Source organism: Bacillus cereus group sp. MYBKT14-1 (assembly GCF_051915185.1).
GTDB classification, from domain to species: Bacteria; Bacillota; Bacilli; order Bacillales; family Bacillaceae_G; genus Bacillus_A; species Bacillus_A cereus.
This window is the reverse complement of the sequence record NZ_JBQAEF010000004.1, coordinates 230686-288356: the sequence shown is the minus strand read 5'-3', so window position 1 is coordinate 288356 and position 57671 is coordinate 230686. Positions and strand designations below refer to the sequence as shown.

The window sequence follows — 57671 nt, the reverse complement described above, 5'->3', positions numbered from 1 at the left end:
AAGTGAAATTGTTTGGAATGTGAATAAACAAAAAGTTTAGAAGTGATACAGACTGGGTAGAGTCTTGTATTAAATAAACAGACAAGGGGTATGGGCTTCGGGGGTTAGAAAGCATTTTTTAGTGAATAGCTTTAAATTATATTTTAAAGGGGAATGGGTATATGAAGTTTCGAAATACAAAGATTGCTATGGTTACACTATCTTCATTTTTTATTTTAGGTTCTGCATCTCTATCATTCACAGATACTATACACGGTGAAGTAGCTCCTGCATCAGCACAAGAGATTATTGTAAAAAGTTATGACGATACATATTATAATAACGCAATAGGAAAAACGGGGTTAGAATTAAAGAAGGAACTGCATAATATTATTGATAATCATACAAAGTTATCATACAGTGCGGTTTGGGAAGCGTTAAGAGATACTGATGAAGATCCAAATAATAAAAATAATGTGATACTCTTATATACTGGTCGTTCGCAAGGGAAACTTACGAATGGATCAGGAGTAAATAACTGGAACCGAGAGCATGTTTGGGCAAAATCTCACGGTGACTTTGGAACGACTGCAGGACCTGGAACAGATCTACATCATTTAAGAGCGACGGATGTATCTGTAAATAGTTCACGTGGAAATCTAGATTTTGATAATGGTGGTGTGAATCATTCTGAAGCGACAGAATGTAAATATGATAGTGATTCTTGGGAACCTCGTGATAGTGTAAAGGGAGATATTGCTAGAATGCTGTTTTATATGGCTGTTCGTTACGAGGGAGACAACGGCGAAATAGATTTAGAACTAAATGAAAAAGTGAATAACAATAAAGATCCATACATGGGGAAACTATCTGTCTTATTAAAATGGAATGAACAAGACCCGGTCGATGATTTAGAGCGAAAGCGTAATGAAGTGATTTTTACAAAATATCAACATAACCGCAATCCTTTTATTGATCATCCAGAATGGGTAAATAAAATCTGGAACTAAGATTTTTAAAGGTATTATATTTTGATAAAAGGGATTGATCATTATGATCAATCCCTTCTTATATTTTTACTAGAATAAATGATTTTTATAGGACTAGTGAGGGAAATAGAATAGATATTTATATGGAACGATAGTACTTATTTATCTAGTTAAGTATTTAGTAAGGTCCCCACTCAATATTCACCCCAACAATAAGAAAAACAAGTCCAATGATAAACCAAATGAGTGCAAGTGGAGCCATGAAACGAATCCATTTTCCATAAGAAATCCCGCTTGCTGCGAGAACGCCCATTAAAACACCGGAAGTTGGATTTAAGCAGTTTACTACACCTTCTCCGAGCATAACAGCCTGTACTGTAACTTGGCGTGTAATGTGCATGAAATCAGCTAATGGAGCTAATATCGGAATAAAAATAACCGATTCTCCTGTCCCGGATGAAATAAGGAAATGTAATGCAGCACTACTTACGTACATACCGATAACGCCAAATACAGGGCTTTGTCCTTCAAGAGACTGTGCGAGCTGGTTAACGATAGTATCAAGTAATTTGCCTTGTTCTAAAATGACTGAAATACAGCGAGCCATTCCGACAATTAAAGCACCATAGATAAGGTTTTGGCAGCCAGTTAGAAAAGTAGAAGCGATATCGTTTACTTTCATGCCACCTATTATTCCGGCTGTAATTGCTATGAAAATAAAAGTAGCGGTCATTTCTGCGTCCGTCCAATGTAGACGAAAAGCGCCTATTAAAAATGCAATTAATGATAAAGCTGAAACGAGTAAAATTAATTTATGACGTATCGTCCAAGGAACTTCCTTTTTCTCTGCTTCTTTTTCGTTTGAAAGAGCGTTACTTGGAAACCAGTTGTCGCCAAGGATGCTTCCTTTATTCGGTTTTTTCAAGCGCTTTACATACCAATTTATATATAGAATGGTAGCAAGTAAAAAAGATATATAAATTGCTGTGCGTAAACCAATTCCCGAAAACATCGGAAGTTCTGCGATCTTTTGTGAAATGCCTAAAGGTGAGGGGGATAAAATAGTAGCATTAAAACCAGCATAAGTGCCTAAATAAATAATTGCTACACCGACGATAGCGTCCCATTTTAATGTGCGGGCAACGATGATACCGATGGGAATAAAACCGATAACTGAATTAACGATAATGCCAGTCGTTCCAAGAATAGAAAAAAGTGCGGCAACGATACAAATGAAAAGTAATTGCTGATTACGAAATTTGTTAATAACATGATAGATTAAACCGTCAAGAGCACCTGTTTTTTCAAGAATTGCAATGGCTCCACCTGTAAATAAAATTAGAAAGATAATAGGGGCAGCAAGTGTCATTCCTTTTTCAATAGCGGTAAAAAAAGAAACAAATCCTACAGGTGATTGCGGAACAGAATGATAGCTACCTGGTATTGTTGTTGTAACAGTCCCGTTTGTGCCCCTTTTAAATTCTCCAGCAGGAACGAAATAAGTAGCAATGGCGCAAAGTAAGGCAATAAAAAATAGTAGTACGTACGCATCAGGCATTTTAAACTTTGGTTTACTAGGTTGTTTTTTTGCCTCAGTTTGTATTTGCATAAAATCCCTCCTTCTTCACTTGGTTAATTTTTAATATTCTGAATTTAATCTGTGAAATAGATTATAATAAAGGTAGCTTCTTAAGGCAATAGTTTTTGTATCCTTTTCCCGCACGTACAAATTATTGCAATATTAGACAGGGAAACGATAATAAGCCAAGAATATGTTATGTAGAAAGAAAAAGGAAAAGAGGGAACAAGATGTGGAAAACTACTGATCTATGTGATGAATTTGAAAAGGAATTACAAATATGTCGCCAGTCTTTTCGGTCTTTTGGGAAGAAAGAACAATTCCACGGGAAAATTGCAACTGTAAAAGTGAAAGATGATAATGTACTAGTGAAGGAAGGATTGCAAACATTACCAGAAGGAACAGTATTAGTTGTTGATGGCGGAGCGTCTACTAATTGTGCGTTACTTGGTGATAATTTGGCAGCTATTGCGGAAGAAAGAAAGCTAGCAGGAATTATTGTGAATGGGTATGTTCGTGATTCTAGTGAACTAAAGAATATTAATATTGGTATTTTAGCGTTAGGAACGATGCCAAATAGAAGTGTGAAAGAAGGAAAAGGAGAACGAAATATTTCATTGCACTTTGGACAAGTGGATTGGAATCCAAATGAATATGTCTATGCGGATGAAGATGGCGTCATTATTAGTGAAAAGAGTTTACATCGTTAAGAGTTAATAAGTTATTATTCTTAGAAAATAAATCCGATAAAGCATGGACAAAATTCTTTGTCAATAGTAAAATAATACAGAAATTTAAAATTTACAGAATGTATAGGTTTATCGTTTTACGATAACTTAAATGGAAGTAAGTTGTGCCAAGAAAAGTGAATGTTATCACAATGATACGTTCATAAACAAAATTATTTTTCCTATACAAATATAGCCGCGAATAATGCGGGTAGGAGGTGTTGTACATTTTTGTTCGACACTTACAAAAAGAGAGTGTCAATCGCACGCCCTTGAAGGGCCTTTTTTTGTGTAAATGGTAGTAAGGGAGGAAATTTTGGGATGGCAATGTTGAAAAAGTGGCTGCTTACGTCGTTAATGGCAGTGACACTTGTATTTGTTTCTTTTGCGAATACAGTACATATTACGTTTGCTGAAGGAAATACAGCAAAACTTGCAATTATTGGGGAATCACAAAAGGGCATTATGTTATGTCCGAAAGAAGAGCAAATTAAAGATGGGGAAACAGCTTTAAGTTTGCTGCAAAAGGTCATGGGGGACAAAGTAGAATCTGAAACGATGTCGTTTGGAACATATGTAAAAGGCATCGATGGTTTAATGGCCGGGGCTACAAGTGGTTGGACATACGATGTAAATGATACATCTGCACAAGTTGGGGCAGATAGTTATAAATTAGAGTCTGGTGATGTGGTTGTATTCCGTTTTGTTTCAGACTGGAGCAATATGAGCCAGGAAACATTGAAAGAAACGTTAGATAAGTTCGGAACGTGTAAAACAGAAGAAACTAACGGTGGCAAAACAGAAGAACCAAAGACGGATGATCCAAAACAAGAAAAACCAGAAGAACCGAAGACGGATGATCCAAAACAAGAAAAACCAGAAGAACCAAAGACGAATGATCCAAAACAAGAAAAACCAGAAGAACCAAAGACGGATGGTTCAAAACAAGAAAAACCAGATGGTACAAAAACAAATGATGAAAAACCAGAACAACCAAAGCAAGAGAACATTCAAGATCCAAGTGCACAATTAAACGAAGCCATTTCTAAAACATCAGATAAGATGTTACAAGATGGAATTGAAAGTGACTGGGTAGCTGTAGCGCTTTCTCGTTCTGGAAAGAATGTGCCAATTGAGGCAAAATTAAATTATGTTAAGTCAGTAACTGAAAAAGTAGAAAAGCGCATTAATCGTTTTTCAGCGACAGATTTAGCTAGAACAATTATTATGATGAATGCAATGAGTGCAGACCCTAAAAATGTAGGTGGGCATAATTTAGTTCAAAAATTGTATGAGTCAGATAAAGTGAATTCTGTTACAGGTTATGCATTTGCTTTACTTGCATTTGATACGAAGAAGTATGAGATTCCAGTTGAATCAAAATGGAACAGAGTTGCTTTAGTTGAAGCACTGTTAAATAATCAGCATACAGACGGTGGATGGACTTATAATAGTTCAGGTAGTAAAGATAGTGCTAGTAGCGTTGATGTAACAGGTATGGTTTTATCAGCATTAGCTCCTTATCAAGAGCGATCAGATGTGAAACCAGCTATACAAAAAGCTGTTGCATATTTATATAACGAACAGCTGCAAAATGGTGGTTTTTCAGCTGATGGACAAGAAAATTCAAATAGTACTGCGCAAGCAATTATTGGATTATCGCTTGTTAAAGATGTAGATCAAAATCGTCTTCATAAGGCAATGCAAAACCTATTATCATATCAACTTTCAAATGGTGAATTTAAATGGTTACCAAGTGATCAAAATGGTAACGGAATGGCTACAGAACAGGCTCTTTTAGCATTACTTCAATTTAAGGAAATGGGAAAATCTATTTATGATTGGTCTAATGTAGACGCTGGTAATGTAATTAAGCCAAAACCGATTGAAGAGCCAGAAAAGATCGTTGAACCAGAAAATAATGTAGTAGAAAAAGAAGTTACTGAAGAACCGAAAGAACAAAAACAAGTACAACAAGAAACAAAAGATGAAAATCTAAAAGTAGTTGTAGATAACGAACCGGTTAAGAATAAAAAAATCGGAAACGGTAACAGTCTACCAAAAACAGGAGCATCTTCTCATAGTGCAGCAACAGAAGTAGGTATGGGTGTATTATGTATTGCTTCTGCATATGTATTATGGAGACGTAAAGCAGCTTAACAAAAAATTAGGAGCAATTATTTGCTCCTAATTTTCGTATGAAAGGTGAGAGATAGGATGAGTAAGGTGAAATGGTTCATTTCTTTACTGCTTTCGCTCGGGCTACTTGCCGGATGTGAAGAGGCAGCTGTAAAGCCTGAGAAGAAGGTAGAACCGAAGCAAGAAGAGGTAGCGAAACAAGAAGTACAAAAAGATGAAGCGAAGCCGGAAGAAAAAACAGAAGAAAAGCAAGCTGAATCAGAGCAAAAGCAGCAAGAAGAGCAGAAAGAGAAACAAGAACAAAAAGTAGAAGAGAAGGCGAAAGAGGAAAAGCCGCAGGCACAACCAGAGGTAAAGAAAGAAGAGAAACAACAGGAACAACCGAAAGAACAGCCGGCTGTAAATAAGCAACCAGAGCAGCAACAAGCACAAGAAGAGAAACAACAACCGAAAGCACCAGAAGTAAAAGAAGAAGCAAAGGTTGTGAATCAGCCGAAAGAAACACCGAAGCAGGAGCAAAAAGTTGATCCGAATAAAGCGGAGAAAACGATACCGACTCCGGCAGTACCAAAACCTGAACCACCAAAAACAGATTCAGTACCAGTACCGAAACCACAAGCAAAACAAGTAACAATCTCGGTAAAAGGAAATAACGGATATATAATGGGTGCGAAAAAGATGGATGTACAAGATGGCGATACTGTGTATAAAGTATTACAACGTACAGGATTAGATGTTGATGCAAGCGGATCTAGAGATAGTATTTATGTAAAAGGTATTAATGATTTATATGAAAAAGATATTGCGGATACTAGTGGATGGAAATATCGTGTGAACGGTGCTTTTCCAAACCATAGTGCTGGTGTAGCTACGGTAAAACCAGGAGATACAATTGAGTGGGTATACGTATTACAATAAGAAAGGCATTCGGTAAAGGGCTATGAAAATAAGTTTTTCTTCTTTACATCCTTTTGTGAATTTTTTCTATTATATCGGGGTGATGATACTATGTATGATGTGTCTTCATCCTCTTTTTTTAATTGGAGCAATAGTATTAATTATTATGTTAAATGTGATGCAAGGAAATAGCGAAAAGATAAGAAAGATGCTACCGAGCACAATTGTTTTCTTTTTTATGGTAATTTTATTTAATTCGTTATTAACGCATAGAGGTCGAACTACGTTATTTTGGTTAGGTGATAGCCGTATTAAGCTTGAGGCGATTATGTTTGGAATAGTAATGGGGTTATTACTAGTTGCAGTTATGTTTACGTTTGCGTCATACAATGATATTATTTCCAGTCATAAATTTTTATATTTGTTTTCAAGAATTTCACCGAAAGTTGCATTGTTAACGATGATTACAGTGAGATTTGTTCCTTTGTTTATAAGGCGATTAAAGAAAATCACACTCGTCCAAAAAACGAAAGGTGTGCAGGTAGATTCAGGTTCGATAATAGAACGCGTCAAAAATGGTATGCAATTGCTGCAAGTATTATTAATTTGTTCATTAGAAGATGCACTGCAAACGGCAGATTCTATGCAAGCTCGTGGATTTGGTGTAACGAAGCGTACGACGTATATTCGCTATAGAATGGAAAGGCGTGATTGGTATACGCTCAATTATTTAATCATTTTATTTATAGCTGCTATTGTATGTAGTAATTATGGCGGAGGGAAATTGATTATTTATCCGAAAGTCGAATCTATTTTATTCCAGCAATACGATGGAATGATGTTTGTATTATTTACACTGTTTATTAGTTTACCAATTATGATGGAAGGAAGGGAATGGATATGGTGGCGCATGCAGAAATAAACAATTTATCATTTGTATATGCTGATGAAAATAAAAAAGCGTTACAGCATATTTCTCTTTCTGTTCAAAAAGGTGAGTTTATTGCACTTGCTGGAGGATCGGGATCTGGGAAGACGACGTTATTAAAACATTTTAAAAAGGAGTTACTTCCAATTGGTACGCGTTCTGGAGAGATATTTTATGAGGGTGTTTTAATAGAGGAAGTAGCTGATTTGTTATCTGCCCAAGAAATTGGGATGGTATTTCAAAACCCAGAAAACCAGATTGTTATGGATACAGTGATTCAAGAATTAGCATTTTCTTTAGAAAATATCGGATTACCATCACATATTATTCAAAAAAGAATAGCAGAGCTTATTAGCTTTTTAGGATTTCAAGATTTATTGCATCAATCTGTTCACACGTTATCTGGTGGGCAGAAGCAGCTTGTCAATTTAGCTGCGGTATTAGTTATGCAGCCGAAATTGCTATTATTAGATGAACCGACAGCGCAGTTAGATCCAATCGCTGCAAAAGAGTTTTTAGGATTATTAAAACGGATTAATGAAGAACTTGGAATTACGATTATTTTAAGTGAACATCGTTTAGATGAAGTTATCCCGCTTGCAACACGCGTTGTTTGTATGGATAATGGCCGTATTATGTATGATGGTAGTCCTAAAATTGTTATTACGGATATGTGGGGAGTAGAAACATTCCGTCCATTTATTCCGCAAATTCCAAGGCTATTTTTAGAGTGGAATGTGAGGGATATTCCGTTTACAGTGCGAGAGGCGCAAATGAAAATGAATGATTTTGCAGCGATATCATATATAAATGAGCCAATAGCACAAAGTGAAAAGCAAGAGGTAATTTTAAGCGCAGAGCATATTTCGTTCCAATATGAAAAAAATAGTCCGATTATTTTACGTGATTTATCAGTTTCGATTGAAAAAGGAAAATGGGTAGCGCTCGTTGGGAAGAACGGTACAGGTAAGTCTACACTGTTAACGATTTTAGCAGGATTACAAAAAGCGAGAAGAGGAAAAGTAAAGTGGAACGGAAAAGTGATACATAAAATCGATTCGAAAGAACGGTTTAAAAGTATTGGGTATGTATCGCAGCATCCGTATTACCATTTTACATTTGATACAGTATGGGACGAGGTTTATGAACGTGCGCGTGAATTATATGGAGAACAAGGAAAAGAAATAGCAGAAGATACGCTAAAACAGTTTTGGTTGTACTCGCTTAAAGAACGCCATCCGCATGATTGTAGCGGAGGAGAGCAACAATTACTTGCGTTATGTACAACGTTATTATCAAAGCCAACGTTATTATTACTTGATGAACCGACAAAGGGATTGGATCCATGGAAGAAAGAAAGAGTAGGAGAACTATTTAGGAAGCTGCAAAAAGAAGGTACAACAATTGTAATGGCAACGCATGATATTGAGTTTGCAGCGAAATACGTGGATCAATGTATGATGTTATTTGATGGAACAGTCATTATGAATGATGCACCGAAAGAATTTTTTAGCGGCAACTTCTTTTATACAACATCTATTAATCGATTCATTCGAAAAGAATTGCCATATGCATTAACGTGGGAGGATGTGTACGAAGCTTGTCCAAACAATATGTTGCATTCATAATATGTATCTTTGCAGTAATAATCGGCACATTACTCTTTACGACACTTGTCATGGACGGTTATTACATGTTAAGTAGTTTGTTTCTATTAGCGGTTATTATGTTACCTTTCTATATCCGTTTTGAAAGAAAGGCGTTTGTTTCACGTGAAATTGTTCTCGTTGCTGTATTAGCGGCAATTGCAGCAGTAAGCCGGGTGCCATTTTCTATTTTACCAAGTGTACAACCAACTTCTTTTGTCATTATCGTTTCTGCAATTGTATTTGGAAGTGAAACTGGTTTTATGATTGGTGCTACAGCAGCAATCGTATCTAATATTTTTTTAGGACAAGGTCCATGGACACCGTGGCAAATGTTTTCGTGGGGCATGATTGGTTTTATAGCAGGTTTACTTCGTAATACATTTTTTATGAAAAAGCTATGGGGGAGACTTCTTTACGGAGTAATTGTTGGCTTTTTATTTGGCTGGATTATGAATTTCTGGGGCCTTCTCGGTTTTATACGAGAAGCAACATGGGAAACTGTCATTTCGTATTATATCGCAAGTTTTTACTTTGATTTGAGCCATGCGATTTCGAATGTTATTTTCTTATTACTATTTAGTACTTCATGGATTACGATTCTTACAAGATTTAAAAACAAATACGGTATATTAGATGAGCATAACGTGACATAGAAAAGCATACTCATATAAGGTAGGGTCGCGACTTACATATTCGTTTGCCTCTTTCATGCTTCTTACATAATGTAAGGAGCATTTTTTTGTCAAAAAATCGATTCAATATGCATCCGCTATTATATAAAATTATTTGTATAATTGTAGGTGAGAACTTTTTTCAAAAGGGAGGTGTATAGTTAATGAAGTTAGTTATTCCGAAGCAACATGGTGCATGGGCCATGCTTGTTATTCCTTTTTTATTAAGTGTCATACTTGGGAAACCTACTATTTATCATATTCCATTGTTTTTAGCGTGGTTCTTTATCTATTTAGCTACGTACCCATTTCTTACGTACATAAAGCAAAGACGAAAAAAAGAGTTTTTACAAGTTGCCATTATTTATTTTATTATTGCGTTCCTATTTGGGATGATTTCTTTATTATATGAGTGGCGAATTCTTTTATTCGTAATAGTAATGATTCCATTATTTATAGTGAATATGTATTACGCTCGTCAAAAAAATGAAAGAGCACTATTAAATGATATTTGTGCGATTATTGTGTTTTGTATCGGTGGGTTAATTAGTTATTACTTTTCAATGAAGCAAATCGATCATACAGCATTATTCATTGCGCTTATTTCATTTTTATACTTTTTAGGTAGTACGTTCTATGTGAAAACGATGATTCGTGAAAAAAATAACCCGAAGTATCGTCTTATATCTTGGGGATATCATATCGTATTAACGATAATCGTATTTGTGATTAATCCGTGGTGTTCTCTTATTTTTATACCAAGTGTCATTCGAGCAATTGTGTTGTATGGCAAAAAAATTTCTATTATAAAAGTAGGAATTTTAGAAATTGCTAATTCTGTATATTTTTTAATCATAACGGCAATAATTATGAAGTATGCCATTTGAAAAAACTTCCCATCAATTGATGGGAAGTTTTTAATCTTTTTCTAAAATGTGAACGGTGTACTCGCAACGTTGAATAGCTTGTTCAACAGCATAAAGTGATTGTTCAATACGAGCGCGATTAAAATCTTTTTCAACTGTTTCGAGCGCTTCTTCTAAACAATTTTTAGCTTCTTGTAATGATTGAAAAGAATCTTGTACATATCCGCGAGCATTTTGATGCATTTCATAATCCTCCTTGCATGTTCGTATATGGGTAGTATGAACAGTAAGGAAGAAAATATAATTTGTTATATTTATTATATTTGTTTGACAATTAAAGTGGAATTACGTATAGTAAGAATTAAGTGAATATTTTCTTATCCAGAGAGGTGGAGGGACTGGCCCGATGAAACCCAGCAACCGCGATGCAGGTGCTAATTCCAGCAGAACATATTTGTTCTGGGAGATAAGACGAAGATATATACGTAACTTCTTCTTATCGGAGAGGTTTTTTTATTGCAAAAAAACCGATTACGAAAACTTATATTAAGAAGAAAGGGGTTGCGCATTACTGTGACACTCGAAAAATACGTAAAACTGCGTAGTACAGTTTATGAATATATGATAGAGCAAGATAAGCCGATATCATTGTTAGATATTCAAGAACATATCGTTTCGCATCATGAAGGAAAATTCACGAAAAAGATGTTGCATCAATTTTATTTATCAAGATTATTAGACGAACTAAAACTGGATGGGAAAATTACATTAGCTGATGAATATCTCTATGCTGAAAAAGGGGTATTGTATAAGGCGAGAAAAGGGAGCTAAGCTCTCTTTTTTTCTTAAAATAACGGAGTATGTAGAGTAAAAGACTGCTAAAGCAGCCTGATACAGGGAATGGTGTTGAGTGTGTAGTGTCAAAAATTGAATGTGCCTGAAAGAGGCAATTCATATCGGCTGCAAATGAAAAGAGACACCTTCGCCGAATAGGTGTCAGTCGTTTTGTCACGTAGACTTGCTACTTAACAGTAATTAGAATAACATGCAGGATTTTTGAAGTCAAAAGGGAATTAAAGGAAGGGGTACAATTATGTACGCTTACTTATTAAAAGATATAACGAAATGGATCCCAAAGTACATTGTAGATAAGGGATATGAATATTATGAAGATGGGCATGTAGAAGATGTTGAAATACAAGATAAAAAAGTGTTTGCTTTCGTTACTGGAAATGCAGGGAATTATGAAGTAGTTATCGATCTCGAAGATTTTTCAGAAAGTAACTGTGAGTGTCCCTATGAAAATTATTGTAAACATATGGTGGCAGTTGTTTATGATATTCAAGGTGCTGGTGAGAGTGCAGTTAAAGAGAAACTGAAAGATTTAGAAAAAGAAGAGTTACTTATATTATTAAATCGATTGTTGCAAAGTTCGAAAAACGTACAAATTGTAGAGAAGTTATTAAAGAAGGGGAAACTTTAACGTATAGAGGGAGTTGTTTTGTAGTGAACGTACTAATTATATATGCTCATCCTAACCCTTCAAGTTTTAACGCGGCGATTTTCAATCATGTGCAAAAAGGACTACAGGAAACAAATCATTCAGTTACCGTACTTGATTTATACAAAGAACAATTTGATCCAGTCCTCGTATTTAATGAAGAGAAGAAAAGACGCGATTTAGTAAATGAAGAGGAAACAGCTCGGTATAGAACGTTAGTAGAAGAAGCAGATACACTTCTATTCATCTATCCAATATGGTGGTGGGGGATGCCAGCAATTTTAAAAGGATTTATCGATCGTATTTTCGTAGCTGGATTTGCTTATAAATATGAAGGGGCTCTGCCGAAAGGATTATTGCAAGGGAAAAAAGCATGGGTTATTAATACGTTAGACTCACCTCTATGGTACGTCGCATTGTTATATCGATCAGCAGATTGGATTATGATGAAGAGAGGTATTTTACGTTTTTGTGGCATTCGCGATATAAAACGGTCAGTGTTTCAATCTGTGAAAACGAGTAAAGTATCAAAGCGTGAGAAATGGTTATTACAAATAGAAGAAAAGGCTCGTGCATTATGAATGAAGTCGATCGTATTATAAACTGTGTTCAGTATGATGGCGAACTTTTTCGGAAGTATGTTACGTGTTTACTTCAATTGAAAAAATGCAGCGAAACATTTCAGCAAATTCAAATAGAGTTAAGAAATGAGTATTTAATAAGAGGAATTTGTGAAAGAGAAGTAGATGAGATAGTAAGGGGAAGTAAAGAATATGAAACATATTTTCTTCCTAAAGCGTTACAGTGGAATTTTTTGAGGGAACATCCACACCTGATCGGAAAAATTTGCGAAGATTTTTTTGCATTTGAGTCATTACACCTTACGGACATAGAGTGGAAGACAGTTATAAATTGCGTGGGAAATAAGTGATTTATTATGTAAAAAAGCTAGTATAAAACTAGCTTTTCGTTTAAATAAATAAGAAACATAGACTAATGATAAAACCCGCATATAGTAAGTTCACAACACAAAATCCCATAATGTCACGAGCACCTAAACCAGCTATCGCTAATGCTGGTAATGCCCAGAAAGGTTGAATTAAATTCGTCCAAGCATCGCCCCATGCAATTGCCATTGCTGTTTTTGCAGCAGGTACACCAAGTTCAGCGCCAGCTGGAATCATAATTGGTGCTTGCACAGCCCATTGACCGCCGCCAGATGGAACGAAAATGTTAACAATGCCAGCACTTAAAAATGTAAAGAGCGGAAAAGTCGTTTCATTTGAAATGCTAATAAAGAAATTAGAAATAGCTCCTCCAAGTGAAAGTCCTTCACTATTTGCTCCAATCATCATGCCCATAATTCCTGCGTAAAACGGAAATTGAAGTAAAATGCCAGAAGCACTTTTCGTAGAGTCTGAAAAAGCACGAATATACTGAATCGGAGTACGGTGGAAAATAAGACCTGCAATTAATAACATAAAAATCACGATATCGAGAGTAAGGTTAAAACCTTTCGTATAAAAGTAATTGAAAATATAAATGAGACCTAACAATCCAACGCAAAGTGTAATAATAATGCTATTTTCCATCTTTTCAGCGAACGTATTTTTTGCTACTTCTTGAGCAGCAGCTTCTTCATGGAACACGCTAGGATTTACTGTAATCGTATGTTTTTCATCTGGATGCATCGCTTTATTAATGAGAGGCATCGTAATGAGAAAAATAATAACTGGAACGAGAGCGTATGGTGAGAATAACGTTTCTGTTATTGGAATCGCCTCTTTAATACTTCCAGCAGTCGTTTTAATTAACGTTTCACCGCCTGTTGCTAACGTAAGAGGAATAGAGGCAGAAAGACCGGCATGCCAAATGAGAAATCCAGAGTAAGAAGAGGCGATTGCTAGTCTATAATCTAATCCGTCCAGCTGCCTTGCCACTTCTTTTGCGTATAAAACAGATACAACAATTCCAAAGCCCCAGTTTATGTATGCACCGAGTAAACTTACAATTGAAATGGCAATAATGCCTTGTTCAGTTGTTTTTGGTAGTCTGGCAGCTTTCGTTAATCCTTTTTTAATAAGAGGAGCATTTGCTAAAGCAGATCCAGTCACGAGTACAAGTGCCATTTGCATAGAAAAGGCGAGGAGTCCCCAAATTCCATTACCCCAGTGATTAATCATTTCTACAGGTGTTTGGTGAGTCGCAAACATACCAAAGAAGATAACGAAAACAGTTAGTAAACATGATAAAATAAACGGTTCTGGCAAGAAGCGTTGCACTAAGGCGACGCAACCATTTGTAAAGGAACGAAACAAAATAGATCAACCTCCTTATGTATATGTATTACAATTATTCGAGGTTGTTTAGGAGATAACCTTCAATATAAAGAAAATTCAGATATTTACAGAGGGGTAATTTATTGATAGATTGATATAGAGCCTCGTATCAAATTCTGCTTTTAATATACTAGAAGAAAAACGGTTGGAAATGGGGTAGCACTTATAGGGATAGTATAGAGAAAGGTTACTAGCTGGCTTCAAAGCAACTGTTGCAAAGGGAGAGGAGATTCAATACAATAGTGTTGCATTACATGAGAAATATGTTTTAGCACAAATCTAGCTAAAAATGTTTATACAAATACATTTAAAATTGATGGGGGAATTATGATCAAAAGTTTTTATCTTTTAAAGCCTAAAATGTTTACGGCAGATATATATTATAAAGTTTTTATTACAGGTGACTGTATATATTTTATAAAGATTGGCGGACAGTTTCATAGCCGACATGCTTATAAAAAACAATTACCTGGTATTTCAGAGCTATTGTTTTTGTTTTGGTTCAAAAAAATTGAGAAAAAACAATTAAACTTAGAAACTGAAATAGATGCAAAAATACATACTGGCGATGTACATGAACTCTTGCAATTAAAGAATAACTTTTCAATTGAAATAAATATAATTGAAGAGGTACTATTAAATAAACGAGGAACGTTTCATACAGGTTTTAATGATAATGGAACAATTTCCTTTATGTTAAAAAATGATCAAAAAATAAAGTTCATCATACCGGAAGAAACTTTATTTTCATCTATAGAAGAAATTTTCGACCAATATGAACAGACAATCTTTGTAAGGGAAGTGTTTTAAAGGAAACGATTAATTTATTATCTTTTTAATAAAGTGATAGAAAGCTTCATTAAAAAGATGAAGCTTTTTACTTATAAAAGATAACAAAAGTAATACATTCATTACTACATTTGTGTGTGAATTCAAGAAAAATTAAACCACCTAGCCCCTAAAGAGAATATAGGAAGCAGATGGTTTAGGTGTTTTGAGAGGTATCCTGTTTTCAGGATTTAGTTCAAATTATTGATTTGCATTTTTATATCGAGTAAATTTAAGTTTCTGGAATAATTGTAATAGCAACGGTCCGAACCGGAGTCTCTATTTCGTCGCCTTTACTTTGGCTATTGTAGTATTTAATCATTAATTCGTTAAGTTCGTTTTGAAATTTTCCAAAGTGTTCTTCATCTAGCTTTAATTCTACTACAGAAAAAGTAGCAGTATCTTCTTGACTGTTTTGTTCCTCTAATTTCTTAAGGTAACTTTGATATTGTGTCATAAGTGATAACTGATAATAGGAAATGTAGTTTAACTTTTCATCATCAGATAATCCTTTCCATTCACTTCCTTCAATTTTTGCATCTTCTTCATTAATTGCGTAATATTTTTCAGAAACAGATTTTACTTTTTTTTCTTTAATTACATGGACGATACCAGAATCAACCATAGTTTGCAGCTGTCTATATAGCGTTGCTTGTGGCACATTTTTAATAATTTTTACCATTTCTAATGGTGTCAGCCCATCTTCTTTATTTCTCATTAATACTTGGCAAATTTTCATTCTTACAGGATGCATTAAAATTTCAACTTTATTACTCATTATATCACCTTATGTATTGTTTTTTTATTCTCATTATAAATAATGAGAATAATGATTGCAATCCATCCGTTTTTATTTTATCATTATCAATAATGATAATGAGATTTAAAAGGAGTGATGACAATGAAAATACATTATGGATTGAATGATCTTAAAGACATTGATATTATGGCTTTTCTACCCATTATATTACCAGTTATTGCAGTGGGAGCACTTTTAGTTTTAATTGCATTCATTGATTTATATCGACATAGGAAAACAAGAAAAAATGTACTTGTATGGACGTTAATTATTCTTTTCGTTAATATATTGGGACCTATCTTGTACTTTGTTATAGGGAGAAAGGACAGTGAGAAATTATGAAATTAGAGATTAAAAATGTAACAAAATCATTTAAAGGAAAAATTGCTGTGAATAATTTCTCGATGGAACTGCAAGCGGGGGAATGCGTCGGATTAATTGGACCAAACGGAGCAGGGAAATCCACATTAATAAAAGTAATTTCGGATATTACTAATCCAACTGCTGGTGAAGTTTTATTGAATGGGATAAAAATATCAAAAATGAAAAGTGAAATTGGTTATTTACCTCAATATCCTAATTTTTTTCATTGGATGACAGCGAGAGAAACGCTTACGTTTATGGGCCAACTTTCGGGGTTGAAAAAAGAAGAATTGTCAAAGTCGATTCCAAAAATGTTGGAGAAAGTTGGACTAAAGGAAGAAGAAAATGCAAAGGTTAGTACATTTTCTGGTGGAATGAAACAACGACTTGGTATTGCACAAGCATTATTGCATAAACCTTCGCTTATTGTCATGGATGAACCAGTATCCGCATTAGATCCGATCGGCCGGCGGGAGGTATTGAATCTGATTAAAGAAATAAAAAAAGATACAACCATTTTATTATCAACCCACATCTTAAGCGATGCAGAAGAAATCTGTGAACGATTTGTCATTATAAAAGATGGAACAAAAATAGAAGACACAACAATTACGGAGCTTTTACACCGTAATCGTGAAAATAAATTAATTATTGAAATAACAGCTAAAGATCAAAATTGGATTGAAGTTGTAAAGAAATTACCGTATGTGAAGAATGTAGAAGTGGTTGGGCTTAAAATCAAAGTGAAGGTTGAAAGTATCGAAATAAACAAAAATATGTTACTGCAAAATGCACTCGAACATAAAGTGGACATCGTTAAATTTAAAATGAGCAACGATACTTTAGAAGAAATTTTCTTGAAATTGGTGGTGTAAAAATGAATAACTCAATGGTATTGATAAAAAAAGAATATGTTCAAATGTTACGTGATTTTAAGATTATTTGGCTACCAATTGTTTTTATATTTTTAGGTGCAACACAGCCGATAGTAACTCATTATTTGCCATCAATTCTAGAAGCGTTAGGTGGAGGCCAGGGAATTACAATTGATCTGAGTATGGCAGCGCAAAAAGGGGGCGAAGTATTAGCGAGTACTTTAGGATCCCAGTTTGATCAGCTTGGACTTATGATTCTAGTGATTTCTATGATGGGTGCAATTCAAACAGATAAAGCTAATGGTATGTTGGCCTTTATTTTAACAAGGCCCGTTACTGTTACTTCATATGTAGGTGGGAAAATAGTGTCAAACTATTTAATGGTAGCGTTTAGTGTAACAATTGGATACGTAGCTTCTTATCTATATGTAAATTTTCTTTTTACTGCCGTTCCATTTGCACACCTAATTACTGGATTACTATTTTATCTAATTTGGGTTCTTTTTATCGTATCTTTCACAACAATGATAAGTGCTATTTTTCACAGTCAAGGTATTATTGCATTAATTTCAATTGTTTTCCTTTTAGCCTGCAGAGTAATCGTCGGTTTGAATCCAATAATGGATCAGCTTAATCCAGCCGGTATGAGTAAGTATGCAATGGAAACGTTAGTCACGGGGGTAGTAAATTCAAACGCAATAATTAATGGATTACTAACTATAGTGTGGATTTTATTGACACTCTTCGTAACGTATTATTGGATTGCTAATAAAAAGTTTCATTATGAATAACCGTGATGAGGGTAGTGGTTTCAAATAAAACAACGTAATAAGAAAAAGCTTCCACTACCGTGGAAGCTTCTCCAAATGATGTGCAATATCAATATACATATTTGAGTAAACTGAATGTATTTCATTACTTGGCGTAGCGTTAGAAGAGAAGTGGACAATTACCATATTTGCTTTCGGATCGATGTAAAGTGTTTGTCCGTAACTACCTAACACTTCAAAAGCACCCTGTTCATTGTGGGGAATCCACCATTGATTATGATAAGAAATGGAAGCTCCAGGGCCAATTGCAAGTTCACCTTCTTGGACATTTTTTATATCTTCAGTAATAGAAGAAGGGAGAATTTGTTTTCCGTTATATTCCCCGTTGTTTAATAGTAATTGCCCGAATCTCGCCATATCTCTAGCAGTTGCATTTAATCCAGCACTAGCTTGTTCTACTTTTGTTTCATCTGTAACGTAATACGCGTTTTCTTCCATACCAATTTGAGACCAAATTCGTTCGCTTACATTTTCAGCCAGTGATTTACCAGTAATAGTTCTAATAATCCAAGCGAGCGTTTCTGTTGATCCGTTATTGTAAGAAAAGGAAGAACCAGGCGGTGCCGTTTCTTCGGCTTCCCGTAACATATCATAAATTTTCATCGGACCGTCGTAATTTTTGCCGCGGGGTAAAATATTGCTAGCTAAATATAATTGTGCATCTTGATTTTCTAGCCTAGGTTGCTCATATCCATGAGTAGGATATTCAGCTGAAACTTGCATGTCCATTAATTGCTGAAGTGTGGCATTACCGAACGGTGTGTTTTTTAATTCTTTTATGTAAGTGTCAGCTGTTTTCTCTAAATCGATACGATTCTCTTCAGCGAGAGATTGTATAATTGCCCCGGTAAAGACTTTTGCTAATGATGCCATACCATGAGGTTCATTCTGTTTATACCCATTGAAATATCGTTCGTAAACAAGTTGTCCATTATGTACAACGACAAAAGCATCTGTTTTGTTATCATCTAAAAGTTTTTTTAGAGGAGTTGTATTTCCGAATCTACGCTCCACAGCAAAATCGTCTAAGTTTTGCAATGCGGAAGGGAAGTGAGCAATTTGGTCAGGATTGTTTTTTACGTCATTAACTAAAGTGAATTCTTTCATGTGTGTGTACGACCAACGTAAGTAAGGGTCATTTAACCAGTTTTCTTTTGTCACATTATGTTTTGATGGGGTCGTTTTATTTTGTTTGAAGTAAGTAAACCCAAGCCCTGTAATTACAAATATGAATGTTAGTATAAGTAAGAGTAGGGGAGATTTTTTTAGTTTCATATATGGCCCTCCTTTTTATTTCTACTATAAGTATACGCTCGTCTTGAAAGAAATACAAAATAAGGAAAGTAAACGGGGAAGTTTACTTTCCTTATTAACGTTAAGCGGAAATTTTTCCGTCTGTAGGTTGTTTCTTGAATTTTTGTTTTCGTCCGTGTAATCCATAATATAAAAGTAAAGTGAACGCAACGATAATAGCTGCGATAAAATACATATTATGATAACTGGATTTCGCTGCGACAATACCTAAAATGAAAGAACCAAAACCAATACCACTATCAAAGAATGAGAAATACGTAGCTGTCGCAGAACCACGTCTATGGTTTGGAGCGGCAGAAATCGCAATCGTTTGGAAACTCGGAATTAATGTTCCGTAACCTAAACCGATTAGCATACCTGCGCCAAGGAACCAAAATGAAGTTTGTGCTTGGCTTAATATGAACATTCCGATTGTGAAAATAATGATAGCAGGGTAAACGAGTACATTTTCACCGAAGCGATCAAAAATCTTTCCTGTAAATGGACGAGAAATGACAACAACAAGTGCGTATAAAATAAAGAAGTAACTTGCAATTTCACTTAAACCGAGTTCTTTCGCATAAATAGGAATAAAGGATAAAATACCACTATAAGAAAAGGCTAAAACAAATCCTGTAAGTGCAATCGGAATAGAAGATGGTTCGATTAAGTCTTTCCATTTCATTTTTTCACGTTTTTGTTTGCTAACAGGTGCTTCGTGCGGAATATCTACAAGTAGTCCTAATAAAAATGCAAGTAATGAAAATACGGAACAAACGATAAATAACACAGTAAACGAAAAATGAGAAATAATTGTTAAACCTAAAAAAGGACCAATTACCATCGGCAGACTCATAAATACGCCGAAATATGCAAGCGCTTCGCCTCGTCGATGAGCTGGCGCAACATCAGTTACAATCGTACCAGTAGCTGTCGTTGCCATCCCGAACCCAATACCGTGCAAGAAGCGAAGGGCAAGTAATAAGAATAAACTTTGCGCACCGAAATACATAACAGTAGCGGCTAAAAATAATGAAAGTGAAATAAATAATATTTTCTTTCTTCCTAAATCATCGAGCCATTTTCCTGTGAATGGTCTACATAAAACAGAAGAAATAAGAAACACAGTTGCAACTAAACCAATTTCCTCAGGTTTTCCTTTTAGGCCGTCTATAACATAGACAGGCAGAGTAGTCATAAGCATGTAAAATGTTAAGAAGAGAAATAGACTACTAAAACAAGTTCCGAGGAAATCCTTCGTCCAAAGTTTCTCACTTTGCATCGTCATCCCTCCAATTTAATCTAAATTTTTAATAATTTGTTGTAACACTTGAAATGCTTGATGTAAATCATCTTCATTAATACCTTCTAGCGTTTTTTCTTCGAAAGTATCAACTTCTTCTTGCCATACTGGAATCATCTTTATCGCTGTTTCGGATAAAGAAATGAGCTTCTCGCGGCGATCTTTACCTTCTGTACGAATAATCCATCCCATCGTTTCCATACGTGTTAACGTACGAGTCATCGTTGGTGATTCAACATTTAAATACTGGCACAATTCTGTTTGCGTACAAGAACCAGTTTGATTAATGCGGAAAATAACAGCCCATTGCGCACTAAATAACCCTGTTGGAGATACACGTTCATTAAATTTCTTCGTAAACTTTCGAGAAGTCTGGCTGACGATGTGAAAAAAATGTTGTTTTTCGTCCATGTATTTTGATCCTTTCAAATTAGTTACCTAGCTAACTATATACTTTTTTATAATAATTGTCTAGTAATAGACATGTTGATTTATGTAAAAAATTCTTATAGGTTTTATGTTGCGAACGTATATTCTACGTGCTATTCTTTAATTAAGTAAAGAATTTTCTTTCTATTAAATAGAATGGGGGAACTTGTGATGATTAAGCCTGCAACAATGGAGTTTGTTTCACTATCGAACGGAGAAACGATTGCATATCAGGAAGTTGGAAGGCGAAATACAGATATTCTTGTACTCATTCACGGGAACATGACATCGTCACAGCATTGGGATTTAGTTATTGAAAAGTTGCAAGATCAATACCATATTTACGCTCTTGATTTAAGAGGGTTTGGACAATCAACGTATAATCAGTCGATAGATTCATTACAAGACTTTGCAGACGATGTAAAAATATTTATTGACGAGTTAAAGCTAGAGAAATTTTCATTAATGGGCTGGTCAATGGGTGGTGGCGTTGCGATGCAATTTACAGCGAATCACCCAACTTTTGTAGAAAAGTTAATTTTAGTAGAATCAGTAGGAATGAAAGGATACCCAATCTTTAAAAAAGATACGAATGGGCAGCCGATTGTATCAAGTTTAGTAAAGACGAAAGAAGAAATTGCGCAAGATCCAGTACAAATCGCTCCAGTATTAGACGCGATAAAAAATATGAACAAACTATATTACCGTACAGTATGGAATCTATTAATATATACACATAATCAACCTGAACCGGACCGTTATGAAAAGTATTTAGATGATATGTTAACGCAACGTAATTTCGTAGATGTGAATTATGCGCTCATTACATTTAATATTTCAGATGAACATAACGGGGTTGTAGAGGGAAGTAAGCAAATTCATCGTATTAAAGCGCCAACACTCGTCATACAAGGTGATAGAGATTATGTCGTACCGCAAGTAGTCGGTGAGGAATTAGCGAAACATTTGCCAAATGCAGAGTTGAAGGTATTAGAAGATTGCGGACACTCGCCGTTTATTGATTGTTTAGATGTATTTATAAAACATGTAGAGGATTGGTTAGAACAGAAATAATCCCCGAAATGAGAAGTGTTGCATATACTATAACATTTGTATGTATAAGGGGAGATTATCAATGCATAAACCATCCTTAATCGCTTATTCGCCATATAATCATCATATCTATACAAAAATAATGATAGATCCGATGTATATGCAAGTTTCACCAGCTGTAGTTCCTTTACAAATGCAGCAGCCACTAACAGCTCATATGCAACATTACTTATATGGACCTTCATTTTATGAAAATCCATATTTTAAACACTTTCATTACAATGTGAAAGCGCAAGTTTGGGAAGGATAAGATAACAAGCTAAAAGGTTCATTCTTTTAGCTTGTTTTTTATTGCGAATATTCGTACACGCATTTGAAGAAACAGTTTATAATGAAAAGTGGAAGCGTGAGAAGGAGAGGGACAGAGGATGTCAATGCGTTTTACTTTTTGGATTATGGTTGGGATTGTAGCAATCTCGGGTTTGTCACAAGGAATGCTTTTACCGGCCATTGCAATGATTTTTGAACAAGAAGGGGTTAGTTCAAGTATTAACGGTATTCATGCGACAGCACTATACATTGGGATATTAGTGATCTCACCGTTTCTTGAAAAACCGATGCAAAGGTTTGGAATGAAGCCAATTATCGTGATTGGTGGGTTTCTCGTTATTATTTCATTATTCTTTTTTACACAAACATTTTCGTTTTGGGTATGGTTTATCCTTAGATTTCTAGTTGGCGTGGGAGATCATATGCTACATGTCGGAACACAAACATGGATTACGACAACATCGGATCCGAGTAAAATAGGTAGACAAGTATCGATATATGGTGTATTCTTCGGAATTGGTTTTGCCGTCGGTCCATATTTAGCAAGCACAGTTCAGTACGGTCTTGCAACGCCATTTATTATATCTACTATACTTTGTCTAATAGGTTGGCTGTTATTATTACCAACAAAAAATGCATTCCCGGCGCAAGATGAAAGAGAAGTGAAGAGTGAATCATCATTTTCTCGTTATAAACAAGTTGTTGGATTAGGATGGATTGCACTGCTGGGACCACTTGCATATGGCGTACTGGAAGCAATGTTAAACAGTAACTTACCAGTATACGCGCTTCGAAAAGGATGGTCTGTTTCAGAAGTATCCTTCTTATTACCAGCATTTGCAGTTGGGGGCATTATTACACAAATTCCGCTCGGTATATTAAGTGACAAATACGGAAGGGATCGTATTTTAACGTGGACGTTCTGCATAAGTACGGGCATTTTCTTGCTTGCAGCCGTATTTGATCAATATTATTGGATCGTCTTTGCCTGCATGTTGTTAGCGGGTATGGTCATTGGATCGTGCTTCTCGTTAGGACTTGGATTTATGACAGATTTATTACCGAGACATTTACTACCGGCAGGTAATATATTATCTGGAATTGCCTTTAGTTTAGGAAGTATTATGGGACCTGTATTAGGCGGCGTATTTATAGAAAAAATACAGTATACAAGCTTTTTTATTGCGGTTATGATTATAATGGGAATTCTCGCAATGTTATATATGGTCTACATGAAAAATCAATTCGCATCAAGAAAAATAGAAAGTAGGTTAGGGCATGACAAAACAACCTAATAAAAAGAAATTTGAAGTACTTGAAAATGAAACAATTACAGACTGCTTAGCACGTATGGAACAAGAAGGCTACGCTCCGTCTCGTCGTATGGAAGAGCCAATCTTTCATGAAGTAAAGAAAGACGGCAAAACAGTAGTTGAGCCGTGCGGTAGGAAGATTGTTTTTGAAGGGAAATTGAAGTAATCAAATAACAAATTCTCTTTATAGTATAGAGCCATCCAATAGTTGGGTGGCTTGTTTTTTTATTAATCAATGAAGGAATTGAATAGAATGAATCTCTCGTTCATTTCTCCTAATTGGCTTCTTTATATGGGGCAAAAGATTGCTACTTTTTTCGTATATTGGTAAAATAAGTTCTTGGGTCTTACTTATTGTTATCGGTATAATGTTTGTCGCTTGAATGAAAGAAATTAGTTGCAAAAATTTCGCACTATGTAAAGGGGTACAGCAACGATCCCTTTTTTTGGAGGCACCTTAAACATAAAGCGAGAGAAGAGGCTATATGAACGATTCTCCTATCTTGTTTAAATATTAAACGAGTTACTGCAATTGGAACAGGTATATCAAACTAGTCGACATCCTGATGGATCATCTTTTTCTAGTAATCTATCACTTCTGATGGAATCGATAGATTGCTAGAAAGCGGAAAACAATTATTAGTATATTCCGAAGCAGGTGTAACAGAGTGTCCTTCCATAATTAAGGGTAAAACCAAAATACGTTGTTGTAAAGAATGATTTGTTAGAACTAGTTATAAGGAATAAAACAGAAAAGAGGATCACATGTTAGATACTTTACAGAGAAGTAAAAAGTTTTTTTTAGTATGTCTTATTTTTTTAGTGCTTTTAACCGCTTGTGGTAATACTGATGTTAAGACATCTAAAGCTTCATTACCACCGGCTGAATCCAATATAGATACATCATTAAAAGCACCAAATTGGGTAGAGAAAAGTCCTATCCAACAGTCTCCTAATTTTACGGAAGATAAAAAAGTACAATCGGTTGTGAATTTAATAGCAACGGGTGATAATTTATATCATGACGCAGTAATTAAAGATGGCAAACAAAAAGACGGTTCATATGATTATAATTATATTTATGAAAATATCAAAAAAGCTGTTAAATCAAGTGATCTTGCTATAGTGAACCAGGAGACTCCGATTGCCGGAAATAATTTAAAAGTACAGGGATATCCGACTTTCAATACACCTGAAGAAGTAGGCCAATCTTTAGTGGACACTGGATTCAATATAGTGACGCAAGCGACAAATCACGCTATGGATATGGGGATTAAAGGTGTTGCGAATACAAGAGAATACTGGAAGAAATATCCGGATGTTATCCCGGTAGGTATTAATGAGAGTAAAAACGAGCGTAATGAAATAAAAACGATTACAAAAAATGGTATTCGTTTTGCGTTACTCAATTATACATATGGTACGAATGGAATTAAAATTCCAGCTGATAAGTCTTGGGCTTTAAATTTAATTGATAAAAAAGCGATACAAAATGATGTGGAAAAGGCGAAGAGTAGCTCTGATATGGTAATTGTTATGGTGCATTGGGGAGTAGAATATACCTCAACACCTTCAAAGCAACAAAAAGAAGTTGCTCAATATTTAACAGATTTAGGTGTAGATGTAGTAATTGGAAATCATCCACATGTAATTCAACCAATTGAGTGGAAACAAAATAAAGATGGACATGAAACGCTAATCTATTATTCTCTTGGAAATCTTATTTCTGCGCAAGAAAAACTAGAAACATTGGTTGGAGGATTATCTTATGTACAATTTGTTAAGTATGAAGATAAAACTTTTGGTATACGACAAGCGGCAATCGTACCGACAGTAACCGACTATGCCGATGGTAAGAAACAATTTAAAATTCAATTTTTAAAAGATTATTCGGATGAAAATTCTAAAAAACATGGAATTAAAAAATTTGTCGGCCCCGTTTCTTTGAAGGATTTCAAGGAGATTCCTAGAGACGTGTTGGGAAATTGGTATAAAGACTAATAAACAAAAAGGGAATGAGATACAATTAAAAAATTTATAATTTTAGCATTGGTATTAGCAATGGGATGGAGTCTTGCTGCTTGTAGTGGAAAGCAAACATCTCAGGCAACTACTAATAATAACGATAAAAATAAAAATGAAATACATGCGAAGAAAAAAGATGTTTTACCTATCTCTGATGTTAATGATTGGAGAATTATCCTTGTAAATAGAGAGCATATGTTATCAAAGGAACTAGGAATTGAATTAACAAGTATCACCCAAAATGCGAAGCCAAATATGACAATAGATAGTAGAATTGCAACTTCCTATCAGGATATGGTAGCAGCTGCAAAAAAAGAGGGAATCAATCTTTATTTAAGATCAGGTTATCGAGCTATAAAATTACAACAAACTTATTATGATGCTTCAGTTAAAAGCTATAAATCTCAAGGTTTGTCGGATAAAGAGGCTAGTGCTAAGGCATTGGAATATCTTCAGTATCCTGGTGCAAGTGAACATCATACTGGATTAGCGTTAGACATTATTTCAGTTGAATGGCAGAATACTGTAGAAGATTTAAATGCAAAATTTGAAACTACCGATGCATTCAAATGGTTAGATAAGAACGCTGCAGAATATGGATTTACTCTCCGCTATCCAAAAGATAAAGAGAATATTACTGGCATTAAGTATGAGCCGTGGCACTATCGTTATGTAGGGAAAGAAGTTGCTGTTTATCTAAAAGAAAAAGGGTTAACTTTAGAAGAATATAACGAAAAAATTAAGTCTGGTAAGTAAAAATATGCTTTAATTTTATTAAACATTATGCACTGCTACAAGAAAAGGTGAATCTGAGGATGTGTTAACCTTCCGCCTAGTATTGTAAAAACTGAGTATGATAATTTGAGCACGTATGAACCAGTTATCGTGTAAAAAGATGTATGTATTAAGAAATTAAAGTTAAGGATCTGATATTCATATCAGATCCTTTTTCTATTGTTCTTTTAATCGCGACTGAGCCAAAATATTGGAATGAATATAGAAATAAAACAGCCTAAGGAATAGTATAACGAATCAGGGAGCCTACTCGTACGCTTCATTGGGATTATCCAGAAATAGTTGTTGATGAAATAAGAAAGAACTGGTCTTACTCTCAAGCAAGGATTTAATACGAATGAATTGGATAAAAGGTAATAATAAATACATAGTCATATTGATTAAAGTTTCACTTTATTGAAGAAAAATGCGAAAGCCATTCATAAAATATGGAAATGTTAAAATCCCTTTGATAAAATAGCAATATGTAAAAATAATTATTTGTTAATTCTTAATGTAATGAATATTCATGTTTAAATATACGGATTTAACTACATAGTTATTGTGCTAAAGGGGGAGAAAGATGTTAGATGAATTGTACAATGCTTTTTTAAATGCGTCTGGTTTTACAGAAAGTGCGAGGAAACGAGATCGGTATGATGATTTACATGATTATTTAAAAGATAAAGAAAGAGAGTTAAAGCAATTCATTCAAGAGGCTGAATCAGCGAAGAGAGATTATGAGAGTAAAAGTAATGGCTTAGAAGCTAATAAAATTCCGGCAGTTGAATTTGAACAAAAACGTCATGAAAAGGATGAAGACTTAAATACAGTATTATCCTATTTTAAAAGTGCATTAAGCGATATTGGATCTGCAAAAAGTACAGCTTATGCAAAGTATTTGGAATATAAAGCGAAAGCAGAATCGGAGAAAGCGTCAGCATACGCTGCAGCGACCAAGGCTTTTGAAGAAAAGAAAAAGGAATTTGAAAAACTTATCCATTAAGCATACAAAGAATGTGGGGGAACTAACATGAGTGGTAAAGAGGTTGAAATTATAGGAAGTAACACTGCAAGTGCCATTTCTTACGCACAAAACATTGAAAATGGTATGAAGGATTCTTTAAACCAAGCGAAAGACTTAAAAGCATATGTCACAGGTGCGAAATGGAATGGAAAAACGAGAGATGCATTTTTAAGTTATCTTGATTTGATCATTCAATATAATTCAGAAATGGTAGAGGCATTTGAAGGACATACGAAAGCTTTGAAAGAGTTAGATAAAAGCATTCAAACGTACGGAGATAAATCGGAAGTAAGGGCGATAAAACAACTGTGATGGAGAAACGAGGGATAAAAGAATGGGGAAAGAAATGAGTTTTGCACCTGCTGAATTATATGTTCTCGCAGGTGCAGCTGGGGTTACCGATATATTTGGATTGCCAAACCGTGACGCAATTATTTTACTTGATGCAGAATGTGTCACGAAAGCAACTACGAGTTTAAAAGAAAAAGGCCTACTTACAAGTGAAAATGGAATTACCCCTGCAGCTTTTCAAATAATTGAACTATTAAAGGAATATGAAAGTTGTCATGAATACACGAGAATGAATAATGTATTAATTGGCTTTTTGAAAGAGGATAAAGACCGAGTGGCTGTATTAACGGAAATAGAACCAAATAAAAAATACGAGATCGACTACATACCAAAGCCAGACGTATATTTTTCCTTATTAACACGCATCCCTTTCTTATTGAGAGAACCGAGGGAAATAGAAGATACATTTTTCTCAAAGAGAATGACAGAAGAAGAACAACAAACATTTGAGGAAAAAGATTTATCAAATAAAAACGTTATAGCGATAGAAACGTATACGAGGCCTCGAAGTAATAGAGGAGGAAAATGGGAATGTTTCTTATATTTCACTGAAGGAGAAGATTTCGTTCAAATAGATGTAGATCGTAATCGATATGACTGGGTGAGCCTCTATGCGGTTAATAAGAAATTGTATGACGTGTTAAAAATGCCATATAAAAAGTTAATTGACCCGAGACAATTCTCGTTAGGAGGTATTCAATAATGCAAGTATCAATGGGAGATAGTGGTTCTGGTGGTGGAGAAGAAGTATTAGTTAATTTTCAAGAACTACTAGATATAGTAATGAAGTTAGAAAATATATATAAAATCCATGTAGACGTCATTGGAACGAATATTGAGAGTTTATTAAGCTGTGATTTTTATCAAAAAGGTGAAGCGATGAGAGTAATTGAAAAATATCCTGATATATTACACAAAACACTAGAATTGGCTGAACACTATTCTAGATCAGCGACAGTTGTAGGGAATGTATGTGTAGAAATGCTTGAAAAGGACGAACAATTACGTGAAATATTAAGTAAGTTGTAGAAATCACCATACGGCTGGGGGGATGAAAACGAGATGGATGTGAAATATAGACCTGAACCATGGCAAAACATGGGGGATGGTATGAATCGAATTACAAAAGATGCACTCATGAAATTACGGGAAGCAAATGAATCATTAAAAAGAATTGATGGAAGAATACGAGATTTAGACTCGGATGGTAGTATCCATTTTAATCCTAAAGATCAATCGCAAAAAATCGGGGAATTACTTGATAGTTATACGACATTACAAAAATATTGCGGAGAAGCAGGGCGATTGGTGTCTGAACATATAGATAAACCTTTTTTAGTAGAAATGGATAAATTCGCTCAAAAAATGAGAGATACATCTATTCTCAGTTTTGAAACAAATAACCGAATTGGCTCTACAACAACGACAGTATTACCAGGTGCGCATGCAGGCTACGGAAGTGTACCACAAACAATACAGAAGAAGAAAGATAAAATAACAGTAGAAGATATTTTTAAAGATTCACCTGCATTTGATAACGTACTGAGAGCGGAGTACAAAGAACTAAAAAAACAAAATCCAGATGCAAAATTAAATTATGAAGAATACAAGAAAGTAGTCCCATCCACACGAGGATTTGAATACAAATCGATAGAAGATGAACAGAAAAAACTAGAAATGGTGCGAGACATAGGAATAGGCGTAGGAATCATCATCACAACAATCCTTTGTCCACCACTCGGGGCCGCTGCCGCAGTAGTATACGGCGCTGTACAAATAAAAAGTGGTATCGACGGAGAAGACTGGGGAACACACCGGAAATTGAGCCAAGAAGAGCGGGTAGGAAACATCATTTTTGGCGGATTAGATGCAATCCCAGTTGTTGGAGCGGTAGGAAAAGGAGTAAAAGCATTCAAAGGGACGAGTGAATTAGCTGATTTAGCCAAATTATTAAAATTCAAAGAAGGAATGCCTGGTTTTAATCCAAATTTGGGTAAAAATGTGGTACAATCGCTTAAGGAAAATAATCTATTAAAAAATTTAAAAATACAAGGTTGGAAAACCGTAGATAAAATTAATGATGCAGACTACTTCATTAAAGGTCTAGTGGCAAAAGGTGTGGACTCCGTAACCCCATTCGCTAAAGGTGTAGAAATAATGCCAGATGGAAGTGTCGTTAGATCTGGAACGAACTATAGCGGGAAATTCCAAGAAGCCCATGATGCCTCAAAGGCGAGTATTCAGAGTAGGATCTCGAATTTGGAGAGTGGTGGGGTTAAGGGTACGGGTAATAGAGAGGCTGAAGTTCCACCAGCCTTCAAGCAAGAGGAATTTGCCAGTACATATGAATCAAGATTCAAGCAAACACCCGCAGAAACGAATTCAAATGTCGTTTTTGAAGGGGTTAGAGGTGAGTCTTTATGTACTCTAAAACCACCACCAGATCCTACGTTACAGAAAATCTTAAATGAAGCTGGTATTAATGGAATTGAGTATAAAAATGGAGTTCCTGATTTTTCACCAGTAGCAAAAGCGCAATTTGAAATTGAATACATGTTAGGCGGGACCGGCAAGCACGGAACAAAAGCTAGAACTATTAATTTTAAACAAGCAGATCAAAAGTTGGCTGAACAGCTTAACAATTCACCAGAGTTGGCAAGCAAATTTGGAATGACTCCTGGGAAAATTAAAGCGGGAGACATTGCAGATTATCGAGAAGAATACAAGTTAACGTGGCACGAATTAAATGATGTGAAGACTATCCAACTTGTACCATCAGAAATAAATGGCAAATTTGGGCATCTTGGCGGCGTAGGAGAGATAAATGCAGGAGCGTTTAAGCCAGGGGAATTTGCCAATAAATAGAAAGGGGAAAATTTAAAATGAAAATAAATGATGAAGTTTTTGGTGAGCTTGAATATGATTATGTCTGGAGTAGAGATACTACCATTGAGTTTTGCGGCAAAGAAGCCGATATTGCTTTGATGATAGATGGTGAAGAAGATGGTGAATTTAGTGAAAAACAGTATGCTTCGTATAATTCTTTAATACAAAATTGGGGGCATCTTCAACAAAGTATTTTGCAACCAATTTTAGATTATTACAAGCAAAAACGACATGAGCTTGGGTATGATGTTTCATATAATGAAAATTATCCTTTAATTGAAACGATTGATCAGCTTCTTGAAAGGATCAGGCTAGTGGGGATTTATGTCCCATCTGCTAGACGCTTTGAAGGCAGATATATTGGACTAACATTTGATTGTACATGGGACATGGAAAATGGGGTAGGTATTCGTCTAATAAATGAAGAAGTAGCTAGGGTAGGATACCAAGATGTTGCAATTTAAGCATTACTATTTGTTATAAATACACATAACAGAGTATGAAAAATTAGTTCGTTTTGGAAGTTAATGAAAAAACAGTAGAGATAGGTACTAGAAAAATCTCTGCTGTTTTTTTATGCAAATGGAAAAATTAATCTTGAAGGTTATTCCTATCGTACATACCATTGAGGTCTTTTCCTAAAGATATTGAATTTGTAAATCCATCTGATAAGGGTACGGGTGATAGTAGTAAGACAAACCCAAACAAAATTAAGTTAACTCCGGAAAGAGAAAAATACTATCGAATGAAAATAGATGAAGCCAAAGCGCGAGGAAGAGAAGAAGAAATAAAAGGGAGAAAAGCTTTGGGAGAACACCTAAATCGTACATTAGAGGACAATAACTCTGGCAAGGTTGTTACGTATACATCCAGTGAAGGGCATCTTACGCGTCCGGATAGTATAGGTCGTAATGCTAAGGATGAAATCGATTTAGTTCATGATCACAAACACAAAATAAGTGACAAAGAACACGTTATTCATAATGACAGTCAAATGCGAGCTGAAAGAGAGATGCTCGAAGATAAAAGTGGAAATCATATTGTGACAATATCAAGTGATAAACCTGATTTGAATGGGATTCCTCCTAAACCAAGACCAAGTGGGCCTTTAGGAGAAAAGAGTGGGATTTACTATACTGACCCAAGTAGTGGAAAAGTGACTCATAAATGGGAGGGCAATTCACGTTTACCTGGTGGAGGGCGATGGAAAAAACTATGAATAAAAATTATTATGTGACTATATTTTTTAGTATTAAGGAGGATATACATGAAACCTGATTTTTTCTCAATTACAATGTATCCTACAGTATCTTTTAACGAAGAAGAAGTATTAGGTCGTCTTTTGGATGTGTTTGAGTCAAATGAAAAATTTGCTCCTACTCATTGGGGTAACAGTGAAATGGTACGAGTAGAATATAATCGTCAGGAAATCCTGGAAAAAGTAGTTTCAGAGCATAAAGTATCAGAAGTTTACCTTTATCGTGATAAATCGGTGAACTATAGTGGGAGTTTTGAAGTTAACTGGAGTCATCGCTCATTTTTGAAGTTTGAGTTTCATAAATCGATATCTAAAAAATTATGGCCTGCTTTTTTTGAGTTATCTGACCAAATTGCAGAAATTGCGAAACCAAGTTATGGAGTAACTCAAATTTTTTGGCCTTTATCATATCCGTGGAATACCGAACGTGAACGATTACAAATGTGGATGGAAATATCTTCCCAACCAATACCAGTTAGGTTTCTTCCTAACGGTCCCTTAGGGGTAGGGGCTAGAACATACTTTAGCGGTCATATTTTAGAAATGTTTGATAAGGAATTATTACAAAATAGTCCAGCTGTGGTATCTGAGCTAGATTGGGGTGGCCTTTGTATTGATATTTTAAATAATCCATTAGAGAGTGATAGTGATACATTACTTGATAATTGGCTACAAGTAATGAAGTATTTGGAACCAGCACAAGTAATGGCTATACCAAGTTTTGATGAAGATCAAATGGGTGTAACTTATTCTCCAAATATTGCTTGGAAGGACTATCTGAAAAGCTAAATGAAAGGAGATCGTAATAATGAATGAGAATGGTAATGATAGAATAAGAGTCATGGAAATATTAAATAGATCTCAATACAATGATGAAATTATAGATGGGCTAGATATGAGCAATTTAGACTTTACTTTTTCTGATTTGTCAGAGGTGATGGCAGAGGGAATCATGGCAAAACAAGTCCATTTAAGAGCTTCTTCACTAATGAGAGCATCTTTTTTTGATTGTGATTTTGAGTTTGCTGATTTCAGGAGCTGTAATTTAGAGGAAATACATATTGCAGATTGTAGATTTGGTGAAGCTAATTTCTCTAAAGCCAATATGAAATATGCAAAGGTAAATATAAGTAGTTGTTTTGAAACATGTTTTGATGAAGTTGATTTTTCATATGGAGAATTAGTTGGAACGATATTAAATCATGCTACTTTTCGCCATGCAAATTTGGCAGGAATCAATGCGGAACAGGCTGATTGTACGGGAACAAATTTCAGCAACGCGAATCTTACAGAAGGTAACTTTGAAAAAGCATATTTAGAAGATGCTAATTTATCAGAAGTAAACGCTAGAAATGCAGATTTTACTGACGCAGATTTAACGGGAGCGACCCTTTTAAATGGTGATTTTACGGGCGCGAATTTTACCGGTGCTAAACTTGACAATGTAGTTTGGACAGGAGCAAAGGTAGAAGGAGCCAAATTTGATGAAAATGTGAAGGAACAAATCTTAAAAATGATTTAAATATGATGGGGATTATATACATTTGAGCACTCGAAAACCTATGATTGGTAGCGGGTGCTTTTTTCTTAGAGATATTAGAGATTGATAAATAAGTGAAAATCAGTATAGATTATTTTTAAGGATTGTTAGATAGATTAAGTCGTGAAAATTATATAATTGAAAATACATTAGCAAAAGTTGCGGACTCCGTATCCCCAATCTTTAAAGGTGTAAAAATATTGTCAGATGGAAGTGTCGTTAAATCTGGAATGAACTATAGCGGGAAATTCCAAGAAGCCCATGATGCCTCAAAGGCGAGTATTCAGAGTAGGATCTCGAATTTGGAGAGTCCGGATCTACAATTCGATTTTATTAGAGTTGAAACAGATATAAAGAATACTGATACTGGATTCGGTGTTGATGAGTTAAAGGTAAAGGATTGGAATAAGAAAATAGATTAATTCATAGGGAGGATACAATGATAAACCAAAAAAAGTTAGAAATGGCTTTTAAAAAATATAGCAAAAATTTTGTGGATGGAATCAAATTTGAAGATGTGAAAGATAAATATAATATCAGTAGAAGAAAGATTGAGAAAATTGTTGAGCAAAATGAAACAGAGAAAGATCACATCCTACTAATAAATTTAAGCAAAATTTTCTCATATCACTTGTCACTATGGAAAAACGATGTATTGATAAGCGGTGGAAACAATGTAGAAGGATTAAAGAACATGCAGAAAGTCTTATTTTACCAGTGCATGGGACAAGATCTTTATAAAATCAGATATCCAAAGATGATTTTGGGGTATACGTTTAGAGAAGTCGTCCTCACATTAGTTCATTTTGCAATGTATGGATGGGAGAAAGAAGAAAATATATTATATGATTTTATGGTTCATCACTTCGGTGGACATTTAATAGATGCTAATGAAGAGAATAGACATATTTGGTTTTTGCTAGAGCTATACTCGCAGTATAGAAATAAAACCATCATGGGGACAAATGAAAAATTGCATCTAGTCGTGAAAAATAAGTTTAAAGAAGCTGAACTGCGATGCGATTTAATCCCTGAAGACCTAAATATATATGATGAAGTGTTAGGACGTTGGTCGACTCGTGAATTAGAAGAAATAGAATATCTAATTTCGATAATGTCTCAGTATCATTCTGCGTTAGCTTCTGAAATCGGACAGCTAGGTGAATTTGGTGATTTCAGATACGGATTTTATCCTTTTGAAATATTATTTTTAATCCATGTAAGGAAACAACTAGGGTTGCCAGTACCTACTCAAATCGATAATTTTCTGATGAATACTCCAGAAGCTAGAATGGTATTTGGGGAACATGAGTCATATCCTGAATGGGATCCCGTACTTCAGATGATTGATCAATTTTATCGTGAAAACTATCCGGAATATATTCCTAACAAGCATGGAGAATTATTTCAATAAAAGGGAGGAAGCTAAGATGCCTGATCAAGGGATAGCGCAGATTATATTTCCTGATAGCAAGGATTTGGAAACATTTTTGAAGGAACAAGGAAGTTATGACTTACATGAAGACCTATTAAAATATGGATTGACAACGAAACAGTTTTTATACGTTGACTATAAAGGTGAGCAATACCAAGAAATTGTCAATTTTATTCTTGATTACGAATTTGCCCACCAAATTGAATTAGCAACACAAGAAGAACTTGAGAGATTAGAAGCATTTAATTATGAATTTTTACCCGATAAGATCAAGATGGCCAACAAAATACTGTCACCAAAGGGATTTGGTCTGTTTTTATATCCAAATTCGGGCGACTTTTATGCATTATTCATTGGGAAAATAGAGAATATAACAAAAATCCTGCAAGAAGAGGTGTTGCTTGATGATAGAATTCCTTTTCAAGAAAGGTGTATCAAATATTATAGATAGGCCTAAGGTTGTATGCCTTCACCCTTGAATCCGATCAAGATTTTTTTATAAGTTAATATCAAGATTGCATAACCACCTAGAATGTGCTATTTTTGGCCACGTACAATTTTAATAACACCATGTGTTACTACAAATGCATTTAAACTTTTCACCTCCTGAATTCGAAATAATAAAAATGTTTTGGATTTGGGAGGGGTGATAATAGAGATAGAAAATAAATTGAGAAATGTGCCTATTTTGTTGGTTACTTGCACGTTGACAAAGGTACATGCTTAGTAAAGGAATTCAATGGCAACGTTAGGAGAACGTAGTGGCTATTGAATTTTTTATTTTTACAACTGTATTAGAAAGAAAAGCGTGAGAATTAGGTGAGATGATATTTTATTGAAAAGACATGGAAAGGACATAATAATAATGACCTCGTAAGTATTAATGTATTACTTGTTACCATATAAAAGGTGTCATACTGTTACTACAAAACTTACAAATTTAATACTACTTAAAAACATATAAATTTAAAGCACTTGATTGTCTACTAAAGGCAACAAGTGCTTTTTTAATAGATAAGCATGCTATAAATTTATAAAAATTATTTTTGTGAATTAAGGCTAACCCAAATTACTGGTATTATATAATTGGAAATACATTAGCAAAAGGTGTGGACTCCGTAACCCCATTCGTAAAAGGTGTAGAAATACTAAATACTGCCAGATGGAAGTGTCGCTAGAACTGGAACGAACTATAGCGGGAAATTCCAAGAAGCCCATGATGCCTCAAAGGCGAGTATTCAGAGTAGGGTCTCGAATTTGGAGAGTGGAGGGGTTAAGGGTACGGGTGAGACTCCTAAGATAACTGAAATAAAAGAGAAAGATCTTGGGAAGCACATTATTAAAGGGAAAAATGGAAGGAAAGAACTTGCGCCAAACGTGCGTTATATTACTGAGGATGGTTATAAATATACAACAGATGAGCTTGGTAGAATAGTAGATGTTGAGGCAGGAGAATTAATACTTCAAAAAGGAAAACGAAACACAGGAATGCAAGTGGCTGCAGGAAGAGAAGATAGATTGCCGGATGATGATGGTGGGCATTTGATAGGAACTCAATTCCATGGTTCTGGAGATATTGATAATTTGATTGCTCAAAATAGACAAATTAATCGCTCTGGTGGAGAGTGGTATAATATGGAGCAAGAGTGGGCTAATGCGTTAGGTGGAAAGCCTCCTAAAAAAGTAACAGTAAAGATTGAACCAGTATATAGTGGGCAATCAATGAGACCAAATTCGTTCATGGTAGAATATCAAATTCAAGGGAAGAAACCGGTTATACGTGAAATTTTAAATAAAGCAGGAGGTAAATAATATGTCATTTGAAAATGAATTAAATAAACTTTATCGTAAAATTGCTGAAAAGATAAACGATATGATACCTGTTGAATGGGAAGAGTTTTACTTCAATGGTGAGGTGAAAGATGGGGAAGGAGGAGTTTATTTTTTCTATACAACCTTAGATGAAAAACAAGAATATAAATATTCACACTATATACCTAGAATGTATAATGTTGATAGAAAAATTTATAATCAATTTCTGCACGAATTATTTGATTTGACAGTTCAATTACAACAAGTATTTATTGATAATCAACAAGAGGCGTGGTTTTCAGTTACAATGATTGTGAATGGTGAAGGGAAATTAACAGTTCGGTTTAGTTATGTTAACTGGAATGATTCAGAATTTGGTCCTTCAGATAGAATTGAATATTTTGAGTATAAATATTTAAATAGAGAACTAACAGATGAAATAGACAAAGAACTGATGGCAAGAATGAAAAAGTATGAAGAAGAGCGGTCTTAATATAAAAAACATAGTGATTTTGTAAGTACAATGTGCAATTCTAGAATGGAAAACAAAGTGCGAGCTTTGGCGAGATGACATTTTATTGGGCGATGAATATAAACTATGGAATGGGCATGAAACTAACGAACTCGTACAAACTCGTAAGTTTTAACGTAGTAGTTGTCATACTGTTACTATAAAACTTACAAATTTATGCTACTTAAAAACATATGAACTTAAAGCACTTGATTGTCTACGAAAGGCAACAAGTGCTTTTTTTATAGATAGGCATGCTATAAAATTTTAAAAATTATTTTTGTGAATTAAAGTTAACACAAATTACTAGTATTATATAATTAGTAAAAGTTGTGGACACGGACACCGTATCCCGATTCGTTAAAGGTGTAGAAATACTGCCAAATGGAAGTGTCGTTAGAACTGGAACGAACTATAGCGGGAAATTCCAAGAAGCCCATGATGCCTCAAAGGCGAGTATTCAGAGTAGGATCTCGAATTTGGAGAGTGGTGGGGTTAAGGGTACGGATGAAGGTAGTAGGATTATTCCTGGTACTCCGGGTATTGTAACAGGAGGAAATTCTACTAAATTAGGAAAAAATATGATGACAGAAATGGGGCTTAAACGTTCAACTAAATGGAGTGAATATCAAGCACAGCATATTATTCCTTCTGAAATGGCAGGTAATCTTGTAATTAAAAAGATAGGTATGAACTTTGATGACTCATCAAACGGTATTTTTCTAAGAGTACCAGATGATAATATAAGTACAATGGATAGACACAGAGGATATCATTCTGTTTACAATGAAGTAGTTGCAAGAGCATTAAATAAAATGGATATTAACCAAAGTATTGATAGTTTACAAAAACAGGTATACGATTTGCAAAAAATTCAAGAAAATTACAGGGGAATGGTTTACCATTGTACCCAAGCCAAGGTGCAACAGTGGAACTTTGGGAAAGAAAGCTAAAACAATTGGAAATACAAAATAAGTAAATATCAGTAAGATGGTAAGGTGTAATGGAAAATAAGGATATTAGTTTGCTTGAAGAATTACTTTATAATACAAATAACGAGGATACAATTAGCCGAATAAAGAATATAGATAATCCAATAATCCTTCATTGTTTTGCAGCAAATTATAATTGGAATAGTGGATTTGATATACCAAATGCAATTCTTGAAAACAAAGATTGTGACTTAGGAACGGGATTACTAATGTTTCATTATGCAGACGGATATCGACTATTAGAAAGTCCAGAGGAAGTTTCGAATTCTCCATTACAAGAATGGAAGGTTTTTATATTAAAACTTCAAAATAAAATTATGAATTTGGAGTTTAAAACACAAAATATATCATTTAGCCCTGAATTAACAAAAATTCAAATATTCAAGTTAAAAAAAAGGAACCCAAGTATTTCAGATATTCTTATTAATGAGTCACCAGGAAATATAATTGATATTCCTAAAATATAAATAAACATTAAAAACTCATTACAGTAAATAAATGAGCTTAGTTATAGTGATTTTATAAACCTTACTATACTAAATTATATTTTATGGACGGATATAATAAAGTTCGTGGTGCTAAATTTAAATACGCATAAGTATATATGAATAAAAAATAAAGTATATGTGAAGTAGATAGAAAAAATAAAAGGTTTTTGAAAGTATGTACTCCATCATGGTTGTACCATCATGGAGTACTGTGTGCAATGATAGAATAGAAAATAAAGTAAAATCTTAGGTGAGATAGCATTTTATTTGGCGATGAATATAAACGCATGGAATGTATATTAAATTAACGAACTCGTACAAACTCGTAAGTTTTAACGTAGTAGTTGTCATGACATGTAAAAGGTGTCATACTGTTACTACAAAACTTACCAATTTATGCTACTTAAAAATAGATGAACTTAAAGTACTCGATTGTCGATTAAAGGCAACGAGTGTTTTTTTGCGTTTTAGCGTAGAAATTTAACAGAGCACTATAATTTTATTATGTAAACTTTTTACGTGATTTTTTATACAACTAAAGAGAAGAAAAATGTTCACTATTACTTTCATTTCTGTTATGAAAATTCTACAATAGAAAACAGAACATATATTTGGTATAATCAAAACATACTATATGAAACGATGTACATGAGTTTGAGATTTATGAAAAAAGGTAAGCAATACATAATAATAAATACGCTATAGGATTCAGTTCATATTATACAAATCAATCGTTAGAAAGGAACAGATGTAATGAATCAAATTTCATTTGAAGATTTATTTGAAGAAGAAGAAGAAAAAGAAAAAGAAAAGGTGGAGGTAGCTGAGGTATGTAAGGTACCAGTCCCTTTATCACCATTACAAAAAGATATTTTAGAATTAATTGATTCTGAAGAAATAAGTGCGCTTGAGCTATGTGAACGATTAATACGATCTGGTAAAATACCCGATGAAAGATTTACTACGAATAAGCCTAAAGCATATGGACAAGTATGTTTACTATTAGAAGGTTTTGTTACAGAAGGAAAACTTATTTTTATCAAAGATGATGAGAAAAGAGATAGGGTATATAAATTGAAAGAAGAAGTTTGAGATGTATAGTGGGAGATGAATGATTGGTTCCCTTTAACTTGCAGCTCCGTTAGTCTAATAATGTCCACAAAAAAGGTGTCAATCTCTCCTAGATTGACACCTTCATACTTTTAACACCTTACATACTTACGCTTGAAACCAAGTCTTCCTCTATCAAGTTCTTTCTGAATACTTTCAGAAGCATTTAACAAACTGCTTTTTTTATTATCACGTTTGACTTCAACTATACCAATTTCTTTTGCAATCTCGACTGCTTTTTCATGTAGTGGTACATATGAGATTGCCACGGTGTTTAGGAAATTATTCATAGCGGATTTTGTTCGTTCTGGAGAATGATGAATTGTATCTTTCACCATTTCAAGCATATCGGAAATTTTACTTTCGGAAAACTCATTGTCTTTGCGATTTCCTAAAAGCCAACAGTAGCAACTCCAGCCTGCAGACATTTTAAGCTCGTCCCCACTTGCAATCCATTTATCAGCAACATCTTGTGCGATATTTGACTCTGATAAAGTTACTGCCACCACATAATCGGATAGCATATAAAAATATGCCCCGTCTATCCAGCGATCAAAATCAGACTCCCTCATAGCTTTTGGATCGGCAATAATACCTGCAAAGTACATAGCATCGTAGTTACCTGTGGCATAAAGCTCTTCAGCTAATTCTTGGTTTACTTTTATTTTTTTAGCGATTGGTTTCATAGCGCCTGTAGCTACGCCAAAAACTGGCTCATGGGCGCCGTTAGATATGTATATTTTTTTCGTTCGTTCCTTACCTAGAGCCTCAAGTTCTTGCATAACTGTTTTAAAATCCATAGCTGTGCACTTCCTTCCTTCATGTAAGAGCCTTTTTAAGTCTTTCATATTTCTTATTTTAATACTAATTGTATTTAAGAGGTATGTCTACTTTCTAAAGGCATCGAAACTTGGTTTGATTTTTAGATGAACTACATTACACTTTAGTGTAAATAAAGAGCTAATTAAAAGAATGGTATAATATAGAAAAAGTAAGTGATGAAAATTAAATAGGGGGAATTTAATTGGAAATAAAATTGAATCGATTATATAGAGAGATAGCGGAAACGGTTCATGCCATGATTCCAGAAGAATGGGAGAAATTTTATTTTTATGCACAAATATCAGAAGCTGGAGGGGGAACTTACTTTTTCTATAACAACTTCAGAAATAAACAAAATTATAAGTATAGTGTAGAAATTCCTTTTAAATACGAAGTTAATGAAGAGGAGTTTGAAAGGAAAGAAGATTCTTTATATAAATTGAGTAAGGAATTAAGAAATGTTTTCAAAGATAATCAGCAAGAGCTTTGGTACTCTTTTACAATGTCTCTGGAACATAGTGGGGAATTTAACATGCATTTCGATTATACAAATTGGTTCGATACAGAATATAGTTTTAGTGATCAGATGATTATTTGGAAACATAAATACTTAGGTGAAGTACCAATTGATGAAAATGATAAAGCGCTAATTAATAAGTATGATAGTGAATTTCCGAATAACCCGATTTAACTAAATGGAAAGAAGAAATGTTTTTTATAAAAATTATGAGTTTTAAAGTAGTCGGTAAGTTATAGAATTGGTTCTGCAAGATAAAAAATAAAGGAGAACTACAATGGAAGTACATGGAATAGTTTCAATATGGTTCGGTAATATGCAAACGCAAGATCAGTTGGATACATATATAGATGTTACGTATGATGAAGAAGGAGACTCTATACCAGCAAGATTTTTTGTTGATTTTAATATTGATATGATTGATGTAGATGAAGATTTTATTGAAAAGGAAGTGTTAGAAGAAGCGAGTGATGACATTTCTATGTTATTAACGGGATGTTCATATGATGATAAAATACTTTCTCGAATTAAGGAAGTAGTTAAATTAAATAAATCCTATAATTCTATCGTTTTAATTTATAATTTTCAATATGACAATTCAGTAAGTAATTGTGAAGGTTTTAATTTTGTAACTGCTACAAGTTATCTATAGTTAGAAGTAAAGTACAGTAGAATAAAAATGCATTTGTATAGTTTTTCCAATGAATATTTGGTATGATGGTGAATGGGAAAAATATACAAGCAGTTAGTGGTTCGTAAAAGGGGGATTGAATTGAAAAGAACGCCTGAATTTTTATTAGGTTTAATTGGTGGCATTTTGGGAATTATTATTTCTATAATATTAATAGTTGTAGCGTTTAATATTATGGAAGGTGTTGATTACGAACTTTTAGCTTATTACTCTATTATTTTAACGGTTCAAATAGGGTTGTTCATTTTATCGTATTTAGTAAATAAGGTTAATAATAAAGTTTATGGAGTTTGTATGATTGTGATTCCTATAGTTATGTTATTTATGTCATTATTCTTTTTACTTATTCCGACAATTTTACAAATTATACCTGGTTCATTTGCATTTAGAACATTACAGTTAGAATCGAATGTAAGCTAAATATAATTATTAATGTCTGAATATTCGGTTTTTTAAACATTTTCGTTTGCAGTTCAAATTAACATAAAGCACAAAGTTGTATGCTTTAGGAGGAGAAATAAATGATTATTTGGTCTGGTTGGGGTTTTTTAGTCGCAATTATTGTAATTATTAATACTCTTTTGGGTAAGGCTATTTTTGGATCTATAACGGGGGACGCTACATATTTTCAAGATCATAGTTGGCCAATGGCGGTAATGTTTATTATATCAGGGGTTATGTCTTGGTATTTAGGTAAATATATTAATAAGCCAGATGGTAAAGTTTATATAGATGCCGAAACTGGTGAAAAAGTTATGTTTAACAAAAAACACTCGCTATTTTTTATAAAAATGGAATATTGGGGACCAATTTTAGGAGTTATTGCAGTTGTAACTTTAATTACAAGATAAAAAAAGAGGATGGGTATAGTAAGAGTAATCTATTCAAGTAGAAGGAGAAATCAGTCATGAATGCAAAGAAACTACTAGGGGTAGCAGTTCCGGTCATGTTGTTATTTGGTTGTGGAGTTTCTGAGAAAACGAACACTTCTAAACAGGAGAAAACGGAAGAGTCTAAAGTAAAAGAATCGAAGTCTAATAGTAAGAAAGAAAAAGTTTCAAAGGAAGACTATCCTAATAAAGTGTATAAATTAGGGGTAGAGTTTGATAAGTTGTTTGCGGAGCATAACAATATTACAAGAGATGTTTTTGACGGTAAGAAAAAGAAATCAGATATAGTAGATAGTGTGAAAGAATTAAATAAAGTGTTAGATAAATTTGAGTCAATAAATCCCCCTACAGAGTATGTAAATCAACAAAAGGATTTTGAAAAAGCAATTGGTTATTTTAGAGAGTCTTTTTCTTTAATAAATGAAGTATTCACCCGAAAAGAAAAAAGAGAAAAAGGCGATAAGACTGATAAAGAGTTAATGGAGAAATCCGAAAAGTTAGTGAAAGAAGGAGATATTTACTGGCTTAAGGCATTCAAAGATCTTGAAGGGGATATTAAAATCGGTGACGGTACAGTATCTGTGAAAGATTTGAAAGAGTTAGATAAGAAAGCTGGAATTAATACGGATAACGTTATGAAGAATGTGAAAGATGGTACGGAATTAATCGGGAATTGGGGATTCCAAGGAACAGACGGTTTCAATATGTCACTCATTTTAAAAGGTGATAAGACATTTGAAACGTATGGTAAAGGTGAGTATCCAAATAAAAAGAATTATATTGAAGGAACTTGGGAATATGATAAGGAAGCTTTTACAATCTATTTACATCTCAATAAACGTTTAGTAGACGGTGTAGAAGATACAATTCAAAAAAAGAAAATAGCATATAAAGTTCAAGATTATGATGGGGAAAACTTGCAATTATTTAATGAGACGTCATTTCATACAATTAAGTATGTGAAGCAAAGTTAAAGTTATGGAGGACTAGGTTTAAATGGCCTGGTCCTTCATTAAAGTGTGGGTATGTAAATAATATGTTATCTTTCGTTCTGTTTACTTAGTATCATGTTATTCTTTAATAGAAGTAATAAATGGAGTTTTACATTAAATATATGAGGTTGGTTACAAATGATAAAGAAATTTACTAGATTAGTATTAATAGTGGTTATGCCAATCAGTCTTATTACAGGTTGTGGGGCTGCTGAAAAAGCTGAAACACAAAAGACGAAAGTGGTACAAACGGAGAAAAAGGATTATATGGATTACTCATATGGTAGCAAAGGTATATTAGTAAGTGGCAAAGCGAAAGAACGTCAACAATACGAGATTGGATATATGGATGATAATAAGTTAATTGGGATTGACGAAAATATTGAAGACTGTATTATTTTAGATAATAAAGATAAAGCAGGTCTCATTTGGAAACAAATAGAGCGTGGATCTATTATTGAAGTGCAATACGGTAAGGATCGCAATGATATCGTAGGCGTGCAATTCGTAGGAGATCGTGAGTCATATGAAATTAGTGATAAGTTTGATCGGAATACGATAAATGAGATTGTTGAAAACGTTAAAGGGAATTTGTAATAAATGTATTTTGATAGTATAGGATCTCTTATTATGAAATTGTATGCCAGTTATTTGTCTAAGTTTAAATTGATTATTTTGACGGTATTTGTAATTAGTTGTAAAATAATGTTTGTTGATGTATTTTATAAAAAGTATGTTAGATGAAATTCATCTGTAGGGATGACATATAAATATTTTCTTAATGGGTATAAAATATGATAATTTAAATATATAAATAAAAAGAAAATGCATTGGAAGTACATAGTAGATTCATATTTTAAAAAATTAATGTGACAATAAAGGGAGGTTGAGATACATACACGGCGGGAATGTGTATGTATTTATTATAATAATGAATAAGACAATCAAACAACAAGTAATCGCACTATCAACAAGTCTAGTGATTTTAGGAAGTGTACCTTTATCAGCATCAGCAGAAGAGATGAACAAATCTCAAACTGATCAACTTAATATTGCCCAAGGAGAACACGGAACGAGCGGATTAAATTATTCTAATTTCAAGTTGGAAGTTCCTGATCATGTACAAATTAACGAAGCAGAAGTATCTGAAAATGAAAAAATGCTTTTAGAAGAATATAAGCATAAATATGATGAAACAGAAGAATTAAACAAAATGCAAGATGCTAAGAAGGGACAAGTAGCAGAAAAGGAAGCTATTTCAAACATTGAAAAGGCATTTGAATCTGTAGATGGTCGAAATGATGGATCTGATCGTCAAATGAAACCTGTTGCAAAGCCAAGAGGTATTCAATATAGTGCACAGAGTACGAAGAAATATGGAACACTTGCAGGAGTTCCATTTGTGGAGTGGATTGTTCCAGCAGGAAATCCTGATATTCGTCCTGCGAATCCGATGAAAGCACGTTACATTACAATCCATGAGACCGCAAATACAGCTGCTGGTGCTAATGCTGAAAATCATGCGAAATATTTATACAAGCAAGCAACTGAAGGCACTTTCCGAACAGCTTCATGGCATTTTACTGTAGATGATAAACAAATTTATCAACACTTACCAACAAACGAAAATGGTTGGCATGCAGGAGATGGAGATGGTTCAGGAAACAGGGAGTCTATCGGTATCGAGATTGCGGTTAACCAAGACGGTGATTACAATAAAGCGTTAGAAAATGCAAAACGACTTGCAGGTTATTTAATGAACAAAGAAGGAATTGGTGCAGATCATATTTACAAGCATCAACAATGGAGCGGGAAAAAATGTCCTGACATTTTAATTTCACGAGGTAATTGGGCTGGTTTCGTACAAGGAATTCAGTGGTATGCAAATATAAATGCGCAGATTGATACGCCTTTACAAGATAAAAATGACTCATTTAATCCAAATGAAAATAATCCAGCTGAACCTAGCATGGAACTAGTGGTAAATGGTAGTGGCATCAATGTACGTAGTGATGCGGGTATTGAACATCGTGTTGTACGTAAAGCTTCAAACGGAGATCGTTACAAAGTATTAGCGGTTAAAAATGGTTGGTATAAAGTAGGTATTGGAGAATGGATTTTCTATGACCCAAGTTGGATTAAAATTAACTACAATGTACCAAAGGAAGAAGTGCAAAAGCCTAAGGAAGAAGTACAAAAACCAAAAGATGATATTACAGGTGGCTGGTTTGAAGGGCATATTCGTAAATTAAACAGTCTAGGTATTATGCAAGGCGAAGGCAATGGTGTATTTGCTCCATATCGAAATGTAACGAGAGCGGAGTTTGCGAAATTAATCTCGAATGCTCTTAAACTACCAGAGGGAAATAAGTCATTTGTAGATATTAATGAGGCACATCCATCACTTCATGACGGTATTAAACGTTGTGCAAGTGCAGGAATTATTAATGGTCGTGGTGAAGGGATTTTTGATCCTAATTCACCAATTACTCGTGAAGAAGTATCTATTATGATTGACAAAGCATTACGATATAAAGGAATTACAGGTGAGTTAGTAGCATTACCATTTACAGATAAGCATTTAATAACATACAAAGAATCGGTTCAACGATTATACAGTCTAAAGGTAGTTAATGGTATTGGAAATAATGAGTTTGATCCTCGAGGCACAGCAACTCGTGGTCAGGCGGCTGCCTTTATTGTGAAGATGTTAGATTCAATGCAAAAATAAAAGGAAACTTTAATCAGTGAGGGCCACTCGCACTTACATCAAGCAGTTTATTCACCAAATTTTGAAATGAGAGTTTTACTGCCCGCAAATAGCAGAAGAAATTGTATGTAGAAGCTGACATTGGTAGAAGTAAAAAATAAGAAGAATTTGAAAGGAGCTATCCAAAATAATAATTTGGAATAGCTCCTATTTAGTAGGAAGAACAATTGTATTTGATAGATTGTAATGTAGAATGCCCTTCCAAGCCCCTCATAAGCCCCTACCAAGTAATAAATCACTAAGAAAAAGCAAAAACAAAAACAAAAACAACTACAAGAACAAAACAAGCACGAAAAAATGAAACCGGCGTTGTAGTAGTAAAAAAAATTGTAATTCGAATGCCAAAACCATTCCCGCATGCCTATCTTTATAATGAAGGATTAAAATTTTCCTATTTACTAGCAAAGAGTGGAGGGAAACATATGGCGGTATACCGTAATGTGCAGGTGAACTTTTGGCAAGATGAATTCATATTAGATTTAACGCCAGAGGAGCGTTATTTTTACATATATTTGTTAACTGGTACGAAAACGAAGCAATGTGGTATTTATATATTACCGAAGCGTGTGGCAGAGCTTGAAACAGGTTATAGTATGGAGACTGTTGAGAAGTTGCTAAACAGGTTTGTTGAGTATGGAAAGATTCTATATGATACGGAAACGAAAGAGGTATTCATAATAAACTGGTTACACTATAACCCTATTTCAAATACGAATGTGGAGAAGTGCGTATTACGTGAGTTAAAGACTATAAAAAGTAATGAGTTCATACATATATTTTTACGTAAATGCCTTGAAGAAGAATACAAGATTCCATTATTATTGCAGCATTTTGGTATGCCAAAAGAAGAGGATAATAGTAGTTCACAAGTAGTTATTGAAGAGAAAGAAGAAGCGGAAGAGATAGAGGTGGAAACCATAGAAGAGGACGTTCCAAATAGTGAAGTTTATAAGTTTTATGAACAAAATATTAGTAGTTTATCCCCATATATTGTGAAGGAATTGAAGAATTGGATACAAAGACTTTCTGGAGAGAAAGTGTTAGAGGCACTTAAAATTGCGTTTGAAAATAATAAGAAAACGTTAGCTTATGTGAAGGGGATTTTGAAGAATTGGTGTAGCAAAAAGTTAAAGGATTTTAGTGGGGAAAAGTCTGTAATGGGAAGTTTAGAGAGAAGGAAATGTATGTTGAGTAGTGTATTTTAATTTACATTAATTTAATATAGAATGTACGTTCGTTTTTTGTAAGTTTTATGCTATACTACCATTAAATAAGGGTATTTTTATAATAGATAAAAAGATGCGGGGGGTACAAAGTTTGACTACTAGTACATCTGAGTTGTTTCAATATATTAATATGACAGAAGAACAGAAACAATTATCACAACGATATTTACAGACAAAAGAAGAAGAGATTTTAAAAAATATTCAACTAACGACAATTCGTGATCAAAAAAGAAGTGATTTTGCGGAGAGATTTATAAACGATTTTAGGAAAGTGCATAAACAAGATCCGGATTTTTTTCGATTATTTTACCATATACTCGAGGAGCAATTATTAAATGTTCTTGTAGTCCGTTTTGCGCATGTCAGTTTTTCTAAAATGAAGATTTATTTAGAAAAAAGTGCACTTCCTTTGGACAAACTTGTAGCAATCGCATGTAAATATTTATCCAGTATTTCAAGTTATGTAAATGAAGCAGATGTTTTTCTTAGAGAGTTAACAAAAGAGAGTCCGAACTATATAGAGGGACAATTACATACTTTACCAACTAAGCAACAATTAACATTACTTCTCATAATGTTTGATGTAGATTATGAAAAGTTTCGTACATATAGTTCTTTATTGAATGAAAGGTTAGAAGAACATACAGAATTTATATTGAAACTGCTAGGGGAAAAGGAAAAGGTTGAAGCAGTTAAACGGTATTTAAAAGGTGAAGATGATAGTGAAGTATTTATAGGTGGGAATTTACCGGAACATATTTGGCGGCTATTATTTTGTGTTCATAAATATTCGGATGTTGCGAGGCGATATATTGAAATATTGGCGAAGAAAAATGTTTGGGGTTTTATAAACTATGCAACACGTTATATGTGTCACACTCTCGGTCAGTCTCAAAACTACAAAAAAACTGGTAGTGTAAATAGAGAAACATATGAAGAAATTCAAAGTTTTTGTACACAGTTTTGGATTTCTAAGGAAAGATTTTTTGCGCATCGTCTAAGGCAACATGATTTGAACAGTGAGGATTTTTGTAAGACGTATGAATATGAATTGCTATGCTTTATGTTGGAGGAAGATCCTGAATGTATTCAACATACTTTGCAATATGTAAGTAAAATGAATTATCTCATCATCGCACGAACGTTAGCTGAAAAAGGATGTGAGCTAAATATAGGGAAAATGCGAGAAGAATTTTTTGTTGCTGCTTTGCAAATAAAATTGTCTACAGTGCGGGATACATATCGTGATTATTTACAAGGGAAATTGTCACTTGAGGATATGAAGCAAATACTTAAAAATCCGAAATATAGGAGTATGTATTGGGTTATGCCGGTGTTAGAGGTTGCGCTTCTTTGGGATATAGATGATGTAGCGAAGAGGGAAGCTGTACTTACACTACAGTTTGGAGATGATGATAGTGTTAATTTATACGAACTTCTTTACGAATGTTCTGTCAGAGGAGTAGAACCGAAACAAGTATTAGAAGATCTGCTTTCGTATGGGTTAAGTAAGGAAAAGCTTATGGCTTATGCAGTTGAAGAAGCTGCATGCTACAGTGAAGAGAGAAATAAGGCGAAGGAAGCGCTTGTTTGTGTAATTGTAAAAGAACAAGCGTACATCATTGAAAGATTTGATGAGTATTCTGCTGTGGCCAAAGCATATATTTTAGAAGAGTTAGCAAAGGATAACATGATTAAAATGCGTCCAATTTTAATTAAAAGCTTAGGAGATTCATCTAAAAAAATGCGTGAGTCTGTAGTTAAACTGCTTTCAAAAGATGTGGAAGCTGCAGCAGATGTAGCAGTTGAACTTCATAATAAAAAGAAGATTGTTCGTGAAAATGTGATGAAAATACTAATAGAGTATAAGCTTGAAAAATATACGAAACTTGTACAGGAAGCTTTGCAAGAAAGTAAAAATGAATCTTTCGCAGGAAAATTCTCATTTTTATTCCAAACGGAGGAAGAAAAAATAGAAGAACTATGTGCACGTATTTTAACTGAACAAACAAGAAATTCACTTCTGCAATTGATTGGGGATGAGCCACAAATCCGTTTACGTGACTCTGATGAAATTGCTGATGCTGCAATTCCGTTAGCCTATTTACAACAGTATATTTCAGATGCTGTTATTGAGAAGAAAGAAACGGCAGAAGTAATTGGTAGAGCTTTAAATGAAGAGGACTTAAAAGAATGTGTGCAAACAATATATCAAATATGGATTTCTCAAGACGCAGATGTGAAGAAGCGTGGAATTCTTTCGTTATACGGAATGTATAGTGACGACAAAATGGTCGACATACTTATAAAGCAAATTGATGAATGGGTGCTTCAAATGAGAGGAAAGATAGCAGCGGATGCCGTTCGTGCTTTAGGTTTGTCTTCATCTAAGCTTGCACTTATGTCTATTCATGCAATAGCATTTAAATATAAACATAAGCAAGTACGTAATGCAGCAAAAGAAGCGCTAAGTCTTGCTGCGAAAACACGTGGTATAACAGAGGAAGAGCTGGAAGATCAATTGGTGCCTGACCTCGGCTTTACTATACAGGGTGAAAAGATAATTGATTTCGGGAATCGAAGTTTTACTGCCATTTTAACTACAGAGTCAAAAATTGAATTAGAGACAGAAGAAGGAAAATGTATGAAGTCACTTCCAAAGCCGAATGCAAAAGATGATGTAGAAAAGGCTGAAGAGGCTAAAAAAGAATTAGCCTCTTTAAAGAAGGAACTCCGAACTACTCTTTCAATGCAAAAACAACGATTAGAAGCGGCACTTTCGTTAAAGCGTTATTGGTCACATAATGCATGGAAATCTGTATTTATGGATAATCCAATTATGAAGCAATTTTCTATTTCACTCATTTGGGGTGAGTATAAGGAAGGGAAGTTGCTGAAGGCATTCCGTTATGCAGAAGGTGGCGTGTTCTGTACAATTGACGGGAAGAGTTATGAACTTTCATCTGGCACTGTTATTGGTTTCGTTCATCCGTTAGAATTGTCTGGGGCGGAGAAGGAATTATGGAAAGAGCAATTAGAAAGTGCGGGAATTGTTCAGCCGTTCCTACAAATTGAGCGTCCAGTGTTTGTAGTAGAAAAGAATGATGAGAGTGCTATTGAGAGATTTGGCGGTATTTTACTAAATGGTCGTTCGTTATTCGGTAAGATGACGAAGCTTGGATGGATCCGTGGGTCTGTTCAAGATGGCGGTGTATATTATACATTTTACAAAGAAGATACTCGTACCGGATTAGGCGTGCAATTGTCATTTAGCGGAGCTCCGATTGGTTATGAAGATGAAGAAGATGTATGTGTATTTGACATTCAATTTTATAAAGCAGGTACAGTGAAGCGTGGTTCATATGAATACGATGAGATTGATGATGAAAGACGCATTGTACCAAAAGAAGTAGATAAACGCTTCTTTAGTGAAATGTTATATAATGTCCAAGTAGCGACAGATTCAAATCTTGGGCATAATGAAAGTTGGCGTAGCGAACGATAAGAAAAACCCCCTTCATTGGTAGGAAAATGAAGGGGGTTTTTCAATGTCTTTAAAAGGTTCTTTCTCAAAAAGAAGCGAATAGTGTGAGAAAGGGGTGGTTATATGGAAGTCGTTATAAAGAAGAAACGAAAAAGGGGAAAAAGAATTTTTATTTGGGCTAGTAGTATCGTTCTTTTGTTAGTTATTTCCGCTGCGATTTTTTTGAACATATATACGCTGAAATCTATGCCAAAGATAGATGGAACGATAAAGCTAGATGATTTACAACACGCTGTTACGGTGAAGCGGGATAGTAAAGGTGTCCCGCATATTAAATCGGAAAATGCACATGATTTATATTTTTCACAAGGATATGTACAAGCGCAAGATCGGTTGTTTCAAATGGATTTAAGTAGAAGACAAGCGTCTGGTATGTTAAGTGAAGTTGTTGGGGAAGCAGCTGTTGACCGAGATAAATTGTTTCGAACACTCGGTTTACGGCGAGCGGCCGAAGCTTCAGTTAGTCAATATAATGGAGAAGCGAAAGATGCCCTGCAGTCATTTGCTGATGGGGTGAACGCTTTTATACGTGAGGCGAAAAAGGAAAAGAAATTACCAGTTGAGTTTACTATATTAGGTTATGAACCTGCTGAGTGGTCAATTGTTGATACTTTAACGATTGGGAAGTATATGGCGTTTGACTTAGGAGGACATTGGCACGGACAGGCATTTCGATATTGGGCGCTGAAAAATCTTCCGAAAGAGCAAGCGAATGAGCTATTTCCTGCATATCCGAAAGATGCTCCTAGATTGCTAGCTGAACTGAAAAATACAAATGTGGACGTAGCACAAAGTTTTTCAAAAACGATAATTCCGCCGGAGTTTAACGGTAGTAATAACTGGGTTGTGAGCGGTGAGAAGAGTGCGTCAGGTAAGCCAATTTTAGCAGATGATCCTCATTTATCTCTTGCGACGCCTTCTATTTGGTATCAAACGAGACTTGAAATGAAAGGTTTAAATGTGAGTGGCGTTATTTTCGCTGGAGTACCAGGTGTTATATTAGGACACAATGACAAAATAGCGTGGGGTGTTACGAATACAGGGCCTGATGTGCAAGATTTATATATTGAGAAGAGAAATCCTAATAATGAAAATGAATTTCTGTATAACGATAAATGGGAGAAAGCTACCGTTGTAGACGAGTCTATTAAAGTAAAAGGCGGGAAGACAATTCCTTATAACGTTACGATTACGAGGCATGGACCAGTAATTTCAGAGTTTGCGGATAAGGGGAAGGAGAAAACGAAAACAGTATTCTCTTTAAAGTGGACAGCTTTAGAACCGTCAGCTGAGTTAAAAGCTGTATTAAATATGAACAAAGCAAAAGACTGGAATGAGTTTGAAACCGCTCTTCAAGATTTTCATACACCAACCCAGAACTTTGTGTTTGCATCAAACGACGGCACAATTGCTTATAAAGCGAATGGAAATATACCAGTGCGTAAAAAAGGTGATGGTAGCTTACCTGTTCCAGGATGGACAGATGAATATGAATGGGAAGGGTATATCCCGTTTGATCAACTTCCAAAAGTAATTAATCCAAAACAAGGGTTTATTTCAACTGCGAATAATAAAATTGTTGATGATGATTATCCGTATCATATTAGCAATACGTGGGCGCAGCCATATAGGCAAATGCGTATTCAAGAATTTTTGCAAGAGAAGGAAAAGTATACGGTGAAAGATTTAGAAGAGTTACAAATGGATCAAAAGAATTTATATGGGAAAGAGTTTACTCCTATATTTTTAAAAGAGTTAAATAAAGCATCTTTAAATGAGGTAGAGAAAGAAGGCGTAGACCAATTAACAAAGTGGAATTTTTACGATAGTAAAGATGAAGCAGCACCATTAATATTCCATTTGTTAATGAAAGAGATTTCAAATACGTTATTTTCAAAAGAAATACCGAAAGATGTAATGGAGTTATTTGAAGGGAAGTCACAAGTTGTTGATGAATTGATTCGAAAAGAAGTAGCGGGAGAAAATAGCGTTTGGTTTACGAAGTACGGAGGTCTCACAAAAGTTGTGCATACATCGTACGAGAATGTAATGAAGAAATTGCAGAAGGAATATGGACCCGATATTGGAGAGTGGAAGTGGGGCGATTACCATCAACTCGCTTTTACACATCCCATTTCGAAATCATCGAGTATGTTAGCATTACTCGCTTTTAATCGTGAGAAACCAGTTCCGATTGGTGGGAGCCAAGTTACCGTGCAAGCAGCGAGTTACGGCGAAAACGGCATTGTAAATCACGGGGCGTCTTGGAGATTCATTATTGATACGAAAGATATGTCAAACGGTTATCATATCGTAGGGCCAGGACAGTCGGGCCATTTTAGAAGCGATTGGTATCATGATCAAATAGATGATTGGGTAAATGGCACGTATCATACGACTACATTGAATACGGAGGGGATAGAGGGGAAGGTGCTAAATTTAGAACCGAAGTGATAGGGTGTTTTTGTTTGTGGAGGGAACTAGTAATACTCTTTTTGATAATGAAAGCTTATCATTTAGAACATAACCCAGTTCTTAAATAATTTTAACAGCCAGCCTACTATCATTTAATTTGATAGTAGGCTGTTTCCATCTTTGAAATACGCTGTAGCAACTTCTTCAGGATTACGATTATTTCCACATGCTGTAAGTGCTGTAACTAATAAAGTCATTACAACTATTAACATGATCATTCCAGTTTTGAGGGGAATTAGTTAACAAAGACTAGGTATTATTTGCAACAGAACTGTTCCTCTATCCCCCTTGTTTCATCATTTTTCTAGGCCAGCCAACTTGACAAATGTTTTTTTATCAAACTACAATGAAAATCATTATCAATAATATAGGGAGGATACTTTGGTCAATAAATGAAAAACAATATATTTATAGGTTAATAACCAGATCTTGTTAAGTTGTATGTACTATTTTTAGTTTAGCGTTTCCCAGAATGTACACCAATTAATCTCGCGAATTACAAGAAAACTATTATTGAAATGAGGCGTGTATTGTGAAGTTAGACGTGAATGAGTTAGCAGAGTATCTTGCCAATACTCCTTTCCGAGTAGAAGGAGTATATCGTTATGCTAAAAATCCAGGTGTGCCTTTTGCTGAGTCTACAGATTCTTTCCCAGGATTTGTATTTCCAATTACAGGGAAGACGCAATTTCAATTTAATGGTACGCCGTATACTCTTTCCCCAGGAAAAGTTATACATGGGGGTGCAAAAATGACATTAGCCCATAAAATGCTTGGTGAAATAAACTGGGAATATATTCTTGTTTTATATCGGATAAGCAATTCAGAACGAGAAGACTCTGGCTTTACTCATCAGCATTTTGAATTATTAACAGGACAATCTCCTCGTCTTGTCGAATTACTTATGCGTCTTTGGGATGTATATAATCAGCGTGGAGGCATTTCGATGTTTCAGACCGAAATGCTGTTTCGCGAAGCGTTGAATGAAGCTTTATTAAGTGTTTTCAATAGAGAAAGCAATTATGAGTCGCATACTTTATTCGAACGAATATCTAGTTACGTTCGTAAATACTATTATAAAGATATTACAATTCATACACTTACAGAACAAAATAATGTTAATCGAAATCGTCTTTCTTACGTGTTTAGAAAGCATGCAGGTATGGGGGCAGCAGAATATTTATTGAACTATCGTATAAAGATGGCTCAAAAAATGTTATGTACAAGTGATGTGCCTGTACAACAAATTGCGCAGGCTGTTGGAATCGCAGACCCTTTTTATTTTAGTAGAGTTTTCAAGAAGCGAGTTGGCATTTCGCCTACTAAATATCGCGAGAAGTTCATCAATAATCCATACTAATGTCAACAGGGGTCCATTCTTATTTGAAAATCACTGTTCTATACTTATGGAGAGTTAAAGGAAACATTGGATTGAAAGTACTTTCATTGAAATCACTCCTTTGTACTATCTGAATGAAAAGTTCTGGCCGGAGCATTTTCTTTTTAAGCGTAATAACGACTTTTTTACTTATATTACTGTAATATAGTGGAATTTGAAAGTGAGGAGGGATTATTATCCATTACCAACCTATTAAACTAAATGACGAGTTATCTAAAATTAACGATTATTGGTATCCACAAGTGATTGGTGAAATGAATGACGATCAAATTCAGCTTTTTAAAGCTAATGGAGATTTTATATGGCATGAGCACCCTAATACGGATAAGCTATTTATTGTGCTTGAAGGGGAGATGTTCATCGATTTTCGTGATGGACAGGTGAAAATTTCTAAAGGCGAGATGTTTATTGTCCCGAGAGGCGTTGAGCATAAACCTTTCACTGAAAAGGAATCCCATATTATGTTGGTAGAGCCTAAAAGGGAAATGGATTGATAATTGTAAAAAGATAAAAAAGGAGCGGAAATCCGTTCCTTTTTTATTTATCTTACTATTTTTAGGAGCTTAGTATGAGTAAGATGTGAATAAAGGATGAATAGCATTTTTATCAATAAAAATTTATTGGATTTTTTGTGGAATATATATGAAACGTTGTATAAAATAATCAAGAAAGCCAAAAATTATAGGGGGAAAGTTGTGAAGAAAAATAAGAGTTTAATAAGTTTTTTAGGAGTGTTTCTTATGTTGTTTTCTTTTTGTTTTCAAGGAAATGTACAGGCAGATGTAAATACTGTTCAATCTGGAAAAATCAAATCAGGAAACGTAACAGTATGGGAAGTTGGAAATGTAGCGAAAGTATTAGCGGATGTGGAGCGCTTAAATTTAAATACAGTAAATGTACCGATTCAAGTAGATATCCCAAATGTGACTTCTACTAACATGGTAATTAATCAAGCGCAAAAGCAACAAGCTATTATTTTAATTCAAGAATTATTAAAGCGTAATATTCAAGTTATAGTGGAACCGTTCCCGTATATTCAGCAGGGGAATGTTGGAGAGACAGAATGGAACCCAAGTAACATTAATGATTTCTTCTGGAATTGGAAGACGGTTATTCTGCAAGATATTTTTAATTCCATTACAAGTAAATACAATGTGTATGGACTAAAGATTGCTTCTAATTTCGTGAATATGGAGTATGCAGAAGGATACTGGAGCGATACAATTGATTTTGTTCGTAATCAGTATAAAGGAAATGTTTTGTATCAAATGAACTGGTGGTTAACAGCAAGCTGGGACCCTTCTTATGAAGCGAAGTTTAAAGAGAAAATCAATCGCCCGTATTTAAAAAAGGTGGATATTGTTAGCATAGACAGTTGGTTTGAAGTTTCAGGAAAAAGAAATCCAACATATGAAGAAGTGAAGCAAAGTTTATTTGCGACGACAGTATATAATCGTGGGCAAAATGTTGTTCAGCAATTGGAACAATTACATAATGCAACAGGAAAGCCAGTTTACTTCGGTGGATTTAACGTTCCAGCACGTGAACTTGGATTACAAAATCCATGGAATCCAGATGTTTCAAATGTGTTTTCGAAGGATGTGCAATTAAATGGATGGCGTGCTTACCGCGATGTATTAGAACCGAAACCATATTTTAAAGGTTTTTCAATTTGGTTTATTGGCTCTAATGATAGTACACATGCGTATCAAATACATAGTAAAGAAGCAGAGGCAGTTATTAACGGGTGGTACAGAAAATAAATTTTATAAAATAGGTAAGTTTTAAAGTTTACTACATATATTTCTAGTGAAAGGCCTTTCACCATCTTATCACCTAGGGGGCAATCATAATGAAATTTTTGTCTTACCTTACAGTAATTTTGGTGATTCTTGGCGGTTTGAATTGGTTATTTGTAGCGTTAGATTACAATGTAGTTGAGAAATGGTTTGGTTCTATGCCGGCGCTTGTGGACACTATTTATTGGCTCATTGGTCTCTCTGCTATTTATCAAATTTTTGATCGGTTCCTTACGAACGATTAGCTATTATTCTTTCATTATTAGAGTGTTAAGTACGATTATGTACTTAACACTTTTTTATATGTCCATAAAAAAGTCTGCACTTGCAAGCGATTCCATCGCGTCTTGCGCCCTAATAATAGAAAACAAATTGACCACATATTATATTTTAGGTTATAATTCAGAAAGTTTAAAAAATAATCCGATGAGAAATAGGGAGGTTATGAGGGTAATGGAGAGAGTCTATAATTTTTCAGCAGGACCATCAATACTCCCTTTGCCAGTTTTGGAGAAAGTGCAAAAGGAGCTTTTAAATTATAACGGGACAGGCATGTCTATTATGGAAATGAGTCATCGATCTTCTTATTTTCAAAGTATTATAGAGGAAGCGGGTAACTTACTTCGTGAATTAATGAGCATCCCTGATGAGTATGA

At 34.5% G+C, this 57671-nt stretch carries 60 protein-coding genes, 2 pseudogenes and 1 riboswitch (1 of these 63 running past the window's edge); of the genes and pseudogenes, 54 read left to right on the top strand and 8 right to left on the bottom strand.

Annotation, left to right across the window (positions count from 1 at the left end; genetic code table 11):
* Nucleotides 1-161: 161 nt before the first annotated feature.
* On the top strand, nt 162-989 hold the full coding sequence (locus ACTFO4_RS13870; protein WP_016512554.1) for an endonuclease I family protein: 828 nt from the start codon (nt 162-164) through the stop codon (nt 987-989).
* Nucleotides 990-1146: 157 nt separating this feature from the next.
* Here the strand turns inward: ACTFO4_RS13870 and ACTFO4_RS13865 are convergent, their stop codons facing one another.
* Entirely contained in the window at nt 1147-2577 is a 1431-nt protein-coding gene (locus ACTFO4_RS13865; RefSeq protein ID WP_440014354.1) for a YfcC family protein, read from the bottom strand.
* Nucleotides 2578-2777: 200 nt separating this feature from the next.
* Here ACTFO4_RS13865 and rraA point away from each other — a divergent pair, with 200 nt between their 5' ends.
* The 7 genes from rraA (at nt 2778) to ACTFO4_RS13830 (ending at nt 10446) form a co-directional block, all read left to right on the top strand.
* Nucleotides 2778-3257, top strand: a complete 480-nt coding sequence (gene rraA, locus ACTFO4_RS13860; RefSeq protein WP_000266037.1) for a ribonuclease E activity regulator RraA — start codon at nt 2778-2780, stop codon at nt 3255-3257.
* Between the two features lie 339 nt (nt 3258-3596).
* Nucleotides 3597-5435, top strand: a complete 1839-nt coding sequence (locus ACTFO4_RS13855) for a DUF4430 domain-containing protein (RefSeq protein ID WP_440014353.1) — start codon at nt 3597-3599, stop codon at nt 5433-5435.
* Between the two features lie 57 nt (nt 5436-5492).
* On the top strand, nt 5493-6332 hold the full coding sequence (locus tag ACTFO4_RS13850) for a DUF4430 domain-containing protein (protein WP_061457488.1): 840 nt from the start codon (nt 5493-5495) through the stop codon (nt 6330-6332).
* Nucleotides 6333-6354: 22 nt separating this feature from the next.
* A complete protein-coding gene (locus ACTFO4_RS13845) occupies nt 6355-7233 on the top strand; it encodes an energy-coupling factor transporter transmembrane component T (RefSeq protein ID WP_031312309.1) in 879 nt (292 codons plus the stop codon).
* On the top strand, nt 7206-8867 hold the full coding sequence (locus ACTFO4_RS13840; RefSeq protein ID WP_440014352.1) for an ABC transporter ATP-binding protein: 1662 nt from the start codon (nt 7206-7208) through the stop codon (nt 8865-8867). Before ACTFO4_RS13845 ends, ACTFO4_RS13840 begins: the two co-directional genes overlap by 28 nt.
* The gene (locus tag ACTFO4_RS13835; protein WP_440014351.1) at nt 8840-9541 is read left to right on the top strand and encodes an ECF transporter S component; all 702 of its coding nucleotides are present in this window, start codon (nt 8840-8842) and stop codon (nt 9539-9541) included. Before ACTFO4_RS13840 ends, ACTFO4_RS13835 begins: the two co-directional genes overlap by 28 nt.
* Nucleotides 9542-9723: 182 nt before the next feature.
* Complete coding sequence (locus ACTFO4_RS13830) at nt 9724-10446, top strand: YwiC-like family protein (RefSeq protein ID WP_440014350.1); 723 nt, start codon at nt 9724-9726, stop codon at nt 10444-10446.
* A 30-nt stretch (nt 10447-10476) separates the two neighbouring features.
* On the opposite strand, the gene ACTFO4_RS13825 is transcribed toward ACTFO4_RS13830, so the two are convergent.
* The gene (locus tag ACTFO4_RS13825) at nt 10477-10668 is read right to left on the bottom strand and encodes a hypothetical protein (protein WP_000554032.1); all 192 of its coding nucleotides are present in this window, start codon (nt 10666-10668) and stop codon (nt 10477-10479) included.
* Between the two features lie 131 nt (nt 10669-10799).
* Nucleotides 10800-10898: riboswitch (SAM riboswitch) on the top strand.
* A 100-nt stretch (nt 10899-10998) separates the two neighbouring features.
* Between ACTFO4_RS13825 and ACTFO4_RS13820 the strand changes: the two genes are divergently transcribed.
* From ACTFO4_RS13820 to ACTFO4_RS13805, 4 genes are all read left to right on the top strand, one after another.
* Nucleotides 10999-11256: a hypothetical protein gene (locus ACTFO4_RS13820; protein WP_000171476.1), complete on the top strand. Its 258-nt coding sequence runs from the start codon at nt 10999-11001 to the stop codon at nt 11254-11256.
* Nucleotides 11257-11518: 262 nt separating this feature from the next.
* Nucleotides 11519-11908, top strand: coding sequence for an SWIM zinc finger family protein (locus tag ACTFO4_RS13815; protein ID WP_000271529.1), 390 nt, complete (start codon nt 11519-11521; stop codon nt 11906-11908).
* A 23-nt stretch (nt 11909-11931) separates the two neighbouring features.
* On the top strand, nt 11932-12507 hold the full coding sequence (locus ACTFO4_RS13810) for an NAD(P)H-dependent oxidoreductase (RefSeq protein WP_001101572.1): 576 nt from the start codon (nt 11932-11934) through the stop codon (nt 12505-12507).
* Complete coding sequence (locus ACTFO4_RS13805; protein WP_440014349.1) at nt 12504-12857, top strand: group-specific protein; 354 nt, start codon at nt 12504-12506, stop codon at nt 12855-12857. Before ACTFO4_RS13810 ends, ACTFO4_RS13805 begins: the two co-directional genes overlap by 4 nt.
* Nucleotides 12858-12897: 40 nt before the next feature.
* On the opposite strand, the gene ACTFO4_RS13800 is transcribed toward ACTFO4_RS13805, so the two are convergent.
* Entirely contained in the window at nt 12898-14244 is a 1347-nt protein-coding gene (locus ACTFO4_RS13800; protein ID WP_440014348.1) for a short-chain fatty acid transporter, read from the bottom strand.
* 348 nt (nt 14245-14592) lie between these two features.
* Here ACTFO4_RS13800 and ACTFO4_RS13795 point away from each other — a divergent pair, with 348 nt between their 5' ends.
* Entirely contained in the window at nt 14593-15075 is a 483-nt protein-coding gene (locus ACTFO4_RS13795) for a hypothetical protein (RefSeq protein WP_000597306.1), read from the top strand.
* Between the two features lie 250 nt (nt 15076-15325).
* Here the strand turns inward: ACTFO4_RS13795 and ACTFO4_RS13790 are convergent, their stop codons facing one another.
* The gene (locus tag ACTFO4_RS13790; RefSeq protein ID WP_049108471.1) at nt 15326-15871 is read right to left on the bottom strand and encodes a transcriptional regulator; all 546 of its coding nucleotides are present in this window, start codon (nt 15869-15871) and stop codon (nt 15326-15328) included.
* 123 nt (nt 15872-15994) lie between these two features.
* On the opposite strand from ACTFO4_RS13790, the gene ACTFO4_RS13785 reads away from it, so the two are divergent.
* From ACTFO4_RS13785 to ACTFO4_RS13775, 3 genes are read left to right on the top strand one after another with little or no spacing between them, the layout of a single operon-like run.
* Nucleotides 15995-16234 carry a PLD nuclease N-terminal domain-containing protein gene (locus tag ACTFO4_RS13785; RefSeq protein WP_000690914.1) on the top strand — a complete coding sequence of 80 codons (240 nt, stop codon included), beginning with the start codon at nt 15995-15997 and terminating at the stop codon, nt 16232-16234.
* On the top strand, nt 16231-17130 hold the full coding sequence (locus tag ACTFO4_RS13780) for an ABC transporter ATP-binding protein (protein ID WP_023522500.1): 900 nt from the start codon (nt 16231-16233) through the stop codon (nt 17128-17130). The genes ACTFO4_RS13785 and ACTFO4_RS13780 overlap by 4 nt, the downstream gene beginning before the upstream one ends.
* A 2-nt stretch (nt 17131-17132) precedes the next feature.
* On the top strand, nt 17133-17921 hold the full coding sequence (locus ACTFO4_RS13775) for an ABC transporter permease subunit (RefSeq protein WP_063536890.1): 789 nt from the start codon (nt 17133-17135) through the stop codon (nt 17919-17921).
* A 54-nt stretch (nt 17922-17975) separates the two neighbouring features.
* Here ACTFO4_RS13775 and ACTFO4_RS13770 read toward each other — a convergent pair whose 3' ends face one another.
* The 3 genes from ACTFO4_RS13770 to ACTFO4_RS13760 all read right to left on the bottom strand — a co-directional run bounded on the left by ACTFO4_RS13770 (nt 17976) and on the right by ACTFO4_RS13760 (nt 20967).
* A complete protein-coding gene (locus tag ACTFO4_RS13770; RefSeq protein ID WP_440014347.1) occupies nt 17976-19235 on the bottom strand; it encodes a serine hydrolase domain-containing protein in 1260 nt (419 codons plus the stop codon).
* A gap of 100 nt (nt 19236-19335) precedes the next feature.
* Nucleotides 19336-20535: an MFS transporter gene (locus ACTFO4_RS13765; protein WP_001190318.1), complete on the bottom strand. Its 1200-nt coding sequence runs from the start codon at nt 20533-20535 to the stop codon at nt 19336-19338.
* 15 nt (nt 20536-20550) lie between these two features.
* On the bottom strand, nt 20551-20967 hold the full coding sequence (locus ACTFO4_RS13760; protein ID WP_000343680.1) for a MarR family winged helix-turn-helix transcriptional regulator: 417 nt from the start codon (nt 20965-20967) through the stop codon (nt 20551-20553).
* A gap of 189 nt (nt 20968-21156) precedes the next feature.
* Between ACTFO4_RS13760 and phaZ the strand changes: the two genes are divergently transcribed.
* The 23 genes and pseudogenes from phaZ (at nt 21157) to ACTFO4_RS13645 (ending at nt 39872) form a co-directional block, all read left to right on the top strand.
* A complete protein-coding gene (phaZ, locus tag ACTFO4_RS13755; protein WP_251186538.1) occupies nt 21157-22059 on the top strand; it encodes an intracellular short-chain-length polyhydroxyalkanoate depolymerase in 903 nt (300 codons plus the stop codon).
* A gap of 61 nt (nt 22060-22120) precedes the next feature.
* Nucleotides 22121-22348 (top strand): hypothetical protein, encoded by a 228-nt coding sequence (locus ACTFO4_RS13750; RefSeq protein ID WP_000549500.1) that lies wholly within the window; start codon nt 22121-22123, stop codon nt 22346-22348.
* A 118-nt stretch (nt 22349-22466) separates the two neighbouring features.
* Nucleotides 22467-23663: an MFS transporter gene (locus ACTFO4_RS13745; protein ID WP_000062799.1), complete on the top strand. Its 1197-nt coding sequence runs from the start codon at nt 22467-22469 to the stop codon at nt 23661-23663.
* On the top strand, nt 23647-23847 hold the full coding sequence (locus tag ACTFO4_RS13740) for an NETI motif-containing protein (RefSeq protein ID WP_000166303.1): 201 nt from the start codon (nt 23647-23649) through the stop codon (nt 23845-23847). The genes ACTFO4_RS13745 and ACTFO4_RS13740 overlap by 17 nt, the downstream gene beginning before the upstream one ends.
* 599 nt (nt 23848-24446) lie before the next feature.
* Complete coding sequence (locus ACTFO4_RS13735) at nt 24447-25682, top strand: CapA family protein (RefSeq protein ID WP_000887606.1); 1236 nt, start codon at nt 24447-24449, stop codon at nt 25680-25682.
* Between the two features lie 48 nt (nt 25683-25730).
* Nucleotides 25731-26462, top strand: coding sequence for a M15 family metallopeptidase (locus ACTFO4_RS13730; protein WP_078421334.1), 732 nt, complete (start codon nt 25731-25733; stop codon nt 26460-26462).
* Between the two features lie 601 nt (nt 26463-27063).
* Entirely contained in the window at nt 27064-27486 is a 423-nt protein-coding gene (locus ACTFO4_RS13725; protein WP_061457482.1) for a hypothetical protein, read from the top strand.
* 27 nt (nt 27487-27513) lie between these two features.
* Nucleotides 27514-27819, top strand: coding sequence for a WXG100 family type VII secretion target (locus ACTFO4_RS13720; protein WP_000014535.1), 306 nt, complete (start codon nt 27514-27516; stop codon nt 27817-27819).
* Nucleotides 27820-27841: 22 nt separating this feature from the next.
* Nucleotides 27842-28561, top strand: coding sequence for a DUF5081 family protein (locus tag ACTFO4_RS13715; RefSeq protein ID WP_000514125.1), 720 nt, complete (start codon nt 27842-27844; stop codon nt 28559-28561).
* Nucleotides 28561-28887, top strand: coding sequence for a hypothetical protein (locus tag ACTFO4_RS13710; RefSeq protein ID WP_001198201.1), 327 nt, complete (start codon nt 28561-28563; stop codon nt 28885-28887). The genes ACTFO4_RS13715 and ACTFO4_RS13710 overlap by 1 nt, the downstream gene beginning before the upstream one ends.
* A 33-nt stretch (nt 28888-28920) precedes the next feature.
* Complete coding sequence (locus ACTFO4_RS13705) at nt 28921-30723, top strand: HNH endonuclease (RefSeq protein WP_078421333.1); 1803 nt, start codon at nt 28921-28923, stop codon at nt 30721-30723.
* 17 nt (nt 30724-30740) lie between these two features.
* The gene (locus ACTFO4_RS13700) at nt 30741-31208 is read left to right on the top strand and encodes a DUF6985 domain-containing protein (RefSeq protein ID WP_017673907.1); all 468 of its coding nucleotides are present in this window, start codon (nt 30741-30743) and stop codon (nt 31206-31208) included.
* Between the two features lie 161 nt (nt 31209-31369).
* Entirely contained in the window at nt 31370-31963 is a 594-nt protein-coding gene (locus ACTFO4_RS13695) for a hypothetical protein (protein WP_061457481.1), read from the top strand.
* A 48-nt stretch (nt 31964-32011) separates the two neighbouring features.
* Nucleotides 32012-32791, top strand: coding sequence for a hypothetical protein (locus ACTFO4_RS13690; protein WP_061457480.1), 780 nt, complete (start codon nt 32012-32014; stop codon nt 32789-32791).
* 19 nt (nt 32792-32810) lie between these two features.
* Nucleotides 32811-33524 carry a pentapeptide repeat-containing protein gene (locus ACTFO4_RS13685; RefSeq protein ID WP_061457479.1) on the top strand — a complete coding sequence of 238 codons (714 nt, stop codon included), beginning with the start codon at nt 32811-32813 and terminating at the stop codon, nt 33522-33524.
* Nucleotides 33525-33646: 122 nt separating this feature from the next.
* A pseudogene (locus tag ACTFO4_RS13680) lies at nt 33647-33853 on the top strand (HNH endonuclease); the annotation flags it as partial.
* Nucleotides 33854-33981: 128 nt separating this feature from the next.
* Nucleotides 33982-34956, top strand: a complete 975-nt coding sequence (locus ACTFO4_RS13675; RefSeq protein ID WP_061457478.1) for a hypothetical protein — start codon at nt 33982-33984, stop codon at nt 34954-34956.
* A gap of 16 nt (nt 34957-34972) precedes the next feature.
* Complete coding sequence (locus tag ACTFO4_RS13670) at nt 34973-35428, top strand: hypothetical protein (RefSeq protein ID WP_001113308.1); 456 nt, start codon at nt 34973-34975, stop codon at nt 35426-35428.
* Between the two features lie 658 nt (nt 35429-36086).
* Nucleotides 36087-36789, top strand: a pseudogene (locus ACTFO4_RS13665) (DNA/RNA non-specific endonuclease).
* A gap of 1 nt (nt 36790) precedes the next feature.
* Nucleotides 36791-37282: an immunity protein YezG family protein gene (locus ACTFO4_RS13660; RefSeq protein WP_000007322.1), complete on the top strand. Its 492-nt coding sequence runs from the start codon at nt 36791-36793 to the stop codon at nt 37280-37282.
* A 350-nt stretch (nt 37283-37632) separates the two neighbouring features.
* Nucleotides 37633-38253, top strand: coding sequence for an AHH domain-containing protein (locus tag ACTFO4_RS13655; RefSeq protein WP_371128378.1), 621 nt, complete (start codon nt 37633-37635; stop codon nt 38251-38253).
* Between the two features lie 50 nt (nt 38254-38303).
* Nucleotides 38304-38759 (top strand): DUF4274 domain-containing protein, encoded by a 456-nt coding sequence (locus tag ACTFO4_RS13650; protein WP_000428105.1) that lies wholly within the window; start codon nt 38304-38306, stop codon nt 38757-38759.
* Between the two features lie 774 nt (nt 38760-39533).
* Complete coding sequence (locus ACTFO4_RS13645) at nt 39534-39872, top strand: DUF3895 domain-containing protein (RefSeq protein ID WP_061457475.1); 339 nt, start codon at nt 39534-39536, stop codon at nt 39870-39872.
* Nucleotides 39873-39982: 110 nt separating this feature from the next.
* Here ACTFO4_RS13645 and ACTFO4_RS13640 read toward each other — a convergent pair whose 3' ends face one another.
* Nucleotides 39983-40690: a DNA alkylation repair protein gene (locus ACTFO4_RS13640; protein WP_440014345.1), complete on the bottom strand. Its 708-nt coding sequence runs from the start codon at nt 40688-40690 to the stop codon at nt 39983-39985.
* A 224-nt stretch (nt 40691-40914) separates the two neighbouring features.
* Between ACTFO4_RS13640 and ACTFO4_RS13635 the strand changes: the two genes are divergently transcribed.
* From ACTFO4_RS13635 to serC, 15 genes are all read left to right on the top strand, one after another.
* Nucleotides 40915-41403 (top strand): antitoxin YezG family protein, encoded by a 489-nt coding sequence (locus ACTFO4_RS13635; RefSeq protein ID WP_440014343.1) that lies wholly within the window; start codon nt 40915-40917, stop codon nt 41401-41403.
* A 103-nt stretch (nt 41404-41506) separates the two neighbouring features.
* Nucleotides 41507-41881, top strand: coding sequence for an immunity 22 family protein (locus ACTFO4_RS13630; RefSeq protein ID WP_061457472.1), 375 nt, complete (start codon nt 41507-41509; stop codon nt 41879-41881).
* A gap of 120 nt (nt 41882-42001) precedes the next feature.
* Nucleotides 42002-42340, top strand: a complete 339-nt coding sequence (locus ACTFO4_RS13625; protein ID WP_061457471.1) for a DUF4064 domain-containing protein — start codon at nt 42002-42004, stop codon at nt 42338-42340.
* A gap of 101 nt (nt 42341-42441) precedes the next feature.
* Nucleotides 42442-42771 carry a hypothetical protein gene (locus ACTFO4_RS13620; protein ID WP_000587854.1) on the top strand — a complete coding sequence of 110 codons (330 nt, stop codon included), beginning with the start codon at nt 42442-42444 and terminating at the stop codon, nt 42769-42771.
* Nucleotides 42772-42827: 56 nt separating this feature from the next.
* Nucleotides 42828-43784: a DUF3994 domain-containing protein gene (locus ACTFO4_RS13615; protein WP_061457470.1), complete on the top strand. Its 957-nt coding sequence runs from the start codon at nt 42828-42830 to the stop codon at nt 43782-43784.
* Nucleotides 43785-43940: 156 nt separating this feature from the next.
* On the top strand, nt 43941-44399 hold the full coding sequence (locus ACTFO4_RS13610) for a hypothetical protein (RefSeq protein ID WP_061457469.1): 459 nt from the start codon (nt 43941-43943) through the stop codon (nt 44397-44399).
* Nucleotides 44400-44733: 334 nt separating this feature from the next.
* On the top strand, nt 44734-46533 hold the full coding sequence (locus tag ACTFO4_RS13605) for an S-layer homology domain-containing protein (RefSeq protein WP_061457515.1): 1800 nt from the start codon (nt 44734-44736) through the stop codon (nt 46531-46533).
* A 461-nt stretch (nt 46534-46994) separates the two neighbouring features.
* On the top strand, nt 46995-47777 hold the full coding sequence (locus tag ACTFO4_RS13600) for a DnaD domain-containing protein (protein ID WP_017674151.1): 783 nt from the start codon (nt 46995-46997) through the stop codon (nt 47775-47777).
* A 112-nt stretch (nt 47778-47889) separates the two neighbouring features.
* Nucleotides 47890-51303 carry a DUF4132 domain-containing protein gene (locus ACTFO4_RS13595; protein WP_440014339.1) on the top strand — a complete coding sequence of 1138 codons (3414 nt, stop codon included), beginning with the start codon at nt 47890-47892 and terminating at the stop codon, nt 51301-51303.
* A 102-nt stretch (nt 51304-51405) separates the two neighbouring features.
* Nucleotides 51406-53796 carry a penicillin acylase family protein gene (locus tag ACTFO4_RS13590; RefSeq protein ID WP_440014337.1) on the top strand — a complete coding sequence of 797 codons (2391 nt, stop codon included), beginning with the start codon at nt 51406-51408 and terminating at the stop codon, nt 53794-53796.
* A gap of 553 nt (nt 53797-54349) precedes the next feature.
* Nucleotides 54350-55177: a helix-turn-helix transcriptional regulator gene (locus tag ACTFO4_RS13585; RefSeq protein ID WP_000762815.1), complete on the top strand. Its 828-nt coding sequence runs from the start codon at nt 54350-54352 to the stop codon at nt 55175-55177.
* 293 nt (nt 55178-55470) lie between these two features.
* Nucleotides 55471-55710, top strand: coding sequence for a cupin domain-containing protein (locus ACTFO4_RS13580; protein ID WP_000997182.1), 240 nt, complete (start codon nt 55471-55473; stop codon nt 55708-55710).
* Nucleotides 55711-55911: 201 nt separating this feature from the next.
* Nucleotides 55912-56979 (top strand): glycoside hydrolase family 113, encoded by a 1068-nt coding sequence (locus ACTFO4_RS13575; RefSeq protein WP_000739788.1) that lies wholly within the window; start codon nt 55912-55914, stop codon nt 56977-56979.
* Nucleotides 56980-57068: 89 nt separating this feature from the next.
* On the top strand, nt 57069-57260 hold the full coding sequence (locus ACTFO4_RS13570; RefSeq protein ID WP_440014334.1) for a DUF378 domain-containing protein: 192 nt from the start codon (nt 57069-57071) through the stop codon (nt 57258-57260).
* 208 nt (nt 57261-57468) lie between these two features.
* A protein-coding gene (serC, locus tag ACTFO4_RS13565; protein WP_440014333.1) for a 3-phosphoserine/phosphohydroxythreonine transaminase crosses the window boundary here: on the top strand, nt 57469-57671 show its start. The gene runs 880 nt beyond the window's last position; the window shows 203 of its 1083 coding nt (coding positions 1-203); the start codon lies at nt 57469-57471; its stop codon lies off the right edge, out of view.

Excerpts from the sequence above, each read along its gene's own strand:
- ACTFO4_RS13870 (WP_016512554.1), top strand. The coding sequence starts at position 162 with ATGAAGTTTCGAAATACAAAGATTGCTATGGTTACACTATCTTCATTT.
- ACTFO4_RS13865 (WP_440014354.1), bottom strand. The coding sequence starts at position 2,577 with ATGCAAATACAAACTGAGGCAAAAAAACAACCTAGTAAACCAAAGTTT.
- rraA (WP_000266037.1), top strand. The coding sequence starts at position 2,778 with ATGTGGAAAACTACTGATCTATGTGATGAATTTGAAAAGGAATTACAA.
- ACTFO4_RS13855 (WP_440014353.1), top strand. The coding sequence starts at position 3,597 with ATGGCAATGTTGAAAAAGTGGCTGCTTACGTCGTTAATGGCAGTGACA.
- ACTFO4_RS13850 (WP_061457488.1), top strand. The coding sequence starts at position 5,493 with ATGAGTAAGGTGAAATGGTTCATTTCTTTACTGCTTTCGCTCGGGCTA.
- ACTFO4_RS13845 (WP_031312309.1), top strand. The coding sequence starts at position 6,355 with ATGAAAATAAGTTTTTCTTCTTTACATCCTTTTGTGAATTTTTTCTAT.
- ACTFO4_RS13840 (WP_440014352.1), top strand. The coding sequence starts at position 7,206 with ATGGATATGGTGGCGCATGCAGAAATAAACAATTTATCATTTGTATAT.
- ACTFO4_RS13830 (WP_440014350.1), top strand. The coding sequence starts at position 9,724 with ATGAAGTTAGTTATTCCGAAGCAACATGGTGCATGGGCCATGCTTGTT.
- ACTFO4_RS13825 (WP_000554032.1), bottom strand. The coding sequence starts at position 10,668 with ATGCATCAAAATGCTCGCGGATATGTACAAGATTCTTTTCAATCATTA.
- ACTFO4_RS13815 (WP_000271529.1), top strand. The coding sequence starts at position 11,519 with ATGTACGCTTACTTATTAAAAGATATAACGAAATGGATCCCAAAGTAC.
- ACTFO4_RS13805 (WP_440014349.1), top strand. The coding sequence starts at position 12,504 with ATGAATGAAGTCGATCGTATTATAAACTGTGTTCAGTATGATGGCGAA.
- ACTFO4_RS13795 (WP_000597306.1), top strand. The coding sequence starts at position 14,593 with ATGATCAAAAGTTTTTATCTTTTAAAGCCTAAAATGTTTACGGCAGAT.
- ACTFO4_RS13790 (WP_049108471.1), bottom strand. The coding sequence starts at position 15,871 with ATGAGTAATAAAGTTGAAATTTTAATGCATCCTGTAAGAATGAAAATT.
- ACTFO4_RS13785 (WP_000690914.1), top strand. The coding sequence starts at position 15,995 with ATGAAAATACATTATGGATTGAATGATCTTAAAGACATTGATATTATG.
- ACTFO4_RS13780 (WP_023522500.1), top strand. The coding sequence starts at position 16,231 with ATGAAATTAGAGATTAAAAATGTAACAAAATCATTTAAAGGAAAAATT.
- ACTFO4_RS13775 (WP_063536890.1), top strand. The coding sequence starts at position 17,133 with ATGAATAACTCAATGGTATTGATAAAAAAAGAATATGTTCAAATGTTA.
- ACTFO4_RS13770 (WP_440014347.1), bottom strand. The coding sequence starts at position 19,235 with ATGAAACTAAAAAAATCTCCCCTACTCTTACTTATACTAACATTCATA.
- ACTFO4_RS13765 (WP_001190318.1), bottom strand. The coding sequence starts at position 20,535 with ATGCAAAGTGAGAAACTTTGGACGAAGGATTTCCTCGGAACTTGTTTT.
- ACTFO4_RS13760 (WP_000343680.1), bottom strand. The coding sequence starts at position 20,967 with ATGGACGAAAAACAACATTTTTTTCACATCGTCAGCCAGACTTCTCGA.
- phaZ (WP_251186538.1), top strand. The coding sequence starts at position 21,157 with ATGATTAAGCCTGCAACAATGGAGTTTGTTTCACTATCGAACGGAGAA.
- ACTFO4_RS13750 (WP_000549500.1), top strand. The coding sequence starts at position 22,121 with ATGCATAAACCATCCTTAATCGCTTATTCGCCATATAATCATCATATC.
- ACTFO4_RS13745 (WP_000062799.1), top strand. The coding sequence starts at position 22,467 with ATGTCAATGCGTTTTACTTTTTGGATTATGGTTGGGATTGTAGCAATC.
- ACTFO4_RS13740 (WP_000166303.1), top strand. The coding sequence starts at position 23,647 with ATGACAAAACAACCTAATAAAAAGAAATTTGAAGTACTTGAAAATGAA.
- ACTFO4_RS13735 (WP_000887606.1), top strand. The coding sequence starts at position 24,447 with ATGTTAGATACTTTACAGAGAAGTAAAAAGTTTTTTTTAGTATGTCTT.
- ACTFO4_RS13725 (WP_061457482.1), top strand. The coding sequence starts at position 27,064 with ATGTTAGATGAATTGTACAATGCTTTTTTAAATGCGTCTGGTTTTACA.
- ACTFO4_RS13720 (WP_000014535.1), top strand. The coding sequence starts at position 27,514 with ATGAGTGGTAAAGAGGTTGAAATTATAGGAAGTAACACTGCAAGTGCC.
- ACTFO4_RS13715 (WP_000514125.1), top strand. The coding sequence starts at position 27,842 with ATGGGGAAAGAAATGAGTTTTGCACCTGCTGAATTATATGTTCTCGCA.
- ACTFO4_RS13710 (WP_001198201.1), top strand. The coding sequence starts at position 28,561 with ATGCAAGTATCAATGGGAGATAGTGGTTCTGGTGGTGGAGAAGAAGTA.
- ACTFO4_RS13705 (WP_078421333.1), top strand. The coding sequence starts at position 28,921 with ATGGATGTGAAATATAGACCTGAACCATGGCAAAACATGGGGGATGGT.
- ACTFO4_RS13700 (WP_017673907.1), top strand. The coding sequence starts at position 30,741 with ATGAAAATAAATGATGAAGTTTTTGGTGAGCTTGAATATGATTATGTC.
- ACTFO4_RS13690 (WP_061457480.1), top strand. The coding sequence starts at position 32,012 with ATGAAACCTGATTTTTTCTCAATTACAATGTATCCTACAGTATCTTTT.
- ACTFO4_RS13685 (WP_061457479.1), top strand. The coding sequence starts at position 32,811 with ATGAATGAGAATGGTAATGATAGAATAAGAGTCATGGAAATATTAAAT.
- ACTFO4_RS13675 (WP_061457478.1), top strand. The coding sequence starts at position 33,982 with ATGATAAACCAAAAAAAGTTAGAAATGGCTTTTAAAAAATATAGCAAA.
- ACTFO4_RS13670 (WP_001113308.1), top strand. The coding sequence starts at position 34,973 with ATGCCTGATCAAGGGATAGCGCAGATTATATTTCCTGATAGCAAGGAT.
- ACTFO4_RS13660 (WP_000007322.1), top strand. The coding sequence starts at position 36,791 with ATGTCATTTGAAAATGAATTAAATAAACTTTATCGTAAAATTGCTGAA.
- ACTFO4_RS13650 (WP_000428105.1), top strand. The coding sequence starts at position 38,304 with ATGGAAAATAAGGATATTAGTTTGCTTGAAGAATTACTTTATAATACA.
- ACTFO4_RS13645 (WP_061457475.1), top strand. The coding sequence starts at position 39,534 with ATGAATCAAATTTCATTTGAAGATTTATTTGAAGAAGAAGAAGAAAAA.
- ACTFO4_RS13640 (WP_440014345.1), bottom strand. The coding sequence starts at position 40,690 with ATGGATTTTAAAACAGTTATGCAAGAACTTGAGGCTCTAGGTAAGGAA.
- ACTFO4_RS13630 (WP_061457472.1), top strand. The coding sequence starts at position 41,507 with ATGGAAGTACATGGAATAGTTTCAATATGGTTCGGTAATATGCAAACG.
- ACTFO4_RS13620 (WP_000587854.1), top strand. The coding sequence starts at position 42,442 with ATGATTATTTGGTCTGGTTGGGGTTTTTTAGTCGCAATTATTGTAATT.
- ACTFO4_RS13615 (WP_061457470.1), top strand. The coding sequence starts at position 42,828 with ATGAATGCAAAGAAACTACTAGGGGTAGCAGTTCCGGTCATGTTGTTA.
- ACTFO4_RS13610 (WP_061457469.1), top strand. The coding sequence starts at position 43,941 with ATGATAAAGAAATTTACTAGATTAGTATTAATAGTGGTTATGCCAATC.
- ACTFO4_RS13605 (WP_061457515.1), top strand. The coding sequence starts at position 44,734 with ATGAATAAGACAATCAAACAACAAGTAATCGCACTATCAACAAGTCTA.
- ACTFO4_RS13600 (WP_017674151.1), top strand. The coding sequence starts at position 46,995 with ATGGCGGTATACCGTAATGTGCAGGTGAACTTTTGGCAAGATGAATTC.
- ACTFO4_RS13590 (WP_440014337.1), top strand. The coding sequence starts at position 51,406 with ATGGAAGTCGTTATAAAGAAGAAACGAAAAAGGGGAAAAAGAATTTTT.
- ACTFO4_RS13580 (WP_000997182.1), top strand. The coding sequence starts at position 55,471 with ATGAATGACGATCAAATTCAGCTTTTTAAAGCTAATGGAGATTTTATA.
- ACTFO4_RS13570 (WP_440014334.1), top strand. The coding sequence starts at position 57,069 with ATGAAATTTTTGTCTTACCTTACAGTAATTTTGGTGATTCTTGGCGGT.